At 38.8% G+C, this 47,042-nt stretch carries 41 protein-coding genes and 2 tRNA genes; 30 read left to right on the plus strand and 13 right to left on the minus strand.

Annotated features, from left to right (window positions below; all coding sequences use genetic code 11):
* Window positions 1-2: 2 nt before the first annotated feature.
* From P20429_RS08360 to lolB, 7 genes are all read right to left on the minus strand, one after another.
* Window positions 3-79, minus strand: a tRNA-Met gene (locus P20429_RS08360).
* A 332-nt stretch (window positions 80-411) separates the two neighbouring features.
* Window positions 412-1,503 carry a redox-regulated ATPase YchF gene (ychF, locus tag P20429_RS08355; protein WP_007583951.1) on the minus strand — a complete coding sequence of 364 codons (1,092 nt, stop codon included), beginning with the start codon at window positions 1,501-1,503 and terminating at the stop codon, window positions 412-414.
* Between the two features lie 53 nt (window positions 1,504-1,556).
* A complete protein-coding gene (pth, locus tag P20429_RS08350; RefSeq protein WP_007583954.1) occupies window positions 1,557-2,141 on the minus strand; it encodes an aminoacyl-tRNA hydrolase in 585 nt (194 codons plus the stop codon).
* A gap of 19 nt (window positions 2,142-2,160) precedes the next feature.
* Complete coding sequence (locus P20429_RS08345) at window positions 2,161-2,772, minus strand: 50S ribosomal protein L25/general stress protein Ctc (protein WP_007583956.1); 612 nt, start codon at window positions 2,770-2,772, stop codon at window positions 2,161-2,163.
* 149 nt (window positions 2,773-2,921) lie between these two features.
* The gene (locus tag P20429_RS08340) at window positions 2,922-3,869 is read right to left on the minus strand and encodes a ribose-phosphate pyrophosphokinase (RefSeq protein ID WP_007583957.1); all 948 of its coding nucleotides are present in this window, start codon (window positions 3,867-3,869) and stop codon (window positions 2,922-2,924) included.
* 88 nt (window positions 3,870-3,957) lie between these two features.
* On the minus strand, window positions 3,958-4,815 hold the full coding sequence (gene ispE, locus P20429_RS08335) for a 4-(cytidine 5'-diphospho)-2-C-methyl-D-erythritol kinase (protein WP_007583959.1): 858 nt from the start codon (window positions 4,813-4,815) through the stop codon (window positions 3,958-3,960).
* On the minus strand, window positions 4,812-5,405 hold the full coding sequence (gene lolB, locus P20429_RS08330) for a lipoprotein insertase outer membrane protein LolB (protein WP_033026866.1): 594 nt from the start codon (window positions 5,403-5,405) through the stop codon (window positions 4,812-4,814). The genes ispE and lolB overlap by 4 nt, the downstream gene beginning before the upstream one ends.
* Before the next feature lie 83 nt (window positions 5,406-5,488).
* Here lolB and hemA point away from each other — a divergent pair, with 83 nt between their 5' ends.
* The 14 genes from hemA (at window position 5,489) to P20429_RS08260 (ending at window position 20,794) form a co-directional block, all read left to right on the plus strand.
* Window positions 5,489-6,745, plus strand: coding sequence for a glutamyl-tRNA reductase (gene hemA / locus P20429_RS08325; RefSeq protein WP_010554718.1), 1,257 nt, complete (start codon window positions 5,489-5,491; stop codon window positions 6,743-6,745).
* Window positions 6,746-6,752: 7 nt separating this feature from the next.
* Complete coding sequence (gene prfA, locus P20429_RS08320; protein ID WP_007583962.1) at window positions 6,753-7,838, plus strand: peptide chain release factor 1; 1,086 nt, start codon at window positions 6,753-6,755, stop codon at window positions 7,836-7,838.
* A 2-nt stretch (window positions 7,839-7,840) separates the two neighbouring features.
* Window positions 7,841-8,680 (plus strand): peptide chain release factor N(5)-glutamine methyltransferase, encoded by an 840-nt coding sequence (gene prmC / locus P20429_RS08315; protein ID WP_007583963.1) that lies wholly within the window; start codon window positions 7,841-7,843, stop codon window positions 8,678-8,680.
* A 54-nt stretch (window positions 8,681-8,734) separates the two neighbouring features.
* The gene (locus tag P20429_RS08310) at window positions 8,735-10,279 is read left to right on the plus strand and encodes a response regulator (protein WP_007583964.1); all 1,545 of its coding nucleotides are present in this window, start codon (window positions 8,735-8,737) and stop codon (window positions 10,277-10,279) included.
* 29 nt (window positions 10,280-10,308) lie between these two features.
* Window positions 10,309-10,683 carry a SirB2 family protein gene (locus P20429_RS08305; RefSeq protein ID WP_007583965.1) on the plus strand — a complete coding sequence of 125 codons (375 nt, stop codon included), beginning with the start codon at window positions 10,309-10,311 and terminating at the stop codon, window positions 10,681-10,683.
* 149 nt (window positions 10,684-10,832) lie between these two features.
* Window positions 10,833-11,660 (plus strand): tetratricopeptide repeat protein, encoded by an 828-nt coding sequence (locus P20429_RS08300; RefSeq protein ID WP_007583966.1) that lies wholly within the window; start codon window positions 10,833-10,835, stop codon window positions 11,658-11,660.
* 14 nt (window positions 11,661-11,674) lie between these two features.
* Window positions 11,675-12,928, plus strand: coding sequence for a DUF819 domain-containing protein (locus P20429_RS08295; protein WP_007583967.1), 1,254 nt, complete (start codon window positions 11,675-11,677; stop codon window positions 12,926-12,928).
* 9 nt (window positions 12,929-12,937) lie between these two features.
* Window positions 12,938-13,792: a 3-deoxy-8-phosphooctulonate synthase gene (kdsA, locus tag P20429_RS08290; RefSeq protein ID WP_007583968.1), complete on the plus strand. Its 855-nt coding sequence runs from the start codon at window positions 12,938-12,940 to the stop codon at window positions 13,790-13,792.
* A 121-nt stretch (window positions 13,793-13,913) separates the two neighbouring features.
* Window positions 13,914-14,816, plus strand: coding sequence for a transcriptional regulator GcvA (locus tag P20429_RS08285; RefSeq protein ID WP_002958561.1), 903 nt, complete (start codon window positions 13,914-13,916; stop codon window positions 14,814-14,816).
* Window positions 14,817-14,818: 2 nt separating this feature from the next.
* Window positions 14,819-15,454, plus strand: coding sequence for an alpha/beta family hydrolase (locus P20429_RS08280; protein WP_007583970.1), 636 nt, complete (start codon window positions 14,819-14,821; stop codon window positions 15,452-15,454).
* 19 nt (window positions 15,455-15,473) lie between these two features.
* Window positions 15,474-15,842, plus strand: coding sequence for a DUF423 domain-containing protein (locus P20429_RS08275; protein ID WP_007583972.1), 369 nt, complete (start codon window positions 15,474-15,476; stop codon window positions 15,840-15,842).
* A gap of 17 nt (window positions 15,843-15,859) precedes the next feature.
* Entirely contained in the window at window positions 15,860-16,945 is a 1,086-nt protein-coding gene (rlmM, locus tag P20429_RS08270) for a 23S rRNA (cytidine(2498)-2'-O)-methyltransferase RlmM (RefSeq protein WP_007583974.1), read from the plus strand.
* A 16-nt stretch (window positions 16,946-16,961) separates the two neighbouring features.
* A complete protein-coding gene (locus P20429_RS08265; RefSeq protein WP_007583976.1) occupies window positions 16,962-20,270 on the plus strand; it encodes a hypothetical protein in 3,309 nt (1,102 codons plus the stop codon).
* A 29-nt stretch (window positions 20,271-20,299) separates the two neighbouring features.
* Entirely contained in the window at window positions 20,300-20,794 is a 495-nt protein-coding gene (locus P20429_RS08260; RefSeq protein ID WP_007583979.1) for a hypothetical protein, read from the plus strand.
* 72 nt (window positions 20,795-20,866) lie between these two features.
* Here P20429_RS08260 and cysZ read toward each other — a convergent pair whose 3' ends face one another.
* The gene (gene cysZ, locus P20429_RS08255) at window positions 20,867-21,577 is read right to left on the minus strand and encodes a sulfate transporter CysZ (RefSeq protein ID WP_007583980.1); all 711 of its coding nucleotides are present in this window, start codon (window positions 21,575-21,577) and stop codon (window positions 20,867-20,869) included.
* Window positions 21,578-21,889: 312 nt separating this feature from the next.
* Between cysZ and P20429_RS08250 the strand changes: the two genes are divergently transcribed.
* The 6 genes from P20429_RS08250 (at window position 21,890) to speB (ending at window position 29,955) form a co-directional block, all read left to right on the plus strand.
* On the plus strand, window positions 21,890-24,142 hold the full coding sequence (locus P20429_RS08250) for an EAL domain-containing protein (RefSeq protein WP_007583981.1): 2,253 nt from the start codon (window positions 21,890-21,892) through the stop codon (window positions 24,140-24,142).
* 343 nt (window positions 24,143-24,485) lie between these two features.
* Window positions 24,486-24,947 carry a GNAT family N-acetyltransferase gene (locus P20429_RS08245; RefSeq protein ID WP_007583982.1) on the plus strand — a complete coding sequence of 154 codons (462 nt, stop codon included), beginning with the start codon at window positions 24,486-24,488 and terminating at the stop codon, window positions 24,945-24,947.
* Between the two features lie 233 nt (window positions 24,948-25,180).
* Entirely contained in the window at window positions 25,181-26,050 is an 870-nt protein-coding gene (locus P20429_RS08240) for an MYG1 family protein (RefSeq protein WP_007583983.1), read from the plus strand.
* A gap of 62 nt (window positions 26,051-26,112) precedes the next feature.
* Complete coding sequence (locus P20429_RS08235) at window positions 26,113-26,445, plus strand: YnfA family protein (protein ID WP_007378102.1); 333 nt, start codon at window positions 26,113-26,115, stop codon at window positions 26,443-26,445.
* Window positions 26,446-27,114: 669 nt separating this feature from the next.
* Entirely contained in the window at window positions 27,115-29,028 is a 1,914-nt protein-coding gene (speA, locus tag P20429_RS08230; RefSeq protein ID WP_007583985.1) for a biosynthetic arginine decarboxylase, read from the plus strand.
* Window positions 29,029-29,031: 3 nt separating this feature from the next.
* Entirely contained in the window at window positions 29,032-29,955 is a 924-nt protein-coding gene (gene speB / locus P20429_RS08225; protein WP_007583987.1) for an agmatinase, read from the plus strand.
* A 55-nt stretch (window positions 29,956-30,010) separates the two neighbouring features.
* On the opposite strand, the gene P20429_RS19605 is transcribed toward speB, so the two are convergent.
* The 3 genes from P20429_RS19605 to P20429_RS08215 all read right to left on the minus strand — a co-directional run bounded on the left by P20429_RS19605 (window position 30,011) and on the right by P20429_RS08215 (window position 32,698).
* On the minus strand, window positions 30,011-30,376 hold the full coding sequence (locus P20429_RS19605) for a DoxX-like family protein (protein WP_033026870.1): 366 nt from the start codon (window positions 30,374-30,376) through the stop codon (window positions 30,011-30,013).
* A 180-nt stretch (window positions 30,377-30,556) separates the two neighbouring features.
* Window positions 30,557-31,579 (minus strand): M48 family metallopeptidase, encoded by a 1,023-nt coding sequence (locus P20429_RS08220; RefSeq protein ID WP_007583998.1) that lies wholly within the window; start codon window positions 31,577-31,579, stop codon window positions 30,557-30,559.
* Between the two features lie 9 nt (window positions 31,580-31,588).
* Window positions 31,589-32,698: a YjgN family protein gene (locus P20429_RS08215; protein ID WP_007584000.1), complete on the minus strand. Its 1,110-nt coding sequence runs from the start codon at window positions 32,696-32,698 to the stop codon at window positions 31,589-31,591.
* A 394-nt stretch (window positions 32,699-33,092) separates the two neighbouring features.
* Between P20429_RS08215 and P20429_RS08210 the strand changes: the two genes are divergently transcribed.
* The 10 genes from P20429_RS08210 to msrB all read left to right on the plus strand — a co-directional run bounded on the left by P20429_RS08210 (window position 33,093) and on the right by msrB (window position 44,988).
* On the plus strand, window positions 33,093-33,296 hold the full coding sequence (locus P20429_RS08210) for a DUF1656 domain-containing protein (RefSeq protein ID WP_007584002.1): 204 nt from the start codon (window positions 33,093-33,095) through the stop codon (window positions 33,294-33,296).
* Between the two features lie 5 nt (window positions 33,297-33,301).
* On the plus strand, window positions 33,302-34,162 hold the full coding sequence (locus P20429_RS08205; RefSeq protein WP_007584004.1) for an HlyD family secretion protein: 861 nt from the start codon (window positions 33,302-33,304) through the stop codon (window positions 34,160-34,162).
* 10 nt (window positions 34,163-34,172) lie between these two features.
* A complete protein-coding gene (locus P20429_RS08200; RefSeq protein WP_007584006.1) occupies window positions 34,173-36,209 on the plus strand; it encodes an FUSC family protein in 2,037 nt (678 codons plus the stop codon).
* Between the two features lie 76 nt (window positions 36,210-36,285).
* A complete protein-coding gene (locus P20429_RS08195; RefSeq protein ID WP_007584008.1) occupies window positions 36,286-37,017 on the plus strand; it encodes an RNA methyltransferase in 732 nt (243 codons plus the stop codon).
* A 68-nt stretch (window positions 37,018-37,085) separates the two neighbouring features.
* On the plus strand, window positions 37,086-40,487 hold the full coding sequence (locus P20429_RS08190) for a chromosome segregation SMC family protein (RefSeq protein WP_007584010.1): 3,402 nt from the start codon (window positions 37,086-37,088) through the stop codon (window positions 40,485-40,487).
* A gap of 74 nt (window positions 40,488-40,561) precedes the next feature.
* Window positions 40,562-41,329, plus strand: coding sequence for a cell division protein ZipA (gene zipA, locus P20429_RS08185; RefSeq protein ID WP_007584012.1), 768 nt, complete (start codon window positions 40,562-40,564; stop codon window positions 41,327-41,329).
* Window positions 41,330-41,409: 80 nt separating this feature from the next.
* A complete protein-coding gene (gene ligA, locus P20429_RS08180) occupies window positions 41,410-43,428 on the plus strand; it encodes an NAD-dependent DNA ligase LigA (protein ID WP_007584014.1) in 2,019 nt (672 codons plus the stop codon).
* Window positions 43,429-43,438: 10 nt separating this feature from the next.
* Entirely contained in the window at window positions 43,439-43,957 is a 519-nt protein-coding gene (locus P20429_RS08175; protein WP_007584017.1) for a DUF2919 domain-containing protein, read from the plus strand.
* Between the two features lie 2 nt (window positions 43,958-43,959).
* Window positions 43,960-44,400 (plus strand): hypothetical protein, encoded by a 441-nt coding sequence (locus P20429_RS08170; protein ID WP_007584019.1) that lies wholly within the window; start codon window positions 43,960-43,962, stop codon window positions 44,398-44,400.
* Between the two features lie 147 nt (window positions 44,401-44,547).
* On the plus strand, window positions 44,548-44,988 hold the full coding sequence (gene msrB, locus P20429_RS08165) for a peptide-methionine (R)-S-oxide reductase MsrB (protein ID WP_007584021.1): 441 nt from the start codon (window positions 44,548-44,550) through the stop codon (window positions 44,986-44,988).
* Between the two features lie 4 nt (window positions 44,989-44,992).
* Here msrB and P20429_RS08160 read toward each other — a convergent pair whose 3' ends face one another.
* Entirely contained in the window at window positions 44,993-46,639 is a 1,647-nt protein-coding gene (locus P20429_RS08160; RefSeq protein WP_024591593.1) for a tetratricopeptide repeat-containing response regulator, read from the minus strand.
* Between the two features lie 318 nt (window positions 46,640-46,957).
* Window positions 46,958-47,033, minus strand: a tRNA-Val gene (locus P20429_RS08155).
* Window positions 47,034-47,042: the final 9 nt, after the last annotated feature.

Consider the following 47,042-nt stretch of genomic DNA (forward strand, 5'->3'; position numbering starts at 1 on the left):
AATGGTGGCTAAGACGGGATTTGAACCTGTGACCCCATCATTATGAGTGATGTGCTCTAACCAGCTGAGCTACTTAGCCATCTTTTTTTGTTAGCACTTCATCGCTGAGTGCGGGGCGTATTATGCTGATATGACCCAAATTCGTCAACACCTTTTTTGCAAAAAAACACTTAACTGTGTTTGTTTGCAGGAAAATTAAGCTAACAGGCTAAAATTTAATAAAAATGCTGTTTTTTTAGCTGCCTTTAAGGCGCGGAATCTTAATTAACCCTGTACTTCTTTAATTAAGCGATATTACAAAGATAGACTAGTTGAGGCTAATTATTATTTTTATAATGCTTAAATACAAAAAAGGCTCGTAAAAACGAGCCTTTAAAAATTATTACCAAGTTAAATTGGTTTAATTTGTACTTATACGTTGAACAAGAAGTTCATTACATCGCCATCTTTAACAATGTACTCTTTACCTTCTTGACGCATCTTACCTGCTTCTTTTGCGCCACTCTCACCTTTAAAGGCAACAAAGTCGTCAAAAGCAATAGTTTGCGCACGGATAAAGCCACGCTCGAAGTCGGTATGAATTTTACCCGCTGCTTGTGGTGCTGTTGCACCTACAGGGATTGTCCATGCGCGTACTTCTTTTACGCCAGCTGTGAAATAAGTTTGTAATTGTAGTAATTCATAACCACCACGAATAACAAGGTTAAGACCTGGCTCTTCTAGACCAAGATCAGCCATAAACTCTAGCTTGTCTTCGTCATCTAGTTCTGAAAGCTCAGACTCGATAGCGGCACATACAGGAACAACAATTGCATCTTCAGCTGCGGCAATAGCGCGTACGCGGTCAAGGTATGGGTTATTTTCAAAACCATCTTCAGCAACGTTTGCAATATACATTGTTGGTTTAATCGTTAAGAAGTTAATAGAGCTGATTGCTGCTTTTTCTTCTTTAGTTAGTGCTAGACCACGTAAAGTTAAGCCTTCGTCAAGATGCACTTTTACTTTTTCAAGTACAGCATTTTGCTCTTTAGCGTCTTTATCGCCACCTTTTGCTTTTTTTGAATTACGGAAAAGGGCTTTTTCAGCGCTATCCATATCAGCAAGTACTAACTCAGTGTTGATTACGTCAATATCGTCAGCAGGGTCAATAGTGCCTGCTACGTGGATGATGTTTTCATCTTCAAAACAGCGAACTACGTGGCCAATTGCATCGGTTTCACGAATGTTAGCTAAAAACTGGTTACCAAGGCCTTCACCTTTAGATGCGCCTTTTACTAACCCTGCAATGTCTACAAATTCCATACTAGTGGTAAGAACTCGTTGAGGATTAACAATTTTAGCAAGTTCGTCTAGACGAGGATCTGGCACAGGTACCACACCTGTATTAGGCTCAATGGTACAAAAAGGAAAGTTAGCGGCTTCAATACCCGCTTTAGTTAGTGCATTGAAAAGCGTTGATTTACCAACGTTAGGCAAGCCAACGATGCCACATTTAAAACCCATAGTAAGATACCTTGTTTAGAATTCGTTTAAACGGTGTACTTGGACCCAAGTTACTAGGGTTTAAACGAATGTAGTCTGTTTTGTGCTTTTAACACACCATCTTTTGCAAGTATTTCCATGCAACGAACTGCTTCATCAACAGCAGCATCCATTTTTTCTTGGTCTGCTTTGGCCGCTTTTCCAAGCACCCAACCAGTAACCATTTCACGATGTCCCGGATGACCTACACCAATGCGCAAGCGCATGAAGTCTTTTTGATTTGCCATTTTTGCAATAATGTCTTTTAAACCATTATGACCGCCATGCCCGCCGCCTTTTTTTAACTTGGCAACGCCTGGGTCTAAATCCAATTCGTCATGGGCAACTAAAATGTCCTCGACAGGGATTTTGAAAAAATTAGCTAAACTACCGACCGCTTTACCACTTAAATTCATGTAAGTAGTGGGGATCAATAATTTGAATTCTTGGCCTTGAATGATCACTTTGCCTGTAAGGCCGTGATATTTAGGATCGTATTTTAGGGTGCAGTTGTAGCGTGCAGCGATTTGCTCGATGAACCAAGCACCTGCATTGTGGCGTGTGTTTGCGTATTCGGGGCCTGGATTAGCCAGGCCCACAAGCATTTGAATAGAATTCAAGGTTGCGAGACCTTAAAAATTATTCTGCTGCTGCAGCGTCGTCTTCAACTGGAGCTGCTTTGTTTGCTTTGATAGTCAGGATAGACTGATCATAGCCTTCGCCTTTACCTAAATCTACAGAGCTAACGCCTTTAGGGAAAGTAAGGTCAGAAATATGAACAGAATCGCCAACAACAAACTTAGAAACATCTACTTCAATGAATTCTGGAAGTGCTTTTGGAAGACACGTAATTTCAACTTCAGTTAACTGGTGAACAACAGTTGCGCCAGCTTTAGTTACAATATCTTCACCGATGAAGTGAAGAGGAACTTTAGTTTGAAATTTATGAGTAGCATCTACACGTTGGAAATCAAGGTGAGTAAGCTTAGGCTTGAATGGGTGACGTTGGATATCTTTTAAGATTACTTCAACAGCTTCGCCATCTACGTTAAGCGTAAGGATATGCGTGTAAAAACCTTCGTCTTCTTGTGCTTTGATCATATCTTTATGAGCAAAAGTAAGAGATAAAGCTTCTTTGTCAGCTCCGTAAAGGATTGCAGGAACTTTGTCTTCGCGACGTAGGCGGCGGCTCGCACCAGTACCAGTTTCTACGCGAAGTTCAGCGTTATATGTATAAGTTTTGTTAGACATGATGTCTCCAGTTATTAAAATGTGTAGGGCCTTTGCGACCAAGGTCCCTAGCCAAAAGGCGCGCTATCATACCACCACGCCCAGACAAAATAAACATCGCTTACAAAAAAAGCGCCAAAAGGCGCTTTTATACTCAGGAATGTTTAATTTTAGTGTTCAAACATCGCTGAGATAGATTCTTCGTTACTAATACGACGAATAGTCTCTGCTAACATGTCAGCAAGCGTAAGTACCTTAATTTTATCAAGGGCTTTAAGCTCGTCAGATAGCGGAATTGAGTCAGTTACAATTACTTCGTCAATCATCGAGTCACGTAAGTTTTCTGCTGCTTTACCTGAAAGAATAGGATGCGTTGCGTATGCAAATACGCGCTTAGCGCCATGTTCTTTAAGTGCTTCTGCGGCTTTACATAACGTACCACCGGTATCAATCATATCATCTACGATAATACAATCACGACCTTCAACGTCACCAATAATGTGCATTACTTGAGAAACGTTTGCTTGAGGGCGACGTTTATCAATGATTGCTAAATCGGTATCGTTTAGTAGTTTTGCAATTGCACGTGCGCGTACAACACCACCAATATCTGGAGATACAACAACGACGTCTTCAAAGTCGCGTTCTTTCATATCTTCAAGTAATACAGGGCTGCCAAATACGTTGTCTACTGGTACATCAAAGAAGCCTTGGATTTGTTCAGCGTGTAAATCAACCGTAAGAACACGGTCAACACCCACACTTGATAAGAAATCGGCAACAACTTTAGCGGTAATTGGAACACGGGCAGAACGTACACGACGGTCTTGGCGCGCATAACCAAAATAAGGAATGACGGCAGTAATACGACCTGCGGATGCACGACGTAGAGCATCAACCATAACGATAAGTTCCATTAGGTTATCGTTTGTAGGGGCACAGGTTGATTGCAAGATAAAAACGTCCGAGCCACGAACATTTTCATTTATTTGAACACTGATCTCACCGTCGCTAAAACGGCCAACAACAGCATCGCCTAATTCAATATATAAACGTTTTGCAACTTTTTGAGCTAACTCAGGTGTTGCGTTACCAGCGAAGAGCTTCATGTCAGGCACGGTAGGGTTCCTCAGGCACTGAATATTTGGACTAACGGGCAATGATAAATACCACTGCGAGTTAACTTATGATTACTTGTACGTTACTTCATTGATCGAATATGGCGGTTAACTCCGTATGAGCAGGTGAGACATTTGCGCTTGAAGCCACAAAACCCTGCCAAGTATGGGGGAGATTTCCAAGTACATCTTGTGCTTGAACTTGACTAGCAAATTCGACAAAACAACATGAACCTGTTCCGGTCATCTTCGACGGTGCGTATTTTAGCAACCACTGGAGGGTTTTTTCAACCTCGGGGCAAAGCTTTTTAACTAAAGGCTCACAATCGTTGGTTAAAGTATGGTGTTTCCAATCGCCTATTATTTTTGGTGTGTCGCGTTTTAAATCTGGATGTGTAAATATTTTTGCGGTACTTACATGTTGGTTTGGGTGTACAACGCAGTACCATTTTTGTTCAAGTTCTACCTGGTGTAATTTCTCACCAATACCATGCGCTATGGCGCTTTGCCCTTGTATGAACACCGGAACATCAGCCCCTAATTTAAGTCCTAATTGGGCTAGAATTTCTAAATTTAGTTCTAATTTCCATAATTTATTTAGGGCTAATAAAGTACTTGCGGCGTCGGATGAACCACCTCCAACACCTCCGCCCATCGGTAAGCGTTTAATTAAATTTATTTTTACACCCAAAGAGGTTTTACAGTGTGTTTGTAATAATAAAGCCGCTTTATAGATGAGATTATCATTTAGGGGTATGTCTTTAGTATCACCACCGACAGAAATACCACCGTCTGTTGTTAGCTCAAAATGCAACTCATCACCAAAATTTAAAAAAGTAAATAAGGTTTCTAGTTCATGATAGCCATCTTCTCGGCGAGCATTAATATGTAAAAATAAATTGAGTTTTGCCGGAGCAATAAGTGAAAAAGAGGTTTTGTTATTCATACTTGTTTAAACTGCCAATCGTAGAGTTGAATTTTTATTTTTATTTGTTGATGCTTTAACGTCAGTTTAGTTGGTAACCAGTAACCTGCGTTTTGTACGTAAGTGCCGTAATCTATTTGCCATTTTTTGCCTGCATTATCAAACCATAATACTTGCTTTGCACGGCCTAGTTCATCAACGACTAAACTTTGATCGTCAATGGTGCCCTTAAGCCAATTATCGGCATTATCAACAGGGAGTGTAAAACCCGTTAAACGCTTTAAAAGCTCTGCAGCATTAGTATCAAAGTACTCATCACCGTCAAACTCTAATTCAGCACCATTTGCTGTTTGTTTAAGCGACAAAATACGCGTACCAATAAAAGTAGTCAGTATTAAATTATTGGAATTTGTTGTTTGCTGCCAATTTAAGTTTGCAGATTGACGTTCTTCTGGGCTTATAAACGCGAGTTTACCCTCGACCTGCCAAGTTTTTTGAGCAGCTAAACGTGGCTTCCAATCATCATAAAGTGTTGTTTTTGTATCAATTTGATGGGCACAGCCACCTAATAATAAAAAAAACATGAATAAAATCAAATATTGTCGAATCAAATGTTGTTCCTTACTTTCCATATTCCGCTGATTTTTGGTAAAATTACCGCCTTTGAAGTAGGGCTCAGCAATATTTGGCAAATATGACCATAATAGCACTAGGTATAAATCACAAAACCGCATCCGTAGAATTACGCGAAAAAGTGGCTTTTTCGCCTGAGCAAATTTCAGAGGCGTTGCAACAATTAAGTGGCCATGCCGACTTTAATGAAGCGGTTATTGTGTCTACCTGTAATCGAACCGAGATCTATTGTAGCCTCGCTCAGCAAAATTCCCAAACACTGTTAACTTGGCTTGCCAGTTTCCATGGTTTGGATGAACATGAACTGAGCAGCAATATATACTGCCATGAAGGTAATGACGCCATTAACCACTTAATGCGCGTAGCGTGTGGGTTGGATTCTCTTGTGTTAGGCGAGCCGCAAATTTTAGGGCAAATAAAGCAATCGTTTTTTAGTGCTAAAACCCACGATGCAATAGGGGTTACTTTTGATAGGTTGTTTCAAAAAACCTTTTCGGTAGCAAAACAAGTTCGCACTGAAACAAATATAGGCGCAAGTGCCGTGTCGGTTGCATTTGCGGCTGTTAATTTAGCGAAACATATTTATGGCAAGCTTGATCAAACCAATGTGTTATTGATTGGTGCTGGTGAAACCATTGAACTGGTTGCTAAACATTTATATCAAAATGAGCCTAAAAAAATTACGGTAGCTAATAGAACAATTGAACGTGCTCGCAGCCTTGCTGATGAAGTGTCGGCAGATGTTATCGCACTTGCACAGTTACCAGAACGTTTACATGAAGCCGATATAGTCATTAGTTCTACCGCCAGTACTTTACCTATTATTGGTAAAGGGGTGGTTGAGCAAGCGCTTAAGCAGCGCCGTCACAAGCCTATGCTATTTATAGATATTGCGGTTCCGCGCGACATAGAAAGCCAAGTAGGTGAGCTAGATGCTGCCTATTTATATTCCGTTGATGACTTACAAACCATTGTAAGCGAGAATATGGCAGCGCGTGAGCAAGCTGCACAGCAAGCGCAAATAATTATTACTGAACGCACCAAAGAATTTGCAATGTGGATGCGCTCACTCGATTCGGTAGATTTAATCCGCCATTATCGAAATGATGTACAAACAATTAAGTCAGAACTTGTAGAGCGTGCTGTTAGTCAGCTAAATACAGGTAAAGATGCAGAAAAAATTATATTAGAGCTCGCCAATAAATTAACCAATCGCTTAATGCACGCGCCTACCCGTGCAATACAAGACGCAGCGAAAAAAGGTGAAGTGGCGCAGCTAAACCAGTTGAAAAAAATGTTAGGTATTGATCAGGAATAACCGTTAAATGAAAGAGTCTGTTTATAATAAATTAGAAACCTTAGTAGAGCGTTACGAAGAAGTACAAGCGCTGCTAAGCGACCCGTCGGTCATTAGTGATCAAAATCGTTTTCGTGGGCTTTCAAAAGAATACTCTGAGCTTGAAGAGATTGTAAAAACGTTTTTAACTTACAAAGAAACGCAAGATGATTTAGCCAGTGCAGAAGAAATGCTTAAAGATTCTGACCCTGAAATGCGTGAAATGGCGCAAGAAGAATATAAAGAAGCTAAAGCACAAATTTTGGTAATTGAAGATCAAATTCAAGTATTAATGTTGCCAAAAGATCCGCGAGATAACAATAACGTGTTTGTTGAAGTACGCGCTGGAACAGGCGGTGATGAAGCGGCTATTTTTGCTGGCGACTTATTCCGTATGTACAGCCGCTATGCAGAAACTAAAAAATGGAAAGTAGAAGTTGTGAGCACCAATGAAGGTGAGCACGGTGGCTACAAAGAAGTTATTGCAAACATTAGTGGCGAAGGCGTTTACGGTCAATTAAAGTTTGAATCAGGTGTACACCGCGTACAACGTGTGCCAGAAACTGAGTCACAAGGGCGAGTGCATACCTCTGCATGTACTGTTGCGGTAATGGCGGAAGTACCAGAGGCCGAAGCGATACAAATTAATACCGCAGATTTAAAAGTTGATACATTTCGTGCATCAGGCGCAGGTGGTCAGCACGTTAATAAAACAGATTCTGCTATTCGACTTACACATATACCTACCGGTGTTGTTGTTGAGTGTCAGGATCAACGTTCACAGCATAAAAACCGTGCTAAAGCGATGTCAGTACTTGCAGCACGCTTGCAACAGGCTGAAGATGAAAAGCGCCATGCGGCAGAAGCATCTGAACGTCGTGACTTAGTAGGTAGTGGCGATCGTTCTGAACGTATCCGTACTTATAACTACCCACAAGGTCGTATTACCGATCACCGTATTAACTTAACACTTTATCGCTTGAATGAAGTGGTAGCGGGTGATTTAAGCTGCGTTATTGACCCATTAATGCAAGAACATCAAGCTGACTTATTAGCGGCTATGGGCGACGAGTAATCGTGAGCCAAACTCTTGAACAAGCTATTGCTGCAGGCGCTAATTTATTAGCACCTAGCAGCGAAAGTGCTAAATTAGACGCACAAGTTTTACTTCTACATATTCTTCAAAAACCTCACAGTTACCTTTTTACTTGGCCAGAGCATGCGCTTAATGCTGAACAACAACAGCAATTTAATACATTTTGCCAAAGACGTTTAAACGGTGAACCTGTTGCACATATTACGGGGCAACGTGAATTTTGGAGCTTATCGCTTGAAGTTAACGCAACAACTTTAATACCTCGACCAGATACCGAAACGTTAGTAGAACAAGCACTTGAAGTGGCTGTACCTGCTACAGCTAAAGTGCTTGATTTAGGCACGGGTACTGGTGCAATTGCGTTGGCATTGGGTAGTGAAATGCCTAATTGGCAAATTATTGCAGTAGATAGAGTAAGCGATGCAGTTGCACTGGCTACACGTAACCAGCAGCGATTGGCAATTAATAATGTACACGTTAAGCAAAGCAACTGGTTTAGCGAGTTACATGGTGAGAAATACAACCTAATTGTTACCAACCCGCCTTATATTGAAAGCAGTGATATACATTTAAATCAGGGCGATGTGCGCTTTGAGCCTTTGTCGGCATTAGTGGCTGATGATTGTGGAATGTCTGATATTAAACAAATAATTACACAATCACGTGACTATTTGTTATCTAGTGGCTATCTTTTAATAGAACACGGTTTTGAGCAAGGTGAAGCTGTTCGTCATTTTTTCAAAAAAATGGCATTTGTGAATATTAAAACAGTGAAAGACTTTGGTGATAATGACCGTGTAACGTTTGCACAGTGGCCCTAAAGAATAATAATTGCCTGCTAGTGCGTTAAATAATGCCATGAAGGAATTTCGACTATGATGGGTGATTTTTTATTTTCAGATGAGCCAGAAGAAGCAATCAATGAGATTGAACTCGGTACCTGGAAAGTATTAATCGTTGATGATGAACCTGAAGTTCATGCTGTTACAAAACTAGCGTTGAGTGATTTTGAGTTTCAAAATAAACGCTTAGAATTTATTAGTGCTTACTCAGGTGCTGAAGCAAAAGAGCTTGTGAAAGAGCATCCAGATGCAGCCATTGTACTACTTGATGTAGTAATGGAGACCGATGATGCCGGTTTGCAAGTTGCTAAGTTTATTCGTGAAGAAGCTAAAAATAATCATATTCGAATTATTTTAAGAACGGGTCAACCTGGTCAAGCACCTGAACGACAAGTAATTATTAATTATGATATTAACGATTACAAATCTAAAACAGAGCTAACGGCTCAAAAGTTATTTACTGTTATTATGTCGAGCCTGCGCTCGTATCGGGATATTATTTCGATTGAGCAGTCACGCGAGGGGCTTGAGAAAATAATTATAGCGTCCCGTGATATTTTTTCAGCGCATTCAATAGAGCACTTTATTGAAGGCGTTATGCAGCAGTTAACTTCTTTACTTGGTATTGCTGATCAAGCTATGTATGCAACTACTTTAGTTGCGCAAAATCCTGAAGCACAAAATAATAAAAAATTAATTGTTTGCTCGGGTACCGGTGACTTTGAAAAAAGTGAAGGTAAAGAGCTCGATGAGGTATTACAAGCTGAACAGTTAAGTGCATGTCATCAGGCGCTTAATGAAAAAAGCATTATTTATAAAGATAACTACTTATTTGCGTATTGTAGCAGTGAGTACAATCATAATTCGATGCTATTTATATCAGGTATTCCAAAGGATTTAACGGATACTCAGCGCCATTTAATTAAGATTTTTTCTCAAAATGTGCAACTTGCGTTTGAAAATGTACAACTTCAGTCTGAAATAGAAGCAACGCAACAAGAGCTTGTTTACAGGTTAAGTGAAGCGGTAGAGCAACGCTCAACAGAAACGGGTAATCATGTTAAGCGTGTAGCACATATTTGTCATATATTGGCACAAGGGTATGGCTTATCTAAGCATGATGCTGATTTAGTAAGGTTGGCGTCGCCTCTTCATGATGTAGGCAAAGTGGGCATTCCTGATGCGGTATTAAATAAACCAGCAAAGTTAGACGCCCAAGAATGGGAAGTGATGAAAACCCATACTGATAAAGGCTATACTATTTTAAAAGACTCGCCGCATGAGATTGTTAGTGCAGGCGCAATTATTGCAAAAGAGCATCATGAAAAATGGGATGGCTCTGGTTACCCACAAGGTTTAAGCGGAAACGCAATTAATGTATTTGGTCGTATAGTTGCACTTGCTGATGTATACGATGCACTTCGCCATAAACGATGCTATAAAGAACCTTGGACACTGCAAAACGTAGTTGATGAAATTAACGCTCAAAAAGGCACACACTTTGAACCAAAATTGGTTGAAGTATTTAACGAGAAGCTTGATGAGTTAGAAGCGGTTCTTAACCGTTTTCCTGATTAAATTTTTATAAAACAGAAGTACAGGGGCATATGGATTATTTAGCAGTAAAGCATTCACACATGGCAATTGCGATGTTGAGTGTGATTTTATTTTATGTTCGCGCATTTTCGCGAATGGGCAGTGGTAAATTAGCAAAAAATAAAGCGGTAATGATTGGTAGTCATAGTATAGATACTTTGTTATTAGTGTCTGCACTTACGCTTATATTTATGGCCAAAATTAACCCGTTTGAACAATATTGGCTATTAGAAAAAATAGTTTTAGTGGTTATATATATTGGTATTGGGGCTAAAAGCGCCAGACAAACTAAAATGACGGCTAAAGTTGCTTACGTTTTAGTTAACACTGCTGTTATTTTAGCGATAGGTTATTTAGCGACGTCTAAATCAGCTTTTTTGCTTTAAGTAATACCTGACTATTTGAGCTTTATAGCTGTTTTATAAAGCTCAAATACGACTCCCTCTCAGAAAATATTCAAAAACATCTCTATATTGGTATATAGCTTTAAAGTTAGGTAAACTACGCCTTCGTTTTCTAAAATGTTGCAGTATTAATGACTACCCTCGGGTTTGACGAACACGATGAATCTTATCTTGATGATGCTTACGATGAATTTACACCTCCAGCGATTTACCGCTGTATTAAAGCAGAGTCAAAATGGGACCCTCAGATAGATTTAACACCATGTTATGAAACTTTAACTGACTTTGAACAGCAAATTTCAGCGCTGTGTTTAAAAGTGAGTGATGAGCACGATCGCTTCGAAAAATTATTAGATATGTTTTACAGCGATTGGCTATTTAGTGCCTCAGGCTTAAAAGTGCCAGAATACAAATTAAATACATTAAGCTATACGCTTTCTATGCGTAGTGGCTCACCAACAACGCTTGCAATTATACTTTGTCACTTTTTACAACAAGCTAACTTTGATGCAAATCTTAGTCTTACGCTGGGTGATGTTGGTGTTCATGTGGCGATAAGTGATGAAGAGGGCTACATAATTGAGCCAAGCAGCGGGCAACAAAGCTGGTATATCATCCCTGAAAACGCAGATGAAGATGATGGGCAAGAACAAGAGCCTTTAGAGTTAATTTTTGATGACGAAGTATATAAGCTATTTTTAGCTCAGCAAAAATGGTCTTTCATTAGCGAAAACAAATTTGGTCATGCTTTGACCTGTGTAGAGATGCTAATGGAGCTAATAGGCGACGACCCGTATGAGAGACGCGACAGAGGTTACTTATTAAATCAGCTCGGTTGCCCTAAAATGGCACGTGATGATTTACAGTTTTTTGTCGATGAGTGTCCGGACGATCCTGCAATAGAGATTATTCAACACCAAATAGAAGAACTAGAAGATAATAATAAAACGCACCATTAAGAATAGGAATAATTATGGTTGAAACTCAAAGCGCATTAATTACAAATGATGCCGTTGTGCTTGGTTTGCTTGCTATTATTTTGGGGTTTATTTTTAAAACCTCAAACAGTGAGCGTCCAGCTTTAAAACGATTTTATAAATACGTACCTGCTTTACTACTGTGTTACTTTTTACCTTCGTTATTAAATACCTTTGGTATTGTAGATGGTAATAAATCCAATGTTTATTATGTGGCTTCGCGCTACTTACTGCCTGCTTGTTTAATACTGCTTACCATTAGTATTGATTTAAAAGCTATTATTAACTTAGGCCCTAAAGCGCTCATTATGTTTTTAGTGGGTACATTGGGCATTGTTATTGGTGGGCCATTAGCTATTTTAGTCGTGAGTGCATTTGACCCAAGTATTGTTGGTGGTCATGGGCCCGATGCAGTATGGCGCGGTATGACAACCGTTGCGGGTAGCTGGATTGGCGGTGGTGCTAACCAAGCATCAATGAAAGAGATGTTTGAAGTTGGTGGTGATATATTTTCTGTAATGATTACAGTAGATGTAATAGTCGCGAATATTTGGATGGCTGTTTTATTGTTAATGGCAGCAAACCATAAAAAGATTGATGCAGCTACGGGTGCTGATACAAGCGCAATTGAAGATTTAAAAAAACGTGTTGAAGCCTATCACGCTGAACATGCCCGTATTCCTACTCTTAACGATTATATGACGCTGCTTGCGATTGCATTTGGTATAACCGGTTTAGCGCATTTTTGTGCTGACTTTTTAGGTCCGTACTTTGGCACGACTTATGAGTGGGCAAAAGAATACAGCTTAAACAGTAAATTCTTTTGGCTAATCGTTATATCAACAACGATTGGCATAGGCTTATCGTTTACTAAAGTGAGACAAATAGAAGCGTTTGGCGCTTCAAAAGTAGCCTCTAGCTTTTTGTATATTTTAGTTGCATCGATTGGTTTGCATATGAATGTAACCGCTATTTTTAATAACCCAGGGTTATTTTTAGTTGGTGCAATTTGGATGTTAGTGCATGCAAGCATAATGTTAGTAGTAGCTAAACTAATTAAAGCACCGTTATTTTATATGGCTGTGGGCTCGCAGGCTAATGTGGGCGGCGCAGCGTCTGCACCTGTTGTAGCATCAGCATTTCACCCTTCGCTTGCGCCTGTTGGTGTCCTGTTAGCTGTACTGGGCTATGGTGTGGGTACTTATATGGCTTATATTTGTGGATTAATGATGCAAGCAGTTGCACCTTAAGGAATTTAAATGAAAGACCAAATTATTAAAATTAATGAAATTGAACTAGCAAACAACAAACCGTTTGTATTGTTTGGTGGTATTAATGTATTAGAATCTCGCGATTTAGCTATGCGTGTTGCAGAGCATTACGTAGAAGTTACGACGAAACTCAATATTCCTTATGTATTTAAAGCGTCATTTGATAAGGCTAACCGTTCTTCAATAAATTCGTACCGTGGTCCTGGTATGGAAGAAGGTTTAAAAATATTTGAAGAGATTAAAAAGACCTTCAACATACCGCTTATTACCGATGTACACGAACCGCATCAAGCAGCACCTGTTGCTGAAGTTGTTGATGTAATTCAGTTACCAGCTTTTTTAGCACGTCAAACTGATCTAGTTGTAGCAATGGCTAAAACAGGTGCAATTATTAATGTGAAAAAACCACAGTTTTTAGCTCCACACGAAATGCGCCATATCATTACTAAATTTAATGAAGCAGGTAATAATAATATCGCACTTTGTGAGCGTGGTTCTAGCTTTGGTTACAACAACCTAGTGGTTGATATGCTGGGTATGGATGACATGAAAGCAATGGCGCCTGTTATTTTTGATGCAACACATGCACTTCAGCGCCCTGGTGGCCGAGCTGACTCTGCTGATGGTCGTCGAGCACAAGCAGCAGAGCTTGCACGCAGCGGTATGGCGCTAGGTATTGCAGGTTTATTTATTGAGGCGCATCCAAACCCTAACGAAGCTAAATGTGATGGCCCATGTGCGCTAGCGCTTAGTAAGTTAGAAGGGTACTTAACGCAAATGAAAGCGGTTGATGATTTAATTAAAAGCTTTGCCCCACTTGATACAAGTGCAAGCGATTTATAATTAGGCATGATGTTTATTAAAAAGCGACTCAGGTCGCTTTTTTTATGCCTTTAATATACACAAACTTATATGATGTATATAATCTCACGCATAAGAAAAACTAATTCTAAGCTTGGTTATTATGTCAAGACGGGTACCTCCATTAAACGCATTAAAAGCCTTTGAAGCGGCTGCGCGTCATTTAAGTTTTACTAAGGCTGCAGAAGAGCTCTATGTAACGCAGGCGGCAGTAAGTCATCAAATAAAAACACTTGAAGAGCATTTAGGTTTAAAGTTGTTTTTACGTAAAAACCGCTCATTATTATTAACTGAAGAAGGCCAAGGCTACTTTTTAGATATAAAAGAGATTTTTACTCAGCTTATTGATGCAACTGAAAAGCTATTAGCCCGTGGTGCTAAGGGCTCATTAACAGTTAGTCTAACACCAAGTTTTGCTATTCAGTGGTTAGTGCCTCGTTTGAGTTTGTTTAATGAGTTACACCCAGAGATAGACGTGCGAATAAAAGCACAAGATCAAGATGAAAACTCACTGACTGATGACGTAGATATTGCTATTTACTATGGAAGAGGTCATTGGAATGGCGTACAAGCGTACAAACTTCATACCGAGTATTTAGTACCACTTTGTAGTCCTATGTTATTAAGCGGATTAAAGCCGCTTGATCAACCTAGTGATTTAGCGCATCACACCTTATTGCATGACACCACACGTAAAAACTGGAAAACGTGGATGAAAACTGCAGGCGTGCGTAACATTCAGGTAAATCAAGGTCCTATATTTAGTCACTCATCAATGGTGTTACAAGCTGCAGTACATGGGCAAGGCGTGGCAATTGGTAATAGTGTATTAGCTAAACCCGACATAGATGCAGGGCGTTTGGTTATTCCGTTTAATCACAGTCTAGAAAGTAAAAATGCATATTACTTAGTGCTTCGCGAATCGCAAACAGAGCTTGGTAAAATAGTTTCGTTTAAAGAGTGGATGCTGAGCTTAGTAGAGCATGAGCAAGAACATGAGTATTAATAATGATTGAATGGTTTAAAAGCACCGCACAACCTGCAATTGCACAGTTTATATTTGCGCATGGTGCAGGTGCCGGTAGCGATTCTGACTTTATGCAACATATGGCAAAATTAATAAGCGAGCAAGGTGTTGATGTTGGTTTATTTGATTTTGAATATATGCAAATTGCTAAACAAACTAATAAACGTAGGCCTCCTGAGCGAGCACCAAAGCTACTTACTTATTATGAGCAAGTGCTTGGGCAGGCGCAGCCAGATTTACCGTTATTTATAGGCGGTAAATCGATGGGCGGACGCATGGCATCAATGCTTGCGTGCAGCACAGAGCAAAGACTTTCGGGTGTTATTGTATTTGGTTATCCATTTCATCCGCCGGGTAAGCCAGAAAAGTTACGCACCGATCATTTTGCTGATATTGTTTGCCCCTTTTTAGTATTACAGGGCGAGCGAGATACATTTGGTACACGTGAAGAACTGCTTACTATGGAAATGCCAAAACAGCCTTTACTCACATGGCTGACTGATGGCGATCATTCATTAAAACCACGTAAAAAAAGTGGCGTAACTGAACTGCAAAATAGAGAAACAGCAGCGTTAAGTGCCGTTGAATTTATTAAGCAACAAGTAGAGATGTGTTAAGACTCGATTAGGGGATTAGATGATTAAATTATTTTTAATGGCCGGCAGTATTTTTTGTATGCTCTCGGTTATGTTAGGTGCATTTGCTGCCCATGGTTTAAAAAGCCGTTTATCGGAGTATTCATTAGGGGTTTTTAAAACAGCTGCTGAGTATCAAATGGTGCATGGCCTTGCACTTATTGCGGTGGCTATTTTAATTAAATGGGGCATAAACCTGAGTTGGGCTGGTGGCTTTTTTATAACGGGCACACTACTTTTTAGTGGCAGTTTATATTTACTCGCTCTAACAGATATGAAGTGGCTAGGGCCGATAACACCGCTTGGTGGATTGTGCTTTATTATTGGTTGGATTGTTATTTTAGTGCAAGTCGCACGATTTAAGTTTTAAAGAGTTTAAGGGTTAATATGTCTAGTGTTGTGATTTATTGTCGTAGTGGTTTTGAAAGCGATGCCGCTGCTGAAATAACGTTTCATGCTGCAGAGCAGGGTTTTGCAGGGTATGTAAAAGCAAAGCCAAATACAGGTTATGTTGTTTACGAATGTTTTGAAGCGCATCACAGCGACGAAATAATCAAAAAAGTCGATTTTAAAAATATGGTGTTCGCACGCCAATGGTTTGCCGGTACATTACTTGAAAACATGCCAGTAGAGGACCGTGTAAGTGCAGTAGTTGAAGCTGCTAAAGATTTTACATTGTGCTCAGAGCTGCGCGTAGAAACGCCAGATACAAATGAAGGCAAAGAGCTTTTAACGTTCTGTAAAAAAATATCAACGCCGCTTAAAAAAGCCCTCGAAAAACAAAATACAGTACTGCGTGAGCCAAAAGCAAACCGCCCAGTAATGCATGTCATGTTTTTAACAAACAATACGGCTTATGTTGGTTACTCGTATAGCTTTAATAATTCTCCATTTTTCATGGGTATTTTACGCCTTCGTATGCCAAGCGATGCACCGAGTCGTTCAACGTTAAAACTCGACGAAGCGTTTAATGTATTTATTCCTGAGCAACAACGTGAATCACGCGTGGCAGCAGGTATGCGCAGTGTTGATTTAGGTGCATGCCCGGGTGGTTGGACTTATCAGCTTGTACGTCGTGGTATGTTTGTAAGTGCGATTGATAACGGCCCAATGAATGACGATTTAATGCAAACGGGTCAAGTTAAACATTTTAGAGCAGATGGTTTTAAATATCGCCCAGAAAAAAGAAATATTACTTGGTTAGTGTGCGATATGGTGGAAAAACCAACCAAAGTGACTACGCTAATGATTGACTGGGCAGTAAATGCATACGCAAAAGAGTTTATATTTAACTTAAAACTACCTATGAAAAAACGCTTTGATAGTGTTTATGAATGTCTTTCGATGATAAGAAAAGAGCTTGAGAAACATAGCATTAATTACGAGTTACAAGCTAAACATCTCTATCATGATCGTGAGGAAATAACCGTTCATTTAAACGTTACTAAGGTGCCACAAAATTTGTATAGTTAATATGTAGAGGCTAAAAGTGGTAAAAAACAATATTAATAAATGGCTAAGTTTACTTTTTTTATCACTTTTAATCACAGGTTGTGGCGGCGGCGGAGATGGTAGTGATTCAACTACGCCCTCTGGTAACGCTGCGCCCAGTGTTACGCTCTCTGTTAGTAGTAACGTTATTGTCTCTAACCAATCGTTTACTATTACTGCGCTTGCAAGTGATAGTGACGGGCAAATAGCCAATTATCAATGGCAACAACTTAGTGGTCCTGAATTTACATTTATTGTTAATGGCAATACGCTTACAGCCACTGCACCGAGTGTAACCACTGACACGACCTTTAGTTTTTCAGTTACTGTTACTGATAATTCAGGTGCTACTGCACAACAAGTATTTTCAGGCACTATCACTTCTCAAAATAATGCACCTACAGTTAATATTACAGGCCCAAGTAGTGCACTTGCTAACACACAAGTAAGCTTAGTTGCTAACGCTCAAGATACAGATGGAACCATAAGCACTATTAGTTGGATTCAGTCAGCGGGAGATAATGTTGATTTTAGCCAATCAGATGGTGTACTTAGTTTTACTGCCCCCAATGTATCTGAAAATACAACGCTAGGCTTTAGCGTAACCGTAACAGATAATGCCGGTAAAAGCGCTCAAGCGAGTAAAACGGTTTTAATTAATCAAGTAAATAGCGCGCCAACAGTCATTGTTACAGGCCCAGATGAAGCTGAAAAAGATGACAGTGTAACCCTAGTTGCAGATGCACAAGACAGCGATGGTAGTATTAATAGCATAACCTGGCAGCAAACAAGTGGCCCTGTAGTTGAACTTACCCAAACAGAAACAAGTATTAGCTTTAATGCGCCCACTGTTGCGCAAAATACCAATGTAACGTTTGTAGTAACTGTTACCGATGACGATAACGCTACAAATAACGCCCAGAAAATAGTTGTAATATTAGCCCCAAATAACCCACCGACTGCCGATGATGTAAATATAAATGTGCAATATAACCAAGCCACAGAATTTAGCTTAGTGGTTAGCGACGCGGATAACGATAGCGTACAGATTGACTTTGGTGATGATTTAAATGGAGCGCAAATCAGTGTTATTGATGCCCAAGCCTTACGTTTTAGTTACACACCTCCTGCAAACAGTATCACTCCACAAAGCTATACGTTAACGGCGACTGATACAAAAGACACAACTGAATTTGTACTGAGTGTTACCGTTGTTGATTCAACGCCCGCTACAATTAGTAATGTAACGCCCCAAAATAGTAATGAACCAGTATTTGTAGATAGCCCTGTTAGCATTACATTTTCAGATATTATGCTCGTGAGTACTTTAGCCGTTAACTCTAGCAGTGGTACTTGTACTGGAAGCGTACAAGTGTCAGCAGATAATTTTACTACTTGCTTGGCCTTAACTATTGAAAGTTTGTCGGGTACTACCAGCGACACAAGTACTTATTTTCATACTGTAAATTTAAGCGCAAGCTTTGATGAAGACACTCAATATATTGTTCGTGTTACAGCTGATTTAGCTAATTTTGATAGCACAACTATTTTGGCGCAAACTGCCACCTCGTTTACAACTTCTAGCCAAGATATAAAAATAACAGAGCTTTCATCTGTGCAATTTAGTAATGACTTACCTTGGATTGAACTTTATAACGGCACCGGTGCGACAGTAAATTTACAAGACTACTCTCTTAAAGCTCGCAGTATTAATATGTCTGATAGTACGTTGAGTGATGAGCAAATATTTACGCTGCCTAATAAAGAGCTTTTAAATGGCGCCTATATTATTTTACAAAGCCGCTTTGGCGATGACTTTTTAGCAAGTGCGTCATTAAATAACACTAAGCTTGTGCTTGTTGGTAGCGCAAATGATCAAATTAGGCCTTATTGGTACATAAATGGTTTTGCAGAATTACTTAATAGTGCGGGTACACAAACTATCGACTTTGTTAAGTTTGGAAATTCAACCCAAGAGCCTGTAACAGCCTCGCAGTGGCAAGGAGAAAATGCTGCACAAATACCGCCAGAGCAGGGCGCCAGCTTAAAGCGTACGCTCGGCGCAACCGATACTAACCAAAATACAGACTGGAACTACTCAGTATTCAATACTCCGGCAGGGCCTAACGATATAACTTGCTCAATAGATGATGATGAAGACGGTATTCCAGATTGCGCAGAGGTAGAGGGGGCAACATTTGGTGGGCTGCCTTTATATGAATGGGGAGCGCGTACTTCACAAAAAGATATATTTATTGAAATAGATTATATGGATAGTAGTGATGTTGGAATAACGCCTCATCGAACAGCACTAGAAAAAATTGTTAGTGTATTTGCAAGTAAAGGCTATACCGTTCATTTTGATGTAGGTGACTTATTTGATCAAAATAGCGATATTGCGCCGCAAAACTTTGATTTAGGTGGCGGAAATGTTGTCCCTTTTAATAGTTATACTCCGTTTGAGTACGATTTAAGTAGCCCTAATTTGTTTGCTTATAAAATGGAATATACCGATATAACCCGCAGACCCATCTTTCATTACTTATTAATGGCAAGTAGTGGAAATGAAGATGGCAGTATTAGTGGGTCGGGTATTGCTGAGATCAGCGGTAATGATTTAATGGTAACTATGGGCGGCTGGGGCTTAACGCTCGATACGCAAATAGCAACCAATGTAACTTATAATTATCAAGCATCAACTATCTTTCATGAGCTAGGCCATAACTTAGGCTTATACCATGGTGGCGATGAAGAGGTTAACTTTAAGCCTAATCATTTAAGCTCTATGAATTATTTATATCAATTAGCGGGTTTATCAACAATAGGTAATAACGAAGGCGATCGTTATTATGAGCGTTTTTATCCCGGCAATGCTAGCTGCGATATTACACCAAATACTAATAGTCATTTAGGCTCTACAGATGATTTTATTATTGATTATTCAAGTGGTAGTTCAGCAGATTTAAATGAGAGCACAATACTTGAAGCACAGGGGCTAAATAGAAATAGCTCACTACCTGTTGATTTTAACTGTAATGCAATTAACACCGAAAGCCTAACCAGCTTTGATACTAACCAAGATAATACAATATCAATACTTAGTGATGTAGATGAGTGGAGCATGCTTAATTTGCAGTTTTATATGCAAAGTGCAGGTAATCGATTTGGCGTGCCAAATACTAATAATAGTAAGGTGTATAATTTACAAAGCTCACCTACTAATATTGAAACGCTGCCCAGTTATATAAAAGAAGCGCAGCCAAGTAGTGCAATTATTGCTGAGTTAAAAGCAATTAAAGAGCATTAATATGAAACTAGGGTTACGTATTAAGTTTATTGTTTGTAGTAGTTTTTTTAAGCTTACTAATAGCGTGTAGCGATACTAACAATGCACGTGAATGGTTACTAAAAAATGACAATTTATATTACAAAAATACAGCTATTGACTGGCGAGTTGAATCAGTAAAGGGCTGTAAGAAATGCGTTATAAGCCAAGATGTTGTTTATCAACCTGAAGGCATTAGTAGTTATAATACGTTAATGCAGAGTCAAAATTGGGTGGCGGTACATGAGTTAAGTAAAATCAATGTTATCCGTTTAAAGATGCCAGACCAAACACCTTACTTATTCGTAGAGCGTATAAAAGGGCGAACACTAAAGCTGTTTGATCAGCAGCAAAACTACAGTATAAAAATTGGTGAAGTTACAGCCGTTAATTTTAACAATCAGCGCTTTAGTATTTTGATTAAAAAATTTGAAGAAGTAGATAAACAAAGTGTCGCATTACCAAGGCGTGCATCGCTTGAGTTTATTGCTTTAAAAATAGATTAAAAAAGCACCTTTGGTGCTTTTTTATCTCGGGTGCCGTGACCTTTGAATATTGAAAAATCAGCAACCTCTTAATTAACTACGGTATTTTGGTCGATAATTATCGACCCACAAACGTGTTGCACCACACACAGCTACAGGCATAACTATTAAGTTTACAAAGGGTATAGCCGTTAATAACATAACAGCAAAACCAAACCCGTATGATAAACCTTGCTTAGATTTTAAATCGTCTTTCATCTGCTTAAAGCCAATTTTATGGTTATCAAACGCATAGTCTTCATACTGCACCGCGTACATCCAACAAGTAAACAAAACCCATAGTATTTGGCCAATGACAGGTAAAACCCAAAGTAGTATGAAAAAACCAATAGCGCGAGGAAGGTAATAGCACAACTTCGTCCACTCACGGGCAAGCATTCTAGGTACATCTTTAACTAATTCGGAAAAACCATCATCGTTAATTTTTTTACCCGTTAAATAAAGCTCAACTTTTTCGCTTAATAAAGCATTGAATGGGGCTGCAATAAAATTAGTGATTATAGTAAATAGCATACTGTAGCTAAATAATACGACTAATACAGCAATTGGCCACATTAGCCATTCAAGCCAGCTTAACCATTCTGGTAGCATGTTACTGATGTAGCTAAAGCTATCACTTAGCCATCCAAATAAGAAAAACAACGAACTACCAAATAGCAGAACATTAATTAAAAGCGGTATAAGTACAAAGCGCTTTAACCCTTTTTGGCTAATTAATTTAAATCCCGAAAAAAAATATTCCATACCTTGTGTGATCTGCACTGTAACCTCAAAAAATATTTACCATTAGTTATAGTATAAATAGCTTAATAATTTTGAACAGTAATTTTAAGTAACAAAGTGTTAGCTTTAATGTTGCGGTTTTGGTTATATAGTAATTACAGGTGTTTAGTAATATGCAATTATGATTAATCAATGTAGACCCGGTTAGTTTTTTATTAATAAAAGAATGAACTTACTAATCATGACTATACTGAACTTTACTACGTAGAAAAAAAGCATCTACCAGAGGCTTTTTGTTGTATCAATATGTATAAATAATGCGAGCAAGTGAAAATGGGTACGGATAGGTTAAAAAAGTTATTATCTCACCAGCAAGGCATTTTATCTAAAATTGCATTAGGGGTACCTTTAAATGAGGTGCTTACTGAAATTTGTTTATCAATAGAGCAGATTATTAATGATGAATCTGCTAGGTGTTCTATTTTATCAGTTAAAGGCGATCAGCTTTTTCATTGCGCAGCCCCTAATATTCACCCAGAGTACTGTAGTTTGCTTAATGGAGTTCACATAGGACCAAAAGTAGGTTCATGTGGTACTGCAGCATTTTCGAGATCGCGCACAATTGTAGAAAATATTGAAACCTCACCGCTTTGGGAGGACTTTAAAGATTTAGCGCTAAAGTTTGATCTTAAGTCATGTTGGTCAACACCTATTTTTTCAACTCAAGCTGATTTGTTAGGCACCTTTGCTATTTATCACAGCACCCCTAAAGCCCCATCAGAGCAAGATTTAGAATTAATAGATTTTTTTGTACACTTTTCAAGTATTGCTCTTGAGAAAAGTAACGAATTTGAGAAGGCAAAACAGCTTGTCTTTAATTTACAGCACAGTAATGAAAAATTTAAAGCCTTCACCAAAGTAATGCCCGACCTCATCCTCATTTTAAGTGAGGATGGCACATATACCGATGTGTATGGTACCTCTAATGAGTTACTGCTTGATTCGACCACGGATCTTATTGGCGAAAATGTTAAAGACCTACTTCCTCAAAAAGATGCGAAGATGATAATGGATGTCATCGAAACAACACTCTCGACTAACGAGATGCAAATATTTGAATATGAATTAAATGTTCCCAAAGGGGGCATAGTTTTTGAGGGACGAGCTGCCGCTCTAGATCATTACAATCCCAGTAGTCCTACAAAAAGACATGTAGTGTGGATGGCCAGAGATATTTCAATAAAGAAAAAGGCTGAGCAAGAAGTTCATAAGCTCGCCTTTTACGATCCATTAACTAATCTTCCAAATAGAAGGATGCTTAGCGACAAATTAAGCCGATGTGTAGAGAGTGTTAAGCGTAACAAAAATATAGGGGCATTATTATTTTTAGACCTAGATAACTTTAAGCGTATTAATGATTCACTTGGGCACAGTGCGGGTGATGAAGTACTTGTGGAATTATCAAAAAGGTTAAGTGCAATAATAAAAGGCTCAGATACACTGGCCAGAGCGGGTGGTGATGAATTTATTATTTTGCTTAAACACATAGGGCAAAATACAAAGCAGGCAATTCTAGAATGTAAAGCCGTTGCTAAAGAAATTCAAAGAGCTTTTCATGATAAGTTTGAAGTGGGCAACCTTGCATTTCAAGTAAGCTGTAGCATCGGCATTTGCCTAATTGATAGTGTAAACGCACAGGCTGACAATATATTAAAATTTGCAGATACTGCTATGTATTGTTCTAAAAATAAAGGGGGTAATAGCAGCAGCTTTTACGACCCAGCCTTGCAAACACTACTTGAAAAGCAAACAGAGCTAGAAACCGACATAGTGAGAGCAATTGCGTCTAATGAGTTTTGTGCTTACTTTCAGCCACAAGTTAATACGCAGGGTGATGTTGTTGGTGCTGAAGCACTTATTAGGTGGAACCATCCTCAAAGAGGGCTGATAACAGCAAACGAATTTATACCTATTGCAGAGCAATACGGACTTATTCAAAAACTACAAAATATTGTTTTGCATGATATATGTATTTTAATTAACGAGCTTAAAGCAAGCGCTATCATTGACGACTCGTTTAGTGTTTCAATTAATATTAGTCAAAGTCAGTTCAATTCATCAAATTTAAAAGGTGAGCTGTTCAACACTATCAATGAATTTGATATTCGAGCATCACAAATTAAGTTAGAAATAACCGAGTCAATGCTCTCTAGTGATATAGATTATACAATTAGGCAAATGAAAGAGCTCATTGCGGCTGGCTTTTTATTTTCGATTGACGATTTTGGAACTGGATACTCTTGCTTAGCTTACTTAAGTGCGTTTCCTGTTAAAGAATTAAAAATAGATAAAAGCTTTATTGATAAAATTTTAGATAATGAGATTGGCTTTAATATCGCGCAAACAATTATCAGTTTAGGAAAAAGCTTAAACTTAGTGGTCGTTGCAGAAGGCGTAGAAACAACAGAGCAGTATGACTTACTTAAAAAAATGAATATTGACACTATGCAAGGCTACTTAGTTGCAAAGCCGATGGATAAAGAACGTTATTTAAAATGGCATAGTGCTAATAGCAATCCGCAATAATACTTAATCAATTAGAGGGATTAAATCTGGCGGTAACTGTGTTAAAAAATTCTGCCTTGTTATCGACACGATTTTCTTATCTCAAAATAGATCATTTAATTGAGCAAATTGGTACGAAATGCTCTTAGAGCTTAATTACCTAAAGGCCAATATTTACTAATTGGTAATAACCTAACAAAAACTCCCCATATGCAAAGTCATTTTACTTTTTCTAGCTGCTAAAATTCCCCAAACTATATGCTAAATAAGGACTAAAGATTTTTTGGTTAAACAATGCTAAGCTATGCCCGCTTGAATATATTATTTAAAGCTTAATAAACTTATAACAATGAATGGAAGCTTTATGCAGTTAGTCGATTTGAACCCTAATGATCCCGATGTAGTAAATGTATTTGACGATATAGACCGACTTATAAATTCTTTATACCCTGTTGCTACAGCGCAGTCTCTGGAGTTAAACGAATTAACCTTACCTAATGTGTATGCTATTGGTTTAAAAACTGATGAAGGTATTATTGCCTGTGGTGCGATTGTAGAGAAATTTGATACTCAGCCTTATGGCGAAATAAGACGTTTATATGTAAAACCAAGTCATCGTGGTAAAGGGCTATCAAGACGTATTATGCAGATTTTATTACATCAAGCTGGCGAAAAGCAGATCCCGTTAATACGTTTAGAAACAGGTCCAAAACAAATAAAATCAATCAATTTATATGAAAATTTAGGCTTTAAACGCTGTAGCAGTTTTGGCTCATATGTAGATAATCCACAAAGTGTATTTATGGAGTTAGGGCTTAGCCAATAAGCTTATTAACGCTACGACATGTTAAAGCTTAATGTGTCGTAAATATCTGGCCTCATTATTACCTTGTAATAAAAGTCATACTCAAACTATTAACTATAAAAGCAGCTTTTATAGTGATGCAAAAAATACTTCACTGTTTTTAACACCTGTCTTCGTATAAAATCTGCCTCGATAATTAGTGACTAACTTACAAAGCGAGAATTTTTATCTTTTCTAAAAGTAGCAATAAACAAATGAGCGAAATAACAGTAGTAACCCACAATGGTAATTTCCATGCAGATGACGTTTTTAGTATTGCGGTACTTAAACATGTTTTGCCAACGTTTAAACTGGTTCGTACTCGCGATAAAGCGCTTATAGAGAGTGCCGACTTTGTAATTGATGTAGGTGGCGAATACGATCCTGAAACTAATCGCTTTGATCATCATCAACGCGGTGGTGCAGGCGAGCGAGAAAATGGCATTCCTTTTTCATCATTTGGTTTAGTGTGGAAAAAATACGGCTTAGCGTTGTGTGATGATAACCAAGCCGTGGCTGATAGAGTGGATTCAGGCTTAGTTTCAACCATTGATGCCATTGATTGTGGTCATGTTGAAGGTGTATCAAAGGGAATAAGCTTGAGCCAAACAATCTCAATGTTTAACCCTACGTGGGAAGAAGAGAGTAACTTTGATACCTGTTTTGATGAAGCTGTTGAATTTGCAGCTCGCATGCTCATTCGTTTTATCGCCTCAGCTCACGGTAGTGTAAATGCAAAGGCGATTGTCGCCAAAGCAATTGAAAATGCAGAAGATGCCAGAGTTATAGTGCTTGAAAAATACACACCGTGGAAAAAAACAGTGCATATCTTATCAAGCGATGCGCTATACATGGTTTACCCATCGCATTCTGGGCAATGGATATTACAAACAGTACCCGTTGAGCCTGGCTCGTTTGAAGATAGAAAACCGCTTCCTAAAGCATGGTCAGGTTTATCTGATCAAGCGTTTGTAGATGAAACCGGTATTGATGACGCTGTGTTCTGTCACAATGGCTTATTTATAGCGGGCACTAAGTCGTTTGAAAGCACAATGAAACTTGCCACCATGGCGCTTAGCGAATAACAACGCACTAAGCATAACAATTTATATAGATTGTTATGCTTGTTATCTTAGCGTGGAGCATTATGTTTGAACTAAAAACAATCGCACTTTTTACTATTACAGCCTTAGCTGAAATAGTGGGTTGTTATTTGCCTTACCTTTGGCTTAAGCAAGATAAGAGCATTTTACTTTTAATTCCTGCAGCGTTAAGTTTGGCACTATTTGCATGGTTGCTATCTTTACATCCTACTGCAGCAGGGCGCGTGTATGCAGCTTATGGCGGCGTATATATTTGTGTTGCGCTATTATGGTTATGGGTTGTTGATGGCGTAAAGCTTACTATGTGGGATATTATTGGTGGTTTAGTTGCACTGCTAGGTATGGCTATAATTATGTTCGCACCAAAAAGTGCATAGCTGGCTCATACTCAATAAATAAAAAGCGCCTATTTATAGGGGGAACCACATATAGGCTCTGCCTTGGCTAAAAACCAAATGCACAGCTGCAATTTCTACCTCCAAAGATAAACACGCCCTAGTGCTATTTAAAGTCCTACCTCGATTATTTTCAAACTGCTAATAAAATATAACAACTTCACTACGACAGGTAGTACCTAACGCTAAATATGCGCCAAGCAACTATTGAAGCTGGTGGATGTTATGCTGAGCGTTTTAGAAGTGCAAATTATATTCAATTTAAAAATACATGGGTATTACTTGGTCACAACACGTTGGCTAAACTGTAAGTAATTGAGGTGTTGAGGATGCCTTGCTCTAATCCATCAAAAGTAAATTCTATAAAAAAGTAACTCAAGATTAATTTTAGTGAATGAGCTAACTCATTTTTGCTAATAAAATTTATAATGAGTCATTTAAAAACAGCCATTTTTTACAACTTTTCTTATCTTTAACAATCATCAAAGTCCTATTTTATATACGCTAGAGAGCAATACGTGATTGGTCGTTTTATCAACATTAAAAATCACTCGTTACGAGTAAAAATACTTGTTGGACTTGAATGTCTATTTTTCTTTTAATGCGCGGCACTAGCCGAGTCGGCATTAATTAAATAAAAGAGAAAGATAAATGAAAGAAACAACATCACTAGAACAAGCTCGTACGAGCTACAATGTTCGTCATTGGAGCCAAGGTTTTTTTGGTATTAATGATCAAGGTGATGTGTATGTTGCACCCAAGGCTCATTCACCAGAGCAAACCATTGCATTAACAGATATCGCAAAGCAACTACAAGATAAAGGTTTAAGCTTACCTGCTTTAGTTCGTTTTCCGCAAATTTTACACCATCGTGTACACAGCTTATGCGGCGCATTTAATACTGCGATTGAAAACTATGGTTACCCTAAAGACTACCTATTAGTTTACCCAATAAAAGTAAACCAACAACGTGAAGTGGTTGAAGAAATAGTAGCAAGCCAAGCACAAGTAGAAAAAAAGCAACTTGGTTTAGAAGCAGGCAGCAAGCCTGAACTACTTACGGTATTAGCACTGGCTGAAAAAACCAGCGCGGTTATTGTATGTAACGGCTACAAAGATAAAGAATACGTACGTTTAGCACTTATTGGCGAAAAGCTAGGTCATAAAGTGTATATCGTACTTGAAAAGCTTTCTGAGCTAGACATGGTACTTAGCCAAGCAAAAGAGCTTAACGTAAAACCACGCATTGGTATTCGTGTACGTTTAGCGTCGCAAGGTAAAGGTAAATGGCAAGCGAGTGGCGGCGAAAAATCAAAATTTGGTTTATCTGCATCGCAAGTTTTGCATGTAGTTAATCGTTTAAAAGACGCAAACCAGCTTGATTTACTTCAGCTAGTACATTTTCACTTAGGGTCACAAATGGCGAACATTCGTGACGTACGTTTAGGTGTAAGCGAAGCGGCGCGTTTTTACTGTGAGCTACGTAAGTTAGGCGCAGAAATTGATTGCCTTGATGTAGGTGGTGGCTTAGCTGTTGATTACGACGGCACACGTAGCCAATCGCATAACTCTATGAATTACAGCTTAGCTGAATATGCAAATAACATTGTGTACACCATTGGTGATACATGTAAGCAATATGAGCAACCAATGCCGACTATTATTTCTGAGTCGGGTCGTGCGCTTACGGCGCATCATGCTGTGCTTATTTCTAATGTTATTGGTACTGAAAGTTACACGCCAGAAGAGTTAGTAGCGCCAGCGGCAGATGCACCCCTGTTATTAAAAAACATGTGGGCATCGTTTGTACAGTTAACTGATTTAACGGATGACCGTGCATTAATTGAAATTTATCACGACAGCCAAGGTGATTTAGCTGAAGCGCATAACCAATTTGCACTCGGTTTATTAGACTTAGCGCAGCGTGCGTGGGCTGAACAAATTAATATTCGTATTTGTTATGAACTTAACAAGCACATGGATAACAAAAACCGTTTTCATCGTCCTATTATTGACGAGTTAAACGTACGTTTAGCCGATAAGTTTTTTGTAAACTTTTCGTTATTTCAATCGCTTCCAGATGCATGGGGCATTGATCAAGTGTTTCCGGTATTGCCATTAAGTGGCTTAACTGAAGCACCAAAAAAACGTGCTGTATTACTTGATATAACCTGTGATTCAGATGGCGCACTTGAGCATTACGTAGATGGACAAGGTATTGAAAGCACATTACCTGTACCAGAATTTAGTGCCGATAAACCTTATTTAATGGGCTTTTTCTTGGTGGGTGCTTATCAAGAAATTTTAGGTGACATGCATAATTTGTTTGGCGATACGCACAGCGCAATTGTTAATATGGATGAGCAAGGCGTTGCAAGTATTACCGAGATAAACCAAGGTGACACTGTTGCCGATATGATGCGCTATGTACATTTAGATGTTGAAAGTTTTCAGCAATCATACGAGCAGTTAGTAAGCACTAAAATTGAAAAACACGAACAGCAAAGCGTTTTAGACGAGTTGCAAAGCGGCCTTGATGGCTACACTTATTTAGAAGAGTTATAAGCAATGTCGACTTTGTTTGGTCACGCAGATCACTCATTGTACTCAAATGGGATGACGTTTTTACGTCGTCCTATGGTGCAAAATATTAATGCAATTGATGCAGACGTAGTCGTTTTAGGCTTACCGTTTGATTTAGCGACATCGGGTCGCCCTGGTGCACGTTTAGGTCCTGATGCGATTCGTCGTGCGTCGGTTCATTTAGCATGGGAAGACACTAAGTACCCGTGGACGTTCCCGTTGTTTGAGCGCTTAAAGGTGGCAGACGCAGGGGACTTTACTTACCCCGTTGGCGATCCTGAATATTTTACTGCGCAACTAGAAATGGCTGCTGAGCAAATACTTCGCCAAGGTAAAACGCTATTAGGTTTAGGGGGCGATCACTTTGTGACGCTTCCGCTATTACGCGCTCATGCAAAAATACATGGCAAAATGGCGTTAGTGCACTTTGATGCGCACACCGATACCTATAGCAATGGCTCGCGTTTTGATCACGGCACTATGTTTTATCATGCACCAATGGAAGGGCTAATTGATGTTGAGCACAGTATACAAATAGGTATTCGTACCGACTTTGATCAAAGTAAACATGAGTTTGCTGTGATTGATGCAATGCAAGCCAACGATTTACATGCAAATGATATTGCAGCGCAAATACTTGAACGAGTAGGTGACCTACCTGTTTACTTAACGTTTGATATTGATTGTTTAGACCCTGCGTTTGCGCCTGGTACAGGCACTCCTGTGTGCGGTGGTTTAACGTCAGATAAAGTACTTAAAGTACTGCGTGCGCTAAAAGGCATAAACATGGTAGGTATGGATGTGGTAGAAGTATCACCTTCGTACGACCAAAGTGAGCTTACCGCAATTGCCGCAGCAACCATTGCGAGCGAATTACTGCATTTGTGGACGCATAAAAATAAGTACTAATTTTACAAATTAAATACTACAAAAAAGGGTATGCGCTTGCATACCCTTTTTTTACTTAGAGGTATCGATTATTCAGCAGCTTAATTTCCTTTAACCAAATAACGCTTAGCCCAATAAGAGGCAGGTTAGTAGTTACAGGGTTAAATGCTTCAATAAGCAATTGTGGCTGCATTACAACTACAGCGGGTAGAAGGCCAATTAACGCTAAAATATTTAAAATTACTAAGTGTTTATTTTTATAAAACACAAATAAACACAATCCAAATATAATTTCGCCAAAACCCGCCGAACGTGTAATTAAGTCAGACACTTCTGCTGAAAAATCAGCACTGCCAGTCATTAATTTTTCAAGTGGTGCAATATGATAAAGCTTTGGAAAAAAGTCGTGAATGATACTAACCCAAATAACTATTTGAACAATTTAACGGCCTAAATCAATTACTAACGTCGTTAAAAACTTTTATTTAGAACCACTAAACACAAAGTTTTTTGCCTAGTTACTAAATGATTTATTTAACGTTAAAATAGCTCCCATAGTTAATTGAATTAGTATATCCAACTTAAACTCACTATGTAGCGAGCAAGTTGAATATAACCGCGATTATTTCCTAGCATTGTCAATACGCTCTTGTGCACTTGGGTGGCTAGATAAGTACTCTAAAAAGTCATTTACTTTTTCGAGGTGCTCGTTTTCGCTGGTATGGCTTTCTTGTAGGGCTTCTATTGCATCAGCAAAGTCATTACTCGAATACCCGAGCGACTCTAATTGAATGAGTGCAAAGGCATCTGCCTCGCGTTCCATATCTCGTGAAAACCCTTGCTGAGCAAACGATGCACCTGTACCTAATGCAACCTCTGCAACCCCTTCTAAATCACCAAATACAACCGCTAGCACAATCGTACTTGCGGCAGATTGTGCTGTAATACGTACGCTATGCTGGTGGACTACATGGCCCATTTCGTGTAGCAATACCGCTTTTAGTGCATTGGGTTTATCGGCAAGTAAATTTGCTAAATCATCTGTGACCACGATACGGCCATGGGGTAGTGCAAACGCGTTAGCACCAAAGCTGTCTGATTTATAAAACGATAATCTATAAACCGATTGATCAAGCGATAACGCATTAAGCATATTTGTAAAATGTGTTTGTACTTTAGTTTGCTGCTCTGCGGGCAGCTCACTTGGGTCAAGCGCAATCTTTTTAATAAGTGTAAAGCTTTGCTCCCCCATTTGTTCCACAACATTACGTGGCAGGGTATCAACACTGTAAACAGCAATAGCCGGTACCGCTTTATAAAGTACTAACCACATAAAAAGAGGTGTAAATATGACTGCGGCTAAAATTGCCCATTTACTTTTTTCAAGGCGCTCCATTATGTGATGGTTATTTTCTTTAAATGGCCATCTGTAACTTACATCTTGAGGAATAAAACGACTGCCATCTTCAAAGTTTAGTTCGTCGGCAAGTCCTGCCATCCCCGAACTTAATTTTAGACTTGAGATTGCGTGGCGAGCTATAACGTGTTCATCGTTAATAACTTCAATGTGTGTGTCGCTAATAGTTGCAACACACACTTGATAGTTACTCGATGCGATGGGGAAAAAATGTCCCTTTACATGCATAGTGAGCTCTTAAGTTAGAGAAAGGTCAATATCAAATACGTTTGCAGCTTCCTCAGCAAATGATGATTGCTGTTCTTGCGCGGTATCAATTAGGTTTAATGCACCAGGATAAATAGTGACGTTAGTTACATCAGCGAGCATTTTTGATGTACGTACTTTTGTCCATGGGTATGCAAGGCCTAAAGAAAATACAATAGCCAACATATTAGTTAATAGTAAAACAGCGAAAGGAATTGGTTTTAGCTCTGATTTAAATGTAGCAACGCCTTCAAAATAGCTGTTATCAAAAATGTGATTTCTAATAGCGGCGTGCCATACAGCAGAAACAATGGCAATCATTAGCACATAGGCAATCATCATAAAGATAGGAAGCATAACCATAGCTGCAGAGTTTTCTAAATTTTGTTGATTTTCAATATCTACTAAGTTGAGGCCAAATAATCCTAAAATCCCCATAAATACCACCATGGTGATAGAGCTCACTACAAAGCAAATAAGCGCTGTTAAGTAATAGGTTTCGCCTTTTAGATTTACAGTAAGCGGTTTGTCGCCATAACTAATATTGCTATGGATATAGCTATCAATACGTTTTATAACGTAAGGCATTAATAAATAAAGCGTAAATATGCTGGCAATAGGTAAAAGTATAAAGTTAACAAAGGCTTCGCCATAGCTGCCTTTAAAAGCAAAGCGAACATTACGATGGCGGGTCATACGCAGATTAAAACGTAAACCTTGGTTAATAATCCATGGCATTAAAAAGATAAAACCAAGAGCAATAAACAGGCCTAAAATAGGCATAAAGCTAATAGAAAATGTATAAATAAAAAATACAATAACCGCTAAAATCCGACCTTTTAAAATTTGTATTGGCGTTGCTAGGTAGTCAAAACTATGACCATCTATGCGGGTGTGGCCGTAAAAATAGCGATGCGTACGTACTTTAGCCCACGCTGAGTATATGCCAAGCGTAATAACGCTAAGTAATATATTTACAATCCAAATTCCAAAAAACTCACCGCCTTTACCACTAAACTGCACTTTTCCGCTAAAAATTGGTTCAGCAGGCTCATTTATTGGTGGGGTTGTTTCAGATGGGGTAGGGTGTATTGATTCCATTAAAATTATATCCATGTTGTTTTTTTGTTAATTTACCCATTTTTAGTGCAAAATTCAATGTTTATAATTATCTCACCCTTCTGTAAACAGCTATAAATAGGCGTTTTAAGTATTGAGTTAAATACTCTAATACTTTTTTATAAATAAACCTCGCTGGTTTTATTTATTTGGCTGGTAACTGGGATCTTTAGCTTTTTAATATGCGATTTAGCTACTATACATAGTTAATGCTGCTTAAATGTAATGGCATTAATTATGTATTAAGCACACCTACGTACAATTAAGCTAATTGATTTATATGCCAAAATAATAGATTGTAAGAGTAGTAGGGATGTAAATTTATTTAGGTTTTACAGCTTTTATCACCGCTTTAAATAACATTAGGATATTTATTATGTTTCAAGCAGTCGTGCTAGGGGGATTAGAATTTAGCCCGCTGATTGTTTATTTCCCAATTGCGTTTATTTTAACAGCGCTGACTCGTTTTGTTTTGCATCGACTAGATTGGCATGACCGTATTTGGAAAGTGGCTTGGTTTGAAGTGTCACTATTTGTTTGTTACTTGGCACTGGCCGTCTATTTACTAAGTGGAAGATAAATTGAATGATTAAATATCTGCGTATTACTTTTACTATCTTGGTTGTTATAGCTGCGGTTTTTGCTGGGCGTTGGGTATGGACTGACTACATGCATACTCCTTGGACGCGCGATGGTCGCATTCGAGCAGACATAGTTACAGTTGCTCCAGACGTGTCGGGTTGGGTGACTGCTTTAAACATTAAAGATGGTCAAAACGTACAAAAAGGCGAAGTACTTTTTAATGTTGATCAAAAGCGTTATCAAGCAGCGCTTGATAAAAGTAAAGCCAATACAGAAAATACGCTATATACATGGGAGCTTGCTAAACATAAATACGAAAGACGTGTTGAGCTAAACACTCAACAGGCAATAAGTGAAGAAACGCTAGAATCAACACGTATCAATACTAAAATTGCTGAGGCAAATTATAACCTAGCTAAAACAGAGCAAACAATTGCGCAATTAAATGTTGATAGAACTAAAATTGTTGCGCCTGCATCGGGGCAAATAATTAATCTGAATTTACGCCAAGGTAACTATGTAGCTCAAGGCACACCTGTGTTTGCTATCGTGCAGTCAGATTCATTTTACGTAACGGGTTACTTTGAAGAGAGTAAAATACCGCTTATTTATCCTGATCAAAAAGCTAAAATAGCGCTTCTAAGCGGTGGTAAGCAATTAACGGGGCATGTAGTGAGTGTAGGTAAAGCAATTGCAAATACGAATACACAAAGTAACGGGCAGCTTTTACCACAAGTACAACAAACATTTAATTGGGTACGTTTATCGCAACGTATTCCTGTTGATATTAAGTTAGATTCATTGCCCGAAGATACACAGTTAAGCGCAGGAATGACCGCCACAATACATCTCGCTACACGTTAAGGGGAATATAGTGGGCGTTGTATTACAAAATTTGTTTTTTCCTAAAAAACAGGCAATTATTTTTGCGACTAAGGGCGTTATAGCCATGGTAATGGCGCTTACTATTGCTATGTGGCTTAATCTTGAAAGACCTTATTGGGCGTTAGTCTCGGCTATATTTTTGCAATTACGCCCGCAAAGCGGATTGGTTATTGAAAAAGCAATTTGCCAAATAATAGGCACCATAGTGGGTGGTTTATTTGGCATATTGCTTTTAACTCAGTTAATTCTCTACCCTTATTTAGCGCTCGGTGCATTGGCATTATGGTTGGGGGTAAACTCTGCGTTATCGGCAATGGTACGCCAAGCAAACTTTGTTTATGCGTTTGCTATGGCAGGTGTAACAGCCGCTATTATTGTACTTTTAGTCATGGTTACTCCAGCAATGGTAAGCAGTCAAAGCATATTTGATATTGCACAAGCGCGCGTGAGTGAAATAGTAATAGGCTCAATATGTGCAGGCCTTGTGAGCCATTTATTTTGGCCTGTAAAAGTTAAACACTTACTGCAAGTACAAGCGCGGTCGGTTATAAACCAAACGTTAGATTATTTAGTAACTGAGCTTGATTCTAAAGGCTCGCACGAAAATCGCCATCAACAAATAGATGGCATTATGGCAACATTAGGATCTATAAACGAAGACTCCAGCGCAGTAAGGTACGAAGGACCAAAAGGTCCTGGGCGCTCACGTGCTGCAAATCAATTGTCGCAAAAAGTACTTTCTTTACTGGCTTCAATTCAAATAATTGGTCGCCTGCAACGAAACCACGCAGACCTTATTACTCCCACATTAGACAAATTAATAAGTAAACTTAAACACGTATTCGCGCAAATTAAAGAATCTGACGATTTTAATTACTGCGCCGAACAAGTTAAAACGCTGCGTAAAGAGCTAACCGACTATAGAGCAAATACGGTGTGTGATTCGCCATTTGAATCTCACATGCTCAATGTGAGCTTAGAAGTGGCAGCCGACTTAACAATTTTACTACGCGCATACAGAGCTTTAGAACAACGCGATAAAACATTATTAAATGCACCCAGTATGCTTACATATCGTGACCCATTAGCTGGCATTATAGTTGGATTTAGAACTGCTTTGGTGTTTTCTATCGGCGCATTTATTTGGATTAATACTGGTTCTTCAGCTGCATTATTAATTATGATATTACCGGTCATATTTTCGATAATGCTGGCGCGAATACCCTTGGCTATTTTACAGGTTGTAATTAAACGTTTATTGGCAGGTATAATTGTTGCTACTTTTGTAACTATTTTTTATGCGTTAAATTTACTGTCGCAAAGTGGTGGGCAATTAGAAATATTGTTGCTTGTATTAGCTGGTCCGTATTTTTTGGGTTTGCTGTTACTCGCTGATCAACAAACGCTGCCATACGGCTTAGGGTTTTGTATTCCATTTACTATTTTGGTTAGACCCAGCATGGATATGAGCCTAGCATTTTCAATTGATTATACACTCAGCTCTGCAATCGCTATTTTTGCTGGCGTGAGTATTTTATTTTGGATTTTTCAGTTATTTACAGGACCAAGTGTTCAGTTACTTGTTCATCGTGTTTTTAAGGCTACCTATAAAGATTTACTCGAAATAAATACCCATCAAACTCCGAGTATTTGGTACAACCGCCGCATGGCAGATAGGTTAATCCGTTTAACTAATTACGATCAGGGTTCACACTCACGCGCTATTACCGATATGGCTCTTACCGGTCTAAACTTAGGGCATGCTTCAGTGCGATTAAACTCAATTTGCGAAAACCTTGCTGGTGACACAAAGCTAAAATACTTAAATGAGTGGCAACGCACGTTGGCTGATGCATTTATGCTGGCTACCAAAGGTAAGTTTGATGAAAACTTTAAGCAAGCGTCTGATAATCTTTATAATGAATTAGCCGCATCTGTTGGTGATTCAAACCAATTAGAGGCAATAAAAGGGATGTTTATTCGCATTAATCTGACCTTTGAAAGAAGTGCGAGTAAGATAAATTAGCCCTATTCGCTGCTTTTCGAGTTCAGATGTTATAACGAAATCTGTTATACTTGCTGGATAATTTTATGGGGCTGTTATGATTTCAAAAAACCAACTCAAACTTATTCGCCAACTTGGCCAAAAAAAGTACCGAAAGCAATATAATCAATACCTTGTACAGGGTGAAAAAAACGTACTTGAGTTATTACACAGCCCATTAAATGCGGTTAATATTTTTGCTACAAACGAATTTATAAATGCGTACCAAGGTGAGTATCAGCACGCTAATTTTATTGAAGCGGATGAAGAGACCCTCACTAAAGCGAGCACGCTAGTTAGCAATAATGCAGCCATTGCTATTGTTGATATGCCAAAGGCAGCTTTACCACAAGCAAATGGCTTAATACTCGCGCTTGATGGCGTATCAGACCCTGGTAACTTAGGCACAATAATTAGAGTAGCTGATTGGTACGGTATTAAACATATAGTAACTAGCACCGACAGCGCAGACGCTTACAACCCTAAAACAATTAGCGCCACAATGGGCTCATTTGTAAGGATATCGGTAAGCCAAGTAGATTTACCTGATTACTTACAGTCTTTAAATTTACCTGTTTACGGTGCTTTTTTAGATGGACAAAGTGTACATAAAACCCAATTTACGGGCTCAGGCGTTTTGCTAATGGGCAGTGAGTCGCATGGTATACGCGAGACATGTGCAAAGTTAGTGACCAATAAAATCACCATTCCCGCTTTTGGTGGAGCAGAGTCACTTAATGTTGCAATGGCGACCGGTATTATTTTAGATAACTTTAAACGACAAGCTTAATCTATTAGTAAATTATGGGTTAAATTGTTTATGACAAATAACAATAATAAATTGGTAATAACAATAAGATGCGCTTAAGCACTATTAAATTAGCGGGCTTTAAATCGTTTGTAGAGCCCACTAAAATTCCATTTCCTGATCAAATGACGTGTGTTGTAGGCCCTAATGGCTGTGGCAAATCTAACGTTATTGATGCAGTACGATGGGTGCTAGGTGAAAGCTCTGCTAAAAACCTGCGTGGCGATGCCATGACCGACGTTATTTTTAATGGCTCAACTAATCGTAAAGCCATATCACAAGCTTCTGTAGAGCTTGTTTTTGATAACGATAAAGGTAGTCCTTCTAATACATTTGCTGATCGAAACCAAATTGCAATTAAACGCTTAGTAACGCGCGACGGGCTATCGCTGTACTTTTTAAATGGCAGTAAATGCCGTAAGCGTGATATTACCGATATATTTTTAGGTACAGGTCTTGGTCCGCGTAGTTACGCAATTATTGAGCAAGGGATGATCTCGCGTTTAATAGAAAGTAAACCACAAGAATTACGCGTATTTTTAGAAGAAGCCGCTGGCGTTTCTAAGTACAAAGAGCGTCGCCGTGAAACACAAACACGCATTAAAAGCACCCGCGAAAACCTTGAGCGTTTGTTAGATGTGCGTAAAGAGCTGCAAAGCCAATTAGATAAATTGGCTGTGCAGTCGGTTGATGCAAAAAAATACCGAGAGTTAAAAGCGCAAGAGCGAACGCTAAAAGGGCAAATTGCGGTTTTAAAATGGCAAAAGTTACATCAGCAGCAACTTGAAAAAAGTACTCTAATTAAAAAACTGAACGATCAAATTTCTTTTTTTAAAACCGCTAACTCAGGGCATGACGATGTACTTGCAAGCTTAGAAGGGCAAGTACAAGCTCAGCAAGATAAACTAAGCGATGCACAGCATCAGCAACATGTAATACACACCGAGCTTACCCGCGCTGAGCAACAGCAAATAAATGTAAAGCAACAAACTCAAACGCTTAAACAAAATTTAATTAAATTACAGCAACGCCAAACCCATAGCACTGAAGTTAAAACGCAGCAGCAAATTGTGTGCGAGCAACTAAATGAAACCCTGCAAGAGGCAAGTGAAAACGCGTTAATGTGCGAAGAGCAAGTTAGGAAGTTAACGCATGAGCTTGAGGAATTATTAGCGCTGAAGCAGCGCCACAATACACACTGGCAAACTTTGTGTGAGCAACAGCAGCAACTTAATAATAATGCGCAACTGCATAGCAGTCACATTAAACAAACTCAGCAGCAAATAAGCCACGTTAACGAGCAAATTGATCAGTTAAATACGCAGCTTACTGACTTACAAAGTAGCGATGTAGAACAACAATTAACGCAGCAAACACAGCAAACACAAACATTAACCCAAGAACTTGCCGCTAAACAAACAGCGCACACGCTGTGCAGTGCTCAGCTTGAAGTGCAAAATGAGCGTGTTAATAACTCACAAAAGCAATCTTCGACGCTTACTCAAACAATAAATGAGTTAAAAGCCAGTATAATGGGACTTAAAAGTACATTAGGGCTTGATGAAAAAAGTGAAAGTACTAATGGTTTGTTTAATCAGCTAAGTGTTAAAGAAGGCTTTGAGCCCTTAATAGAGCAAGCACTTAAATCGCTAGAGCACTTAAATGTAAGTGAGCAGCAAGCTGATAATAGTGTGTGGCCAATTAGTGGTAAGCACATTGCTGAAAATAGCTTAGCGGCATTCATAACAAGCGGCGTGTACCCAGATCATTTAACGCGCATTGCTTATAGCGAGAGCGGTGATCTAACGCTGTTAAATGATGATTTTTACATAGCTGTTATGGATAAAAACGGTGCTTTATATGGTCGTAACTGGCATGTAAGTGCTGATCGTAACGCAGAAAACTCATTGCTTTTAAAACATAAGCAATTGCAGGATAAAGCTCAGCAGTTAACCAATGCCGAGGATGAGCTAAAACAAGTAACACACACTCGTGATGAACATACAGCTGATCAAATAAAGTTAATTAACGAGCAAAGCGAGCTAAAAGAAGCCATACATGAGCTTGCGCAAAATATAGCAGTAGCCGGTACACGCAGCGATATGCTCAAACAGCAAGTAGCGCACTTTAAGCTTCAACTAGAAAAGCTACAGCAACAAAAACAGCAATTAACCACTGCGCTTTTGCAATTAAATAACGTGCTTGATGAGCTAACAGAGCAATTTGACGTTTTTAATGAGCAGCAACTTAATTTAGCGGATGAGCTAGACGCTGCAAATAGCTTACGCTCACAAAGTGATAAAAGTTATAGCGAAGCATTAAGCATGCTTGAGCAATATAAAACACAAGCGCATAAGGCAACGCTCTCAGAGCAAAAGGCACGTAGTGAATGGCAGTTAAGCCAAACCAAATTGAGCCATGCAGAGCAAGAGCACGTTAGTGCATCTGAAGGTGCGCAAGAATTACTCAATGAAATAGAAGAACTGCTGATACCAGAGCAAGAACTTGGCGATAAAATAACGCAGTTTTTAGCGCAGCATCAAAAAGGCGAGCAGGCACTGGTAGTGCTACAAAAAGAATTATCTCACGCTAAAGAAAGTTTAAACACCAAGCAAGCAAGTCTTAAAAACTCACAAGGTGAGCTGGTGGGCTTGCAAGAGCAGCATCAAAAGCTAACAATTGAAGAGCAAAGCTTACTAATAAAAGCGCAAGTTGCGCTCGAACCATTAGAAGAGCTAAAGCAAAGCTTAAAAGCAATACTTGATGAATTACCTGATTCATTGAATTTAAGTGCAGCGCAAAATCAGTTAACCGGATTTACTAATCAGTTAGATAAATTAGGTGCAGTAAACTTAGCGGCAATAGAAGAGTTTGATTTAGCTAAAGCTCGTAGTGACTATCTTGATAATCAATTAGATGATTTAACAAAAGCGTTAAGTACCCTTGAAGGTGCAATTCGTAAAATTGATAGTGAGACCAAAACACGCTTTAAAGCGACGTTCGATCAAGTTAACGAAGACTTTGCAGAGCTATTTCCTAAAGTTTTTGGTGGTGGTAGTGCGTATTTAGAATTAACCAGTGACGATTTACTCGAAAGTGGTGTTAGTATAATGGCACGACCACCGGGTAAGAAAAATTCAACAATTCATTTGTTAAGTGGTGGAGAAAAAGCGCTGACCGCATTATCATTAGTGTTTTCTATATTCAGGCTCAATCCAGCTCCTTTCTGTATGCTGGACGAAGTAGATGCACCATTAGATGATGCCAACGTTGTGCGTTTTTGCCGTTTGGTTGAAGAAATGTCACAATCAGTGCAGTTTATTTATATTAGTCATAATAAAATTGCGATGGAAATGGCTGGTAGATTAACAGGTGTTACTATGGCAGAACCTGGCGTATCGCGTATGGTTGCTGTAGATATAGAGCAAGCTGTGCAACTTGCACATGCATAAATTTTTATAACAAGTGTATTAGTTTTTAATTAATATACAGGTTTTAGGCATATCAAATAATAAAAGGTGAGGGGATGGCCGAACAATTAAGATGGGTTTTAATCATTATCAGTGTAGTTGTCATTGGTGGTTTATTAATACATGGATTGTGGTCTGTGAGAAAAAAAGACCGCCCAGAAGTATCTGATAACGAGCGGGTTGAACCATTACAAGAAAGCGCATCAGCTTCATCTAAACCGTTTCGAACTGAGGCTGAACCAAAAGAGCCAATGCAAAACGAACGTGATGAGCCACAGTTTGGTGAGCTTAACTTTGATGCAAATGAGCCGCAAATAGATACAAGCGTGCCAGAAGTGCCGATTGAAGATGACCTAGAAATAGTTGATGACCTAGAAGCAAAAGAGCAAAGCGCGGAAGAAGCACCTGCCCAAATGTCTGACTTTGTTATTGTACATATTCAAATGCCGGAAGAGCTTAGTATGCAGGGCAGTAAATTATTGCCAGCAGTTAACACTTTAGGTTTTAAATATTCTGAGGAAGGCTTTTTTAATCGCCATTTAGATCCGGCTGGTCAAGGCCCTGTTTTATTTAGATTAGTAAATATGTACAATCCAGGCACGTTCGATATTGATAATATGGAACAGTTTAGTACCGCAGGGGTAAGCTTATTTATGACGTTACCGTGCGACGGCGATGGTCTAGCTGCATTTAATATGTTGCACAGCGCAGCTAAAAAGTTAGCGGATGAATTTGGTGCACAAATTTTAGATGCTGAGCGAAATGAAATGACAGTAGATCGCGTAAGACAATATGTTGAGCAGGTTCGTTCTTTTTCAGCGTAAATAACGCATACATTATATTTTTATAAGCCACTGGACGGTGAATCGTCAAAGTGGCTTTTTTTATGTTTATTGAGGTTTAAATGTCTAGCAGCATTAGTGAGCAAGTTAATCATCTTCGTACTACATTAGAGCAACACAACTATAATTATTATGTGCTCGACACCCCCAGTATTCCTGATTCTGAATACGATAGGTTATTACGCGAACTAAGCGCACTTGAAACCGAGCATCCTGAATTTTTAACCGCCGACTCACCTACACAAAAAGTAGGCGGTGCAGCACTTAGTAAATTTGAACAAGTAGCGCACCAAGTACCCATGCTCTCACTTGATAACGCCTTTAGTGAAGAAGAATTCACTGCGTTTAATCGCCGTATAAAAGAGCGTTTAATGAGTACTGATGAGCTTACTTTTTGTTGTGAGCCAAAACTTGATGGTTTAGCTGTATCAATTATTTATCGCGATGGTGTGCTTGTACAAGCGGCTACTCGAGGTGATGGTTTTACCGGTGAAAACATTACTCAAAATGTTAAAACCATTCGTAATGTACCGCTCAAGCTCCGTGGTGATTACCCAAAAGAGCTTGAAGTTCGCGGCGAAGTATTTATGGACAGCGCTGGCTTTGATAAATTGAATACTGAGGCAGAAAAACGCGGTGAAAAAGTATTTGTTAACCCGCGTAATGCAGCGGCGGGGAGTTTGCGTCAACTCGACTCTAAAATTACCGCTAAACGCCCACTCATGTTTTATGCGTACAGCACCGGGCTTGTTGCTGATGGCAGCATTCCTGAGGATCACTATCAGCAATTAGAAAAGCTGACTGATTGGGGACTACCTTTGTGCCCAGAAACAAAATTAGTTGAAGGTCCAAAAGCCGCGCTCGATTACTACAGCGATATTTTAACGCGCCGTGGTGAGCTTAAATATGAAATTGATGGCGTAGTAATAAAAATAAATAAAAAGACCTTACAAGAGCGTTTAGGCTTTGTGGCACGTGCTCCTCGTTGGGCTATTGCGTATAAGTTTCCGGCGCAAGAGGAAATAACCCAACTACTTGATGTTGATTTTCAAGTCGGTCGTACTGGCGCCATTACACCTGTTGCACGTTTGAAGCCTGTTTTTGTGGGTGGCGTTACCGTATCAAATGCAACGCTTCATAACAGTGATGAAGTTGCACGTTTAGGCGTAAAAGTAGGCGATACAGTTATTATTCGCCGTGCTGGAGACGTAATCCCACAAATAACTCAAGTTGTACTTGAACGCAGACCTGATGATGCCAGAGATATCGAATTCCCGACGACTTGCCCAATCTGTGATTCTCATGTTGAAAAGGTTGAAGGCGAAGCTGTAGCCCGTTGTACGGGTGGACTTGTATGTCCTGCACAGCGTAAGCAAGCTATTAAGCACTTTGCTTCGCGCAAAGCGCTGGATATAGATGGTCTTGGCGATAAGATTGTTGATCAGTTAGTCGATAGAGAACTTATAAAAACGCCTGCTGATTTGTTTATTTTAAAACAGGGGCATTTTGAGTCACTTGAACGTATGGGACCTAAGTCAGCTAAAAACTTAGTAACAGCACTTGAAGAGGCTAAAGGCACTACGCTTGCTAAGTTTTTATATTCATTAGGTATTCGAGAAGCCGGGGAGGCGACAGCACAAAATTTAGCTAATCACTTTCTAACCCTTGAAAATGTAATAAATGCCAGCATTGATAGTTTAACGCAAGTAAGTGATGTAGGCGAAATAGTAGCTGCTCATGTTCGTGGCTTTTTTGATGAAGAGCATAATTTAGCAGTTGTTAATGCGCTGATAGATCAAGGTGTAAACTGGCCAGCGTTGAGCGCACCTTCTGAGGAAGAACAGCCGCTCGCTGGGCTTACATATGTACTTACAGGTACGCTTAATACACTTAATCGCAATGATGCAAAAGCACGATTACAACAACTTGGTGCCAAGGTGTCTGGTAGCGTATCGGCTAAAACAGATGCGTTAGTGGCGGGTGAAAAAGCAGGTTCAAAACTAACAAAAGCACAAGACCTAGGCATAGACATACTAACTGAAGATGAATTAATTGAGTTGCTTATAAAGCATAACGGTTAGGAAAATGACAATGAGCCGATATGGGCCAGAATACTGGGATAAGTACGGAAGTTACCGTACGCCTATTGCATTTCATTTAAGTGTGCTTGTGCTATTACGCAGTTATTTTATTTGGGTTATTGCGGCTTTAAGCCGCAGGCCTGAACTAGATTTAATGTCGTTATTTTTTAAAAATAAAAATGATTTTTTTATCGCAATAACGATTGGAAGTATTGCAATAATACCGACTATTTTATTTTGTTTACGCAGACCACGAGATTCACACAGTGCAAGCAACAGGTTAGCAAGAATATGGCGACATATGCGCTGGCCTCTTATTTTATGTGCAGTTGTTGATTTAACATGGTTAAGTGTTCAAGCAGCACATAGCCATTATCGATTTTCATCATTTTTAGCAGTACAAATGATGATTGTTTTATGGGTATTATGGTATTTGGTGAAAAGCCGCTATTTAACTGTTTTCTTTAATGATTGGCCTGAGCCGACAGAAAAGGCATCAGAAGAAAAAAAGCGACTTAAAAGGGATTAGTTGTGGACGCCGTAAATAAAAAAATAGCGATAGCTATATCGATAATAGGCTTTGTGCTTATTATTTTAATGATTAGCACTGAGCTTTTAGAGTTTATGTGGTTTAAAGCGTTATTTGGGTTATGGGTATTTGTTTTTTGCTCAAGCGTTTATAGGTTAACGCCTTTATTTAAATCAAGAAACAGGTTAGAGGATTTTATTCAGCGAGACGCCCAACACTTATTACTTTTTAGTTTGATGGGATTTTTTGATAAAAAGCACGGTCCAGATTGGTTAGTTATTGAGAGTATTGAACGTATAACGACAAAGGATGATGAGCTAATAATTTACAGTAATAACGAGCGCCAAATGAGTGTTAGTTTACCTGTAAAAAAAGCAGAGCTAGATAGTTTTATTAAACGAATACTTACCGACTCAGAAAAACAAAATATTACCTTTAGCTAAGAAAATTACCTTTAAGATTGAACGAGTTTTAGTCTTAAACTGTCAACACTCCTTAGCTGATCTTTAGTGTATTAAATAACGTAATAATTAGCCGTACTTTTTATGACTTTATAAAGTATAGCTAATCAACTATTCAATGAGGCTATTATGTTGAAGTGGAATGATGTTATTAACTTTGCCACCAATGGCAATCCTACCCCAAGTAAAAAAGTAGTCAAAACTGACGAGCAGTGGCGGATGCAACTATCAGAAGATGAATATTACGTAACACGTAAAAAGGGAACAGAGCGCCCAGGTAGCTCGGGTAGTTGTACATTACTCGAACCTGGCAAGTATGTGTGTATTTGTTGTGATAATCTATTGTTTGATGCTGATGAGAAGTTTGATAGTGGTACTGGTTGGCCGTCATTTACGCAACCTGCGACAATTGAAGCGATTGGCTATGTAAGCGATACAAGTCATGGTATGGAGCGCATAGAGGTGGTTTGTAACGTGTGCGATTCGCACTTAGGTCATATTTTTCCAGATGGTCCATTACCAACGGGTTTACGTTATTGCGTTAATGCCGCATCAATGAAAAAGCTCTAATATTTTATTTACTAGCGCTTTGAATATCTAAATTCATTTCTTTTGCTATGTGCAAAATCTTATCTAAACGCTGCGTCTGATCTGCTTGTAATTTAGTTTTATCAAGAAGGGCGTAGCACCTTCTAGCAAGATCCATATTAAATGAGCTGCCAGATTGCTTAGTTGAATCAAATAGGCACTGTAATAAATTAAGTGCGATACTTTGATTACGAGGCATGACTCTAAACGCTTGTGTAAAAGCTTCCAACGCAGTATTTAATTGGCCTTTATTAAATTGACTAACGGCATGGTTGTTAAGCTCTTTTGGACCCATTTTAATATCGCGTCGCTCACTTTGTTGCTGCTGAATATAACGTAAGTAAGTTGTGTCGCTAACTGCGGGATGTCTTTCACAGTGGCTAATTATTTGTGTGAATAAGGTTTGCGCCTTTTGATGAAACCCCAGTTCATGAAATGCTTTTGCTTTATCAAGTGCGCCATCAACCGATCGGATATGAGTATCGTCATCATCAAGTTGTTCAATTAGCTTTTTCGCTTTTTGATGCTCGTCTTTTAAGTAATGGAGTCGTGCATTAAGTACATCAATTTGAGCTTGATTTGTATTATTAGGAAACTGTTTTTTTAAATCATTAATGTACTGATTGGTTTGCCTAGAAATTCGTTGAATTTGATCGGTTTGATCAGTCGTTAGCGCAAAGTCGATACCTGCACGTGCTGCATTCAAATATACATCGGGGTGGTCGTGTATTGAGTGTTTTGCAAAGGTGGCTATATCTTTTTGAGTTAAATAGCTTTTTTCGTAGTCGTGATTAATTAGCGACACATTACTTAGCGATTTTTGGCGTGTGATATTTCGCGGTGCAATTTCTGCAGCTTGGCTTAAAAAGCTTTGTGCTAGCTCAAATTGATTTAGCTTTATTTCTAATCTGCCCAACAAATCAAGGGCTACTAAACGAGTTTCTTGGCGCTCTAACATTGTTTTGAGCATTCGCTGCGCCAAAATATGTTCGTTATTCGCTATAAGTGCTTCTACTAAGCCTACTTTTGCCCAAGCAAATTTTTGAATGTCGAGAACAGACTTAAAAAAGTCTTTTGCATCTTGAGCACGCTTTAAGCGAAGTAGGGCATCGCCTTTTAAGCGAAGTAGGATAGGGCTGTAATTATTATTTTTTTTATCTAGAGCGGTATCAATAAACTTAATAGCTTTTGAATCGTTACCATCATCAATTAATGAATACACTGTTTGTAAGTCGTGTTTACGCTTTAAGATTCGTTCAATGCGTATTTTAAGCTCTTGTACTGTAAAAGGTTTAACTAAAAAGTCATCAGGTTGCAGCTCAAGAACACTATGAACGAGTGAGCCACTTGTTTCTGCTGAGATAAAAATAAAGCCAGTCGAGCTTTTTATGAGTTGCTTTACACGTAGCTCTTCATAAAGCTGGTAGCCATCTTGGTGTTTATTTAAGTTGAATGAGCAAACGATTAGATCAAATTCTTCACTTAAACACTGCTCTTTTGCAGAATTTGCATGATCAGCAAAGCGCAACTGCCGAAAGCCAAGCCTTTCTAACGATTGTTTCATATAGCTTTGAGCAAGTGGCTGCTCCTCTACTATAAGTATTTTGGCTTTTGAATAGATCTTAGTTGGCATTGGCTTAAGCGTAATTGTATTTAACACAGACTATAATCAACAGTTTAACTCGTTACAAGGGAATTTAAATGATAGCTGTATTTATTAGGTACTTAACTTTGCCTAATACGTTTATCTAACTACGAAGGTACTGAGCCGAATAACATAATTAAAAACTAAATAAGTAAAATGGAAACACTATATTTGATGAGTGCTTTGATATGGAAATTTAGATTTTAATAAAAATATGAAATGTATTTAAGGTAAAAAGAGGAGTTAAACGTATTTAATATGGGAAAAGAGTTATTACTAGAGAAGTTGTCTGATGGCATTTATATGTGGTGGGTGATACTGGACTTGAACCAGTGACCCTCGCCTTGTAAGGGCGATGCTCTCCCAACTGAGCTAATCACCCACATATAAA

The sequence above is a fragment of the Pseudoalteromonas sp. BSi20429 genome (genome assembly GCF_000238895.1).
GTDB lineage: Bacteria > Pseudomonadota > Gammaproteobacteria > Enterobacterales > Alteromonadaceae > Pseudoalteromonas > Pseudoalteromonas arctica.

Coding starts and splice junctions, on each gene's coding strand:
- ychF (WP_007583951.1), bottom strand. CDS start 1,503: ATGGGTTTTAAATGTGGCATCGTTGGCTTGCCTAACGTTGGTAAATCA.
- P20429_RS08345 (WP_007583956.1), bottom strand. CDS start 2,772: ATGTCTAACAAAACTTATACATATAACGCTGAACTTCGCGTAGAAACT.
- ispE (WP_007583959.1), bottom strand. CDS start 4,815: ATGAATAACAAAACCTCTTTTTCACTTATTGCTCCGGCAAAACTCAAT.
- hemA (WP_010554718.1), top strand. CDS start 5,489: ATGACCATAATAGCACTAGGTATAAATCACAAAACCGCATCCGTAGAA.
- prfA (WP_007583962.1), top strand. CDS start 6,753: ATGAAAGAGTCTGTTTATAATAAATTAGAAACCTTAGTAGAGCGTTAC.
- P20429_RS08310 (WP_007583964.1), top strand. CDS start 8,735: ATGATGGGTGATTTTTTATTTTCAGATGAGCCAGAAGAAGCAATCAAT.
- P20429_RS08305 (WP_007583965.1), top strand. CDS start 10,309: ATGGATTATTTAGCAGTAAAGCATTCACACATGGCAATTGCGATGTTG.
- P20429_RS08300 (WP_007583966.1), top strand. CDS start 10,833: ATGACTACCCTCGGGTTTGACGAACACGATGAATCTTATCTTGATGAT.
- P20429_RS08295 (WP_007583967.1), top strand. CDS start 11,675: ATGGTTGAAACTCAAAGCGCATTAATTACAAATGATGCCGTTGTGCTT.
- kdsA (WP_007583968.1), top strand. CDS start 12,938: ATGAAAGACCAAATTATTAAAATTAATGAAATTGAACTAGCAAACAAC.
- P20429_RS08285 (WP_002958561.1), top strand. CDS start 13,914: ATGTCAAGACGGGTACCTCCATTAAACGCATTAAAAGCCTTTGAAGCG.
- P20429_RS08280 (WP_007583970.1), top strand. CDS start 14,819: ATGATTGAATGGTTTAAAAGCACCGCACAACCTGCAATTGCACAGTTT.
- P20429_RS08275 (WP_007583972.1), top strand. CDS start 15,474: ATGATTAAATTATTTTTAATGGCCGGCAGTATTTTTTGTATGCTCTCG.
- rlmM (WP_007583974.1), top strand. CDS start 15,860: ATGTCTAGTGTTGTGATTTATTGTCGTAGTGGTTTTGAAAGCGATGCC.
- cysZ (WP_007583980.1), bottom strand. CDS start 21,577: ATGGAATATTTTTTTTCGGGATTTAAATTAATTAGCCAAAAAGGGTTA.
- P20429_RS08250 (WP_007583981.1), top strand. CDS start 21,890: ATGGGTACGGATAGGTTAAAAAAGTTATTATCTCACCAGCAAGGCATT.
- P20429_RS08245 (WP_007583982.1), top strand. CDS start 24,486: ATGCAGTTAGTCGATTTGAACCCTAATGATCCCGATGTAGTAAATGTA.
- P20429_RS08240 (WP_007583983.1), top strand. CDS start 25,181: ATGAGCGAAATAACAGTAGTAACCCACAATGGTAATTTCCATGCAGAT.
- P20429_RS08235 (WP_007378102.1), top strand. CDS start 26,113: ATGTTTGAACTAAAAACAATCGCACTTTTTACTATTACAGCCTTAGCT.
- speA (WP_007583985.1), top strand. CDS start 27,115: ATGAAAGAAACAACATCACTAGAACAAGCTCGTACGAGCTACAATGTT.
- speB (WP_007583987.1), top strand. CDS start 29,032: ATGTCGACTTTGTTTGGTCACGCAGATCACTCATTGTACTCAAATGGG.
- P20429_RS08220 (WP_007583998.1), bottom strand. CDS start 31,579: ATGCATGTAAAGGGACATTTTTTCCCCATCGCATCGAGTAACTATCAA.
- P20429_RS08215 (WP_007584000.1), bottom strand. CDS start 32,698: ATGGAATCAATACACCCTACCCCATCTGAAACAACCCCACCAATAAAT.
- P20429_RS08210 (WP_007584002.1), top strand. CDS start 33,093: ATGTTTCAAGCAGTCGTGCTAGGGGGATTAGAATTTAGCCCGCTGATT.
- P20429_RS08205 (WP_007584004.1), top strand. CDS start 33,302: ATGATTAAATATCTGCGTATTACTTTTACTATCTTGGTTGTTATAGCT.
- P20429_RS08195 (WP_007584008.1), top strand. CDS start 36,286: ATGATTTCAAAAAACCAACTCAAACTTATTCGCCAACTTGGCCAAAAA.
- P20429_RS08190 (WP_007584010.1), top strand. CDS start 37,086: ATGCGCTTAAGCACTATTAAATTAGCGGGCTTTAAATCGTTTGTAGAG.
- zipA (WP_007584012.1), top strand. CDS start 40,562: ATGGCCGAACAATTAAGATGGGTTTTAATCATTATCAGTGTAGTTGTC.
- ligA (WP_007584014.1), top strand. CDS start 41,410: ATGTCTAGCAGCATTAGTGAGCAAGTTAATCATCTTCGTACTACATTA.
- P20429_RS08175 (WP_007584017.1), top strand. CDS start 43,439: ATGAGCCGATATGGGCCAGAATACTGGGATAAGTACGGAAGTTACCGT.
- msrB (WP_007584021.1), top strand. CDS start 44,548: ATGTTGAAGTGGAATGATGTTATTAACTTTGCCACCAATGGCAATCCT.
- P20429_RS08160 (WP_024591593.1), bottom strand. CDS start 46,639: ATGCCAACTAAGATCTATTCAAAAGCCAAAATACTTATAGTAGAGGAG.